Annotated in this window: 39 protein-coding genes and 2 pseudogenes; 11 read left to right on the top strand and 30 right to left on the bottom strand. The window is 39.7% G+C overall.

All coding sequences use genetic code 11. From position 1 onward, the window contains the following. Positions 1 to 1267: 1267 nt before the first annotated feature. Positions 1268 to 4144, top strand: coding sequence for an RHS repeat-associated core domain-containing protein (locus Phpb_RS18410; protein WP_065391626.1), 2877 nt, complete (start codon positions 1268 to 1270; stop codon positions 4142 to 4144). A 771-nt stretch (positions 4145 to 4915) separates the two neighbouring features. After that, positions 4916 to 5260, top strand: coding sequence for a hypothetical protein (locus Phpb_RS18405; RefSeq protein WP_065391625.1), 345 nt, complete (start codon positions 4916 to 4918; stop codon positions 5258 to 5260). A gap of 440 nt (positions 5261 to 5700) precedes the next feature. Here the strand turns inward: Phpb_RS18405 and Phpb_RS18400 are convergent, their stop codons facing one another. The 25 genes from Phpb_RS18400 to Phpb_RS18280 form a co-directional block, all read right to left on the bottom strand. Then, positions 5701 to 6402: a helix-turn-helix transcriptional regulator gene (locus tag Phpb_RS18400; protein ID WP_065391624.1), complete on the bottom strand. Its 702-nt coding sequence runs from the start codon at positions 6400 to 6402 to the stop codon at positions 5701 to 5703. 1140 nt (positions 6403 to 7542) lie between these two features. Beyond that, positions 7543 to 8697, bottom strand: coding sequence for an alpha/beta hydrolase family protein (locus Phpb_RS18395; protein ID WP_065391623.1), 1155 nt, complete (start codon positions 8695 to 8697; stop codon positions 7543 to 7545). Positions 8698 to 8716: 19 nt separating this feature from the next. After that, entirely contained in the window at positions 8717 to 10159 is a 1443-nt protein-coding gene (locus Phpb_RS18390; RefSeq protein WP_065391622.1) for an SRPBCC family protein, read from the bottom strand. Next, positions 10159 to 11706 carry a class I adenylate-forming enzyme family protein gene (locus Phpb_RS18385; RefSeq protein ID WP_065391621.1) on the bottom strand — a complete coding sequence of 516 codons (1548 nt, stop codon included), beginning with the start codon at positions 11704 to 11706 and terminating at the stop codon, positions 10159 to 10161. The genes Phpb_RS18390 and Phpb_RS18385 overlap by 1 nt, the downstream gene beginning before the upstream one ends. A gap of 23 nt (positions 11707 to 11729) precedes the next feature. After that, positions 11730 to 11978: an acyl carrier protein gene (locus Phpb_RS18380; RefSeq protein ID WP_065391620.1), complete on the bottom strand. Its 249-nt coding sequence runs from the start codon at positions 11976 to 11978 to the stop codon at positions 11730 to 11732. A 34-nt stretch (positions 11979 to 12012) separates the two neighbouring features. Beyond that, positions 12013 to 13128, bottom strand: coding sequence for a beta-ketoacyl synthase N-terminal-like domain-containing protein (locus tag Phpb_RS18375; protein ID WP_065391619.1), 1116 nt, complete (start codon positions 13126 to 13128; stop codon positions 12013 to 12015). Further along, entirely contained in the window at positions 13121 to 14407 is a 1287-nt protein-coding gene (locus Phpb_RS18370; RefSeq protein WP_082302633.1) for a beta-ketoacyl-[acyl-carrier-protein] synthase family protein, read from the bottom strand. Before Phpb_RS18370 ends, Phpb_RS18375 begins: the two co-directional genes overlap by 8 nt. A 743-nt stretch (positions 14408 to 15150) precedes the next feature. Continuing rightward, a complete protein-coding gene (locus Phpb_RS18365) occupies positions 15151 to 15966 on the bottom strand; it encodes a cyclase family protein (protein ID WP_065391618.1) in 816 nt (271 codons plus the stop codon). Further along, positions 15959 to 16672: a 4'-phosphopantetheinyl transferase family protein gene (locus Phpb_RS18360; protein ID WP_065391617.1), complete on the bottom strand. Its 714-nt coding sequence runs from the start codon at positions 16670 to 16672 to the stop codon at positions 15959 to 15961. Before Phpb_RS18360 ends, Phpb_RS18365 begins: the two co-directional genes overlap by 8 nt. A 2-nt stretch (positions 16673 to 16674) precedes the next feature. Beyond that, the gene (locus Phpb_RS18355) at positions 16675 to 17451 is read right to left on the bottom strand and encodes an SDR family oxidoreductase (protein WP_065391616.1); all 777 of its coding nucleotides are present in this window, start codon (positions 17449 to 17451) and stop codon (positions 16675 to 16677) included. Between the two features lie 865 nt (positions 17452 to 18316). Then, positions 18317 to 18634, bottom strand: coding sequence for a helix-turn-helix domain-containing protein (locus Phpb_RS18350; RefSeq protein ID WP_065391615.1), 318 nt, complete (start codon positions 18632 to 18634; stop codon positions 18317 to 18319). Between the two features lie 102 nt (positions 18635 to 18736). Next, positions 18737 to 19684 carry a BsuBI/PstI family type II restriction endonuclease gene (locus Phpb_RS18345; RefSeq protein ID WP_065391614.1) on the bottom strand — a complete coding sequence of 316 codons (948 nt, stop codon included), beginning with the start codon at positions 19682 to 19684 and terminating at the stop codon, positions 18737 to 18739. Further along, positions 19681 to 21150, bottom strand: a complete 1470-nt coding sequence (locus Phpb_RS18340) for an Eco57I restriction-modification methylase domain-containing protein (protein WP_065391700.1) — start codon at positions 21148 to 21150, stop codon at positions 19681 to 19683. Before Phpb_RS18340 ends, Phpb_RS18345 begins: the two co-directional genes overlap by 4 nt. Positions 21151 to 21270: 120 nt before the next feature. Beyond that, positions 21271 to 22386 (bottom strand): VasL domain-containing protein, encoded by a 1116-nt coding sequence (locus Phpb_RS27600; RefSeq protein ID WP_075489537.1) that lies wholly within the window; start codon positions 22384 to 22386, stop codon positions 21271 to 21273. Positions 22387 to 22545: 159 nt separating this feature from the next. Next, positions 22546 to 23307, bottom strand: coding sequence for a hypothetical protein (locus Phpb_RS18330; RefSeq protein WP_065391613.1), 762 nt, complete (start codon positions 23305 to 23307; stop codon positions 22546 to 22548). 576 nt (positions 23308 to 23883) lie between these two features. Next, positions 23884 to 24375: an Hcp family type VI secretion system effector gene (locus Phpb_RS18325; RefSeq protein WP_065391612.1), complete on the bottom strand. Its 492-nt coding sequence runs from the start codon at positions 24373 to 24375 to the stop codon at positions 23884 to 23886. Between the two features lie 1025 nt (positions 24376 to 25400). After that, positions 25401 to 26135 (bottom strand): hypothetical protein, encoded by a 735-nt coding sequence (locus Phpb_RS18320; RefSeq protein WP_065391611.1) that lies wholly within the window; start codon positions 26133 to 26135, stop codon positions 25401 to 25403. A 190-nt stretch (positions 26136 to 26325) separates the two neighbouring features. Then, positions 26326 to 26790: a cytochrome c oxidase assembly factor Coa1 family protein gene (locus Phpb_RS18315; RefSeq protein ID WP_065391610.1), complete on the bottom strand. Its 465-nt coding sequence runs from the start codon at positions 26788 to 26790 to the stop codon at positions 26326 to 26328. A 762-nt stretch (positions 26791 to 27552) separates the two neighbouring features. After that, entirely contained in the window at positions 27553 to 28017 is a 465-nt protein-coding gene (locus tag Phpb_RS18310) for a cytochrome c oxidase assembly factor Coa1 family protein (protein WP_065391609.1), read from the bottom strand. 135 nt (positions 28018 to 28152) lie between these two features. Continuing rightward, a complete protein-coding gene (gene tssH / locus Phpb_RS18305; protein ID WP_065391608.1) occupies positions 28153 to 30831 on the bottom strand; it encodes a type VI secretion system ATPase TssH in 2679 nt (892 codons plus the stop codon). A 3-nt stretch (positions 30832 to 30834) separates the two neighbouring features. Beyond that, positions 30835 to 31623 (bottom strand): OmpA family protein, encoded by a 789-nt coding sequence (locus Phpb_RS18300; RefSeq protein ID WP_240492605.1) that lies wholly within the window; start codon positions 31621 to 31623, stop codon positions 30835 to 30837. Continuing rightward, a complete protein-coding gene (tssC, locus tag Phpb_RS18295) occupies positions 31574 to 33106 on the bottom strand; it encodes a type VI secretion system contractile sheath large subunit (RefSeq protein ID WP_065391607.1) in 1533 nt (510 codons plus the stop codon). Before tssC ends, Phpb_RS18300 begins: the two co-directional genes overlap by 50 nt. Then, positions 33103 to 33573, bottom strand: a complete 471-nt coding sequence (tssB, locus tag Phpb_RS18290) for a type VI secretion system contractile sheath small subunit (protein WP_065391606.1) — start codon at positions 33571 to 33573, stop codon at positions 33103 to 33105. The genes tssC and tssB overlap by 4 nt, the downstream gene beginning before the upstream one ends. A gap of 809 nt (positions 33574 to 34382) precedes the next feature. Then, positions 34383 to 34823 (bottom strand): hypothetical protein, encoded by a 441-nt coding sequence (locus Phpb_RS18285; RefSeq protein ID WP_065391605.1) that lies wholly within the window; start codon positions 34821 to 34823, stop codon positions 34383 to 34385. Between the two features lie 279 nt (positions 34824 to 35102). Next, positions 35103 to 36332: an MFS transporter gene (locus tag Phpb_RS18280; RefSeq protein WP_065391604.1), complete on the bottom strand. Its 1230-nt coding sequence runs from the start codon at positions 36330 to 36332 to the stop codon at positions 35103 to 35105. A gap of 407 nt (positions 36333 to 36739) precedes the next feature. Between Phpb_RS18280 and Phpb_RS18275 the strand changes: the two genes are divergently transcribed. The 4 genes from Phpb_RS18275 to Phpb_RS18260 all read left to right on the top strand — a co-directional run bounded on the left by Phpb_RS18275 (position 36740) and on the right by Phpb_RS18260 (position 42569). Then, entirely contained in the window at positions 36740 to 37678 is a 939-nt protein-coding gene (locus Phpb_RS18275; RefSeq protein WP_065391699.1) for a fucose-binding lectin II, read from the top strand. A gap of 453 nt (positions 37679 to 38131) precedes the next feature. Beyond that, positions 38132 to 39163 carry a fucose-binding lectin II gene (locus tag Phpb_RS18270; RefSeq protein ID WP_065391603.1) on the top strand — a complete coding sequence of 344 codons (1032 nt, stop codon included), beginning with the start codon at positions 38132 to 38134 and terminating at the stop codon, positions 39161 to 39163. Between the two features lie 409 nt (positions 39164 to 39572). Continuing rightward, a complete protein-coding gene (locus Phpb_RS18265; RefSeq protein WP_065391602.1) occupies positions 39573 to 40586 on the top strand; it encodes a fucose-binding lectin II in 1014 nt (337 codons plus the stop codon). Positions 40587 to 41120: 534 nt separating this feature from the next. Then, positions 41121 to 42569: a flavin-containing monooxygenase gene (locus Phpb_RS18260; RefSeq protein WP_065391601.1), complete on the top strand. Its 1449-nt coding sequence runs from the start codon at positions 41121 to 41123 to the stop codon at positions 42567 to 42569. A 131-nt stretch (positions 42570 to 42700) separates the two neighbouring features. On the opposite strand, the gene Phpb_RS18255 is transcribed toward Phpb_RS18260, so the two are convergent. The 5 genes and pseudogenes from Phpb_RS18255 to Phpb_RS18230 form a co-directional block, all read right to left on the bottom strand. After that, positions 42701 to 43261 carry a rhomboid family intramembrane serine protease gene (locus tag Phpb_RS18255; protein ID WP_065391600.1) on the bottom strand — a complete coding sequence of 187 codons (561 nt, stop codon included), beginning with the start codon at positions 43259 to 43261 and terminating at the stop codon, positions 42701 to 42703. Between the two features lie 208 nt (positions 43262 to 43469). Next, positions 43470 to 43807, bottom strand: a pseudogene (locus Phpb_RS25050) (transposase); the annotation flags it as partial. Positions 43808 to 43955: 148 nt separating this feature from the next. Beyond that, positions 43956 to 44281: pseudogene (locus Phpb_RS18245) on the bottom strand (ISNCY family transposase); the annotation flags it as partial. A gap of 49 nt (positions 44282 to 44330) precedes the next feature. Further along, positions 44331 to 45308, bottom strand: a complete 978-nt coding sequence (locus Phpb_RS18240) for an Rpn family recombination-promoting nuclease/putative transposase (RefSeq protein WP_065391597.1) — start codon at positions 45306 to 45308, stop codon at positions 44331 to 44333. A 1159-nt stretch (positions 45309 to 46467) separates the two neighbouring features. Next, positions 46468 to 47352 carry a hypothetical protein gene (locus Phpb_RS18230; protein ID WP_065391595.1) on the bottom strand — a complete coding sequence of 295 codons (885 nt, stop codon included), beginning with the start codon at positions 47350 to 47352 and terminating at the stop codon, positions 46468 to 46470. A gap of 322 nt (positions 47353 to 47674) precedes the next feature. Between Phpb_RS18230 and ppxA the strand changes: the two genes are divergently transcribed. The 5 genes from ppxA to Phpb_RS18205 form a co-directional block, all read left to right on the top strand. Continuing rightward, a complete protein-coding gene (ppxA, locus tag Phpb_RS27290) occupies positions 47675 to 49369 on the top strand; it encodes a photopexin PpxA (protein WP_276204281.1) in 1695 nt (564 codons plus the stop codon). 93 nt (positions 49370 to 49462) lie between these two features. Continuing rightward, on the top strand, positions 49463 to 50485 hold the full coding sequence (ppxB, locus tag Phpb_RS18220) for a photopexin PpxB (protein ID WP_065391594.1): 1023 nt from the start codon (positions 49463 to 49465) through the stop codon (positions 50483 to 50485). Positions 50486 to 50915: 430 nt separating this feature from the next. Then, on the top strand, positions 50916 to 51533 hold the full coding sequence (locus tag Phpb_RS18215; RefSeq protein ID WP_065391593.1) for a hypothetical protein: 618 nt from the start codon (positions 50916 to 50918) through the stop codon (positions 51531 to 51533). 457 nt (positions 51534 to 51990) lie between these two features. Next, positions 51991 to 55278, top strand: coding sequence for an insecticidal toxin complex protein TcaA (gene tcaA / locus Phpb_RS18210; protein ID WP_065391592.1), 3288 nt, complete (start codon positions 51991 to 51993; stop codon positions 55276 to 55278). A 21-nt stretch (positions 55279 to 55299) separates the two neighbouring features. Then, a partial coding sequence (locus tag Phpb_RS18205) for a neuraminidase-like domain-containing protein (RefSeq protein ID WP_240492613.1) occupies positions 55300 to 57671 on the top strand: 2372 nt, incomplete at its 3' end.

Below are 57671 nucleotides of genomic sequence, written 5' to 3'. Positions count from 1 at the left end.
AAGCTATTTCTAGCGAAACATTATATGGCCTATTTCTATGCAATGATGAGCAATTTTAAGAATTATTCACAATATAATAATAAGAACAGATTAGTCATCTGCATTTATATTTTCAATATTTACAATCCCTAAAAACAAGCAATTTTTGATATTAATAATTCCAATCAAGTTTTTATCAACAGAAAAAACCATTAAAAAATCCAAAATATAAAAACACATTTCTATGCACACAATAGAAATTTGCTTTTATATGTTTACTTTACTTACTTTAATAATCATTCATGTCAACATTTCTTTATCAACCATTATCACTACCACGAAGAATAAAATATTCTAATAACAACCAAAATAAGAATTGCCAATAAGCAATATTATATATAATGATATTTCAATAAAAAACTAAAAGTTTTTATTTTTTATTAATGCAAAATAATAAATATATAATGCTAAATTATGCATCATTTATCAGCTTATAATACTTAAAATACAACATTTATTTTTATAAATGCGTTTTTAGTTAATTTGTTTCGCGAACTAACTAAAAATCAACATCAAATATTATTTACATTGTGAAAATAACAATAGTAAATTAATTCATTATTCTAACTCACATTATATTTCATTACTTTATATTTACTTATATAATAATCACGTCATTTACTAAATTTAGTCTTTTATATCATCATAATAAATACAAACTCCATATGAATTAAAATCAATTCTATCCATTTTAAACAATTTCCCACTTAATAAATCAAACAGAAAACCAGATAATAATCAAACATTACCTCATTTACATAACACGATTTAATTAAAAATTAAAATTATATATTACCTTTAAAAACGCAATGAATGACGAGTTATTGTATTAAACCACTCAATGAATACCTGGAAAATAAAAAATAGCTATACGATTAACTAACCACCCCAAGTTTCGAATATGAACGAATATCAAAAATTATTTAACCAATAAAATAACTCATATTTACAACAGATAACTATATCTCAAGTTAATATTCACAATATGCAACCAAATGTTAAATAAGGATAAATTGCTTTTCATTTTGTTAAATCCATCTATTAACAGAAAAAACAACCATAAACGCCAGCAAAAAATCCTGGCGCTGTTTTCTACGATACTTGTCCCCGTCTGCTTACACTTGCTACTGTAATTCAGTTGCAGAAACATCTTTGAAACAACATGCTTCTAACACAGACAAAAAATTACTCAACATAGTCATTACTCAACACAACAAAGAGGTAAATTATGAACAACTTTGATCCCAAAACTTATCAACACACCCCCACGATCACGGTTCACGATAACCGTGGGTCGGATGTCCGCGAAATCCGTTATCACCGTACTACCGCAAAAGAAAACAGTGATATCCGTATTACCCGTCATCAGTATGATGCTTTCGGGCGCCTACACCAAAGTATTGATCCGCGCCTGTATGACGCCTGGCAGAAAGATAATACGATGAAACCCAATTTTCTCTGGCAGTATGATTTAACGGGCAATGTCCTGCGTACAGAGAGTGTCGATGCGGGCAATACCGTCACTCTCCATGATATTGAAGGCCGTCCTGTCCTGACTGTGGCTGCAACGGGTGTCAAGCAGACCCGGCAATATGAAGACAACTCTCTGCCCGGTCGCCTACTATCCGTAACCGAACAAGAACCAAAGGCAAGGACCCCCTATATCACCGAACGTCTCATCTGGGCTGGAAACACGCAGGAAGAGCAAGACCAGAATCTTGCCGGTCAGTGTGTGTATCACTACGATACAGCAGGAATGACCCAACTGAATCGCCTTTCCCTGACCGGTGCGGTTTCATCACAATCCCGTCAGTTACTGGCTGACAGTCAAGAAGCAGACTGGTTCGGAGATGATAAAAAGATTTGGGATAAGCGATTAAGTAGTGATGTATACACCACCGAAAGCAAAACCGATGCCACCGGCGCTATGTTGACGCAAACCGATGCCAAAGGAAATATTCAGCGTCTGGCCTATGATGTAGCCGGTCAGTTAAAAAGGAGTTGGCTAACCGTAAAAGGCCAGAGTGAGCAGGTGATTATCAAATCCCTAACCTATTCAGCGGCAGGACAAAAACTACGTGAAGAGCATGGTAACGGTATCATCACCGAATACACTTACGAACCGGAAACCCAGCGACTAATTGGCATCACTACCCGTCGTTCAAACGATAGCAAAGCCTTGCAAGACTTACGTTATGAATATGATCCGGTTGGCAACGTGATAAGTCTCCGTAACGACGCAGAAGCGACCCGCTTCTGGCGCAATCAGAAAATAGTGCCGAAGAATATCTATACTTACGATTCCTTGTATCAGCTTATCAGCGCAACCGGACGCGAAATGGCGAATATAGGCCAACAGAATCACCAGCTCCCCTCTCCAGCGCTACCTTCCGACGACAACACTTACACCAACTATACCCGTACTTATACCTATGACCGTGGCGGCAACCTGACCCAAATCCGACACAGCTCGCCTGCGAGCCAAAACAATTACACCACAGACATAACCGTTTCGAACCGCAGCAACCGTGCGGTACTGAGTACCTTAACCACTGACCCAACCAAAGTGGATGCGTTGTTTCAGGCGGGCGGCCATCAGGAGACATTACTACCGGGACTAAACCTGAACTGGAATGCGCGAGGAGAACTACAACAAGTGACGCCGGTAAAACAGGATAACCACACCAACAGCGGCAACGACGTAGAGTGGTATCGCTATGGCAACGACGGAATGCGGCTGTTAAAAGTCAGTGAACAGCAAACGCAAGATATTCCCCGGCAACAACGAGTTGTCTACCTGTCGGGGCTGGAACTACACACAACCCAAAATAACGCTACCCCAACAGAAGAGTTGCAGATCATTACAGTGGGTGAAGCCGGTCGCGCACAAGTGCGGGTTCTGCATTGGGAGAACGGCAAACCAGAAAGCATCAACAATAATCAGATACGTTACAGTTACGATAATCTGATTGGTTCTAGTCAACTTGAACTAGATAGCGACGGGCAAATCATCAGTCAAGAGGAGTACTATCCATTTGGCGGTACAGCGCTATGGGCCGCAAGAAACCAGATAGAAGCCAGTTACAAAACGATCCGGTATTCCGGTAAAGAACGAGACGCCACCGGACTCTATTATTACGGCTATCGATATTATCAGCCGTGGGCGGGAAGATGGCTAAGTGCGGACCCGGCAGGTACTATCGATGGATTAAACCTCTATTGTATGGTGATGAATAACCCAATTACGCTGGCGGATAATATGGGACTCTCCAGTTTAGACTGGCTTGATCTCGCCATGCCGCAAAACAGACCTGATATTTCGCCATTTTTGTATAAACAAAATCCAAGAGTTGAAAAGAGATACCAATATTTCACCAGAAGCACCGGTGAAATATTACAAGAAACAGAGAGAAATGAAACAACGCTCAAGCCTATGAAACCAAAAGATAGAGAAAAGAAATCCAGAAATATGAAATATACAAATGCAAAATTAAAAGGATATGCCGCCCATGCCGGTATTATGGGTCATGGTACCAACATAGATCACGATACCTATAAAGATAAATTTTTAAACCTGAGTGGTAGCTTAAGTGCCAAAAATACCTTCCCCGGAGTGCAACTTATCAGCGAAAAAGCGAAGCCCGGTTTCGAACAATATCACCCTGATAAACTTCAAACATCCAAACATTGGAGGCCAAATATCGATCTTGGCAGCTATCGTGTTACTGATATAGAAAAATTTATATCTGGTGTAAAAGATGCCTATAAATCATCGGACATTGAATTACATCCACTGATTGAACAGAGGATCAGAGAACATGTTAAGGAAAACAAGAACATTTTACCTAAAATGGCAGGTATTGCGGGCCTGCATGCTGAGGTACAAGCTTTAAATTATATGGTCACTGAACTTGCTAAAAGGGGAGAAAATATATCAAATCATTTGAGTCAGAGCTATATATTCACACAAAGACTCGTTGGTGAAAAAAATGAAGACTTCCCTGCTTGTCATAATTGTTCTGGAATATTATCCGGCATAGAAAATGTCATGACAGGAAGGGTAGAAAATTATAGAAGAATGACACGCAGAAACTCCGTGGCGTAATAACTTGTACTAGAACTTAAATTTGATCTGACAGCTATCGAGAATGGATGTCAGATCAAGTTTTGACTCACACAGGGATATGTTACATCGCATCTACTCTTTTTATCATTTCTATTGCAACAGTCATAAGCATGAATAATTTACTCTTTATCTGAGGAAATTCTTCAAACCCCAAATTCATATACAGTTTTTTAATTCGCTATAGATATCCACTACTCACTTACATGATTCATTCTGAGCCGGCGGAATATACTATTTGGTGAATTTGACACCGATTTTAACAAAAATCAATATGCGTGCCAAAATGATGTCACATTGTGAGACAGAACAAGCTATATCAGATTCTCATGATTTTTTTCAGATACTTACCTGCCATTTTAATCCAACTTACCGAAAATAACGATTTGCATTAATTTAATATTCATGCAAAACATTCATGATGATATACTTTACATTCTGTATTTTTACACTACTATAAAAATATATGATATATAATTTCTGATTAATTCTTATAAATTCAATTAATTTACAGACAATAAATTACCCAGAAATGAACTATCAAGAATAGTAATCAAATGCTGTGACAATCAGATCAAAAAAATTCATACAAACCAAAACAATATCAAATAAAAATATATTTATTATGGTTCTATTGCTACCGTAATTATTAATTAAGCCATTGCATTTATAGCAATAAAAATAGAAATATCAGAGAAACTATTGTTATTTCTATAATAATCACCCATTTTATCCACTAATCAGGAGCCAGAGATGAAAGAAACTGAGGAAAAAGAAAAGGGTGAAATGCTTGAAATTAATAACCATTATTTTTTCGTTGTTAATCTTACCAATGAAAATTTAATCGGTGATGTGATTTGGAGCAGCTCAGGGAATACAAGTACTCTCAATGTTGATGGGTTACATCCAGCAACCGCTTCACCTATCCAAGAATTCTATCCAGAAAGCCGGAAAAATGATTATTGGCAATGGACGGCAAAAGGAAGGAGGTATCAATTAAATTGTTATGATAATGATATCTATGTCGCTGTTGTCATTAGCGATTTTGGCATTTGTGTATTACCTACTGGCACCAGCCCGGATGCATGGAAATGGTAGCTTTTCTTCTACTTCATTATTTATGTAAGAAAAATGCACATGTGGAAAATATCGATAGCACTCTTACATAAAGACAAGCTCGCAAGTCGAAAAAACAAAGATCGTGGTTCTATCACGATCTTTGTTCAATCGATTTAAAATCTTACCTTTAAAGAATTCCTGAACTTTTATTATCCACAATTTTAAGCCCGCTCTATGTTGTTCGTTGCCCCAGATTACCAAATTAAGTGATTTATCCTACCATTCACAATTAGCACTCTAGGGCGGCGCTTTCCTAATAAAATCACTAAACTTTTTAAGCTCTCAGTATAAATGACAGCAGAAAGTTCAGATAATCATCAGAATCTACTATATATTTGCAACTATATACTTAGTAGAAATAACAATTAAACATGTATAGGATAAATACCTATATAAATTATTCATCTGTAATCATCTATTTAGGATAAATTATTATCAGACAATCCTTCTTTCTCACTCCATTTTTTTAGTAATAATATTCTATCTTGTATATATCTTTCAGACAATACTTCCAGTTTCTCTATTTTTCCTACTTGTAACTTAAGAAAGTTATGACTGAATTCACACCAAGAAACTAAAAAGAATTCATTATTGAAAAAGATCGACAGTGGACAGATCGTCTTCACAGTATGTATATTATTTAAATCAATAAAAGTTATCACTATTTTTGATTTATGGTATATCGCTTTTCTAATATCAGATAACATTAAATTATTATCTGTAACTTTACTATAACCATCTGTTTTTACAAACATTGGCGAAGAATATAGTTGATCGCGCTGCTCTGCCGGTAATACTGCGGCAATCTTAGATATAAAGCTATGGGCAGACTTAGCTAAAACAACATCATTCTGTTCAATAACCCATTTATTTCCCAAAACTAAAGCATCAATTTCATCCATCGTAAACATTAAAGGGGGCAACATGAAACCCGGCCGTAATATATAACCCAAACCTGGCTCGCCTTCTATATTTGCTCCCTGACTGTTTAGTAAAGCAATATCTCGATAAAGCGTGCGCAAGCTTACATTTAAATCACTAGCGAGTAATTTACCACTGACAGGGTACCTTCTTTGTCTCAAGTATTGCAATAATACTATAAGTCTTTCGGTTCTTGACATTTCCGAACTCCTCATTTTAATAAAAATCAAATAGGATAAGGCTTTACTGAATAAATAATATCGAGTTACTAATCAGTTACCCAAAATAACTATTTATTCTTAATTATCTATCATGGAACAATGTCGAGATTTCTCTATAAAACCATCAACTCGAAATCCTATATTTAATATAGACCTCAATTGTCTGGATTGACGAAAATACTACTGCCGTCTTACATAATTACCAAACTCTGTCAAGAGTAAACGTTCTATGCATTACGCCGAAACCAAGTTGAAGTAAGTATCGGGCATCAAACATAGAGCAAATATTTAAAAGCTTAATATACAGCTAATTAATACAAAAAATAAAATTCACATTCAATAAGATAACTTATCATAAGTAAACTTACTATGTATTAATGATATAAGAAAGCACAAATATTAAAGTCAATTTTCACACTGCCGGTTAATACCTCAGCAGAGAAAGTATGGTCTTATTTTATTCGAACATATCTCTTCGTAATGCCTGGAAAAATGTTTTGATTTTATTACTCATAGTAAAAGAGCAGTGGAACTAAAAAACGTACCCCAAATAAATTTAACCTTAACTTCTGTTGAAAAAATAAAATCTTGTAGCGAAGATAATAATAACCAACTTATCTTCAATTTATTTCTGGTATCAGATTATTAATATCGAAGGATAATATCACAAAAATACACTATTATGCTCACTAAAGATAAAGGTGAAACCAATACTTATCCATAACAATATCTCCATTGATTACTAACCTTAAAATTTATCTCTTGATAATTATTTTTTTCGCTAATGATAATAATCCCGGTAATCTGATGAATCTGTGTAAATTTTATAACTCCATAAAAACAGCTACTATCAGCCTGATGTTTATGATTTAACCCTATTTAACGCCCATCCCATTAAACTTTTCATTTACCATTCTTTATAAAAAGAGCGAATCAAGACAATACTTAAACAAAAGCGCTAACTTCTAAACGCATGTTAGTAGAGGAGAAATGCAACTCATTCTCATGTACTATATATACGCAGCGACTCCTGCACGCTATCCGTATTCACTATTAACCTACAAAATAATAGTCCACAATAATGAGATCTAATGGAATAGGCAGTTAGTATAAAATCAGTTATCCTTTTTTATAGCCATTAAGCCAAAATTGTTCACTAACCCAATCTGAAACTTGTATCATATATTCGTTTATTTTATTTAAGCAAACATGAGCTTCTGACTCATAACATAATAATGTATGACTATCACCCCATAGCTGATCTAATTTTCTCACTTTATCGATCGGAAATATATCATCTAACCCACCATGAACAGTAAAAACCTTGGTTTTACAAGGTAAAGAGATATCCAACTTAATTTCATCAAAAATAGGCTGCATATGACTATTATCTTGCATAAATGCAAACTGAAAATCTTCTTTAAGCCTTCTTGGTAACTTATCAAACTCTGCTATTTCAGGCCCACCGGATAAATTGACGATACAGCAAAATTTATCGCCAATTTTTTGCGCAACGCGTAGAGCAAAATAACCACCAAAACTAATTCCTAAGAAGCAGAGGAGATCACTGTTAATTCTGACATCATCCTCTAACAATTTAACTATAGATGAAACATATAATTCCATATCGATAGCTATTGGTGAGTTCCCAAGATTTATTCCCTGTCCTGGCCCATCAAATATAGCTACCGCCATATTTTTCATTAAGAAAAACTCGGCCAAAGATAATATTTCAATTTCAGTCATTGAGTCCAATCCATTGGATAAAATAACACAAGGCAAAGGATGATTCTCTTCTTCTTTATACCCTTTAGGGAATATAAGGAAAAACGGCATACGAAATTTATCAACGACAATATATTGATGCTCAACTAGCAAGTCACTATATTTTATACTAGATAAAAAACATGAACGAATATACTCTCTGAGCTGTACCTTTCTGCTCCTATCACTGAAATACATAAATTCCGCCCAATGATAACAGGCGGCGGCACTTCTCAAAGCACGAACATGGCTAACCTCACTTTTAGCCGAGTTAGCGATACTAATATAGCTATCACCCACTTTTGACCAATTAATCATCCATTCATACCAAAACTCTTCAGAGGATAAGTCTAAGTTTTCCTGCTGAAAATCACTCAATGCTGCAACAACATCTCCCCAATGCACTTGGGGAGCATATTGAGAATTTAAGAAAAATAGCCTTGGCATAAAATAACCACAAGTAGCAAGAAGTTCTGGCGAAATTCTATTGGGTTTATTTTTATTATTCATCTTATTTTCCTTTAATTTACTAAATACGAGTGTCTAACCACTCTTTACAAGCAAAGACCATTTTCTTACTATTTTCTGAAATAGCATTTTTTACTATCTCACGCTGTTTTTCTTTATCTTCCGTACCAAATTTAACTGCACATAAATCATGATTTAACTCAACATCATGACTAGAAACAATGTACGAACCACTTCCTTTACTGAATATCCGCCATGAGCCACTATGAGACTTTAATACTAAAGGAGGCTCTGGTTGAAAATATTCAATCGATAAATTATCCGCATCACAGAATCGTATACTACGGAAAGTCTCATTTCCATTTGGTGTTGATACTTCCATATTAAATTCTTGATGTTTATTATCATTATAAATAACTTTTATTGAATCACAATGCGGCAATATTTTGCTCCAGTCATCGATGTTTAAAAATATATTATAAACATCATCAAATTGGTGAGGAATATAATAGCCTGCTGTGAAAGTTAATAAATTTGATTTTTTATGACGTTCTACCTGACTCTTGAAACTATCCATTTCCATTCGAGTATTATCATTGATAAATGAAATAACAAAGGAATTGGCCTGGTCATGATTATTAACACCATCAACGATACCACTGATATCTTCTAACAAAGCCCAGTTCCTTTGTACCGTTATAATACAGCGTTGATCATTAACAGGAATAATTTGCCACCTGCCATTCATTGTTTTGAATAATGGCATCGGTGTAGGCATAACATAATCAACTCGGTAAATAGCATCAAAATAATATCGCCGCGTTTGCCAACTTACTGCTTTATTATTTTGTTTTGCTTTGATTTCAACCAATTCTTCATTACCTGATCTCTTTAAAACTTCTGCACCATCACAGAATGAAAAAATATCGGTCCAACAAGAGACATCTTTAACTAAGGCATAGACCTGCTGTGCCGGTGCCTCACATACGACTGAGTGAGTAATCGTTCCTTTTAATACTTTTTCCACTCCCTCTGTTGACTCAACGATATTTTTTATATTATTTAGCTCTTTAACTGAATTGGTATCAATAGCTTTACTGATAAATTCGTGCGCCTGCTCTATTGTTTCAACACCATCAATTAACCCGGTTATTTCAGATTCAAGATCATACAAATGCTCTAACAACAACACACATTGCTGGGAATTAATTCTAATCACACGCCATGACGTTTCCATTTCTTTAACTAATGTCATTGGGGGATTCAGTTTTGATTTTATACTAAATGTTTCTGGATAAAATTTACGATTTGATTCCCATTGCATTAAAACACCGTTAAGTAAAGCTTTGACTTCTATTTTTTCACCCTCCTTATCCCTAAAGAGAGCTTTTACCTCCTGGCAAGGCTCAAATATTTCTGGCCATTTGTCCGAATCTAAAATAATTTGGTATACATTTTCCACCTTAGCATTACAGATAATTGAATGTGATTCTACATAATTCATTATTGATTCCTCAACGCAAATAATTTTTTAGGATCGATTGATTTAATTAACTCTGATTTCAATATCTTATCATTATGGCTCTTTGGAAAGGATTCATCAGTAACATAGAACCAATCCGGCCATTTTTCTCGACTAAGTTTACTACTTAAAAATGATGAAATAATATCTTCAATTTCAGCTAATGATTTCTTCGATATCTCTCCACTCATACAAGCAACCGGTTGATCAATAGCAACACCATTTTCATGGAAAGAAAAACCAACAACCGTAGCCACATTCACATTGGGTATTCGAGATAAAATAGATTCAACTTCTTCGGGATAAATTCTATGTCCGTTAGCACTCATGAAAGTATTCTGCTTACGTCCTTTTAAAATTAAATAACCCTCTTCATCTATATAACCGAGATCACCGGTGACAAACCACTCATCAGGAGGCATTATTTCCCCAGAAAGGACATCGTAATATCCTTCCATAATACTTTCGCCTCTTAATATAATTTCTCCAATATTATCAGATGAGCCGATAATGGGTTTAACCGCCACTTCCAATGTATTATCAATCTTGCCGACACAATAAATTGAATTGAGATATCTTTTATCACGATGATCTTGCTCATCCACCCAACAGAAAGGACCATAAGTTTCACTTAACCCATATCCCTGCACCCATTCACAGCCAATTAATTGGCGCCCTTTTTCAAGTACGCTAGGAGGCATAGCCGCGGCACCATAAGCAACAACTTGTAAACAAGAGAGATCGATATTACGTTCCGCTGTCGATTTAACGAATAATTTCATTGACTCTGGACGCAACATAATATGAGTGATTTTATTGCGAGAAAGATAATCAGGCCATCTCTCTACATTTCTATCTTCGGGTATAAAGAATGTTGATTGATGTAATAATGAACCGAAAGAAAAAATCACTCCCGTTGTATTATTCAACAAACCTGACATGAATATCTTAGCATCTTGAGTAAATTTTAATTTCTCTGTCACTGAATAAATTCGACGACACACTAACGATTCTGAAATGCTAATGGCTTTCGGTTTACCTGTACTTCCACTGGTAAACAGAACAATAAAGTTAGCGATAGATTGCGGCGAATAAGTTATCATTGGAATTTCCGCTGTATCATCATTAACCCTAATCTTATGATCTGAAATATCAATCACATTAATGTTGTTTTCTTTTAATTTTCCAACAAAATGTTTATCTTTTTTGAGATAAACAACAAAATCGTATTGCACTTCATTGGTAAAATTAATCCATTCATCGATTGTTGCTGATGATAAATTATAGGGCATTAATAAATGCAGCCCCATAGCGCTGGCGGCGGCCAAAAAGAAAACACCTAATTCATCATGTTCAAATATAACAATAACTTTATTACCTTTTTGAACTCCTCGACTACGTAAATCATCAATTAAATGGGAAACAGAAGATATTACCTCTTTTCTTGTATAATGATAATCTTTAGTGACAATGCAATCATGATGTAAATTATCACGCTCTGAATGTAACAACATAGAGATTAGTTTCATTTCTGTTTCCCTTTAATTAGCAATTAATTTTTATCATTTAAACTTGATGAGATGAAATCAAGAACGGCTCTTCCTGTATCCCAATGACTGAATTGACTTTTCACCACAGAAATACCGAACTCTTTCTCAATCTCTTTTGCTAAATCAGCTAATTCCGTAGAGTCCATATCATAAGCGTCAGAAAGATTCGCATCCATATCGAAATCATCAATATTAACGTTAAGAAAGAGAGATAAAATTGTTTTTATTTTTACTTCTGGATTATTACTCATATATTTTTCCTCGCGTACTTAAATATCTTAAAGATTAAATAGTTGAAAAACTCAACGCACATACATGACCTTGGTTACTGAGGCGCTGAATGATTATTTGGTTAGTATTTGAAAACTCATTGAGTTTATTAGATTGTTGTTCTCCATCCCCGTTATTTTCTGACAAGAATGATGATGCCAGGACTGAATCAATCACGCCACTGACTGAAAATTGATTATTCAAATAGGGCCTCAGATTTATAAATGATGTTTTTATCTCTTTATTTGAGAAAGCCTTACTGGTTATCTCTTTTTCATCATCATATATTCCATCCATAATAAATACAGCATTTTCATTATGGTTAAATAGTTCAGCAGTATATTCCAAGGTATTATTTCTGGTATTTTTATCAGGTGCGAAATAATCAACAAAACCGGTTAATTCACACAATATCGAAGCGCCGCGCTCTAAAGCATGTTGCCGCTCTTCCAGCACCAGAAAGGCAGCGCCTTCGGAAAAATCTCCAGGCCGTTTTTCGCCAAAAACCTCAGAGTGTTGCTGAGTTGACGCTTTCTCCAGCAAATTTTTAACTAACGGGCTGGAAAGGTGTTCTGACGCGCCGCATAACATCACTTCCGCAACACCATTAGAAATCGCTTCCGCCGCATAGCCTATTGCTTGCATCCCTGCCACATCGGAGGTGGAAAACGTTTTAGATTGCGCACTAAAACCATAAAGCAGCGACAATTGCCCTTGAAGCGCCGCAGGGAACCATGCCGTGGCGACATAAGGTCCCATTCCCTTTATGCCTTCAATATGGAGCGCTTTAACTTCATCCTCAATATGCTGCCATCCACCAAAACAGTTTCCGACATATATTCCAACGCGATTAGGATCAAGCTTATCTACATTTAATCTACTCGCTTTTAATGCCATTTCAACGGCGACGATACCATAAACCGAAAATTCATCAATTTTGCGTCTTAGGCGGTTATTGATATATTTCGCACCATCGAAATCACTCAATGTTCTTATTACAGAACTTGCGGTCGTATTATTTTTCGATTCTTGGCCCAATAACTTCTGAATGACGTTTGATTTTATGGCAGTGACATCATTGCCATCAGGATGTACTGCACCAACACCGGTAACGACAATTCTTCTACGCATTGTCTACTGCCCTCATAACAATAACACTGTGAATACCAGAAAAACCACTTGATAATTTTAACGCGGTCTTAATTGGATATGCGCAACCTTGATTAGGGATATAATCTAAATCGCAATCAGGATCTGGGGTTTGATAATTAATTGTTGGGTGAACATACTGCTTTTCTATTTCCAGACATAATGCGACAGACTCGATCGCATTAGCAGCAGCTAAAGCATGACCTGTCATTGATTTTAATGAGTTAATTGGAATACCAAATGCATTTTCTCCCAAAACAAATTTAATCGCATTTGATTCATTAATATCATTTTGAGCCGTAGAACTGCCATGAGCACTAATATAATTCACCGCTGATGGCGATATCTGGGCATCCTTCAATGCCATATCAATGCATCGCGCCATTGCCATTCCATCCGCTGGCAAGTCAGTCATATGATAAGCGTTATTGACGGATGCATACCCTGCTAATTCAGCATAGATATGCGCTCCACGCTGTTTAGCGTGTTCATAAGACTCTAAAATTAATATTCCACACCCTTCAGCAATCACAAATCCATCCCGCTCAAGGGAAAAAGGACAGGTCGCCGCTTGCTGATTTTCCAACTCTCTTGATGATAGCGCCCCTAAAGCTTCAAAAGAGCCGATAGAAAGCGGACAAAGTGGCGCTTCACTTGCACCAGCCAGCATAATATCCGCTCGGCCATAACGGATATGCTCCATCGCAATGCCTAATGCATCAAGTCCTGCCGCACACCCAGTTGATATGTTGCTGACAGACATCGATGCGCCATATTTTTTCGCAACAGAGGTTGCGGCTGAACTAAAATCAAAGCTGTCATAATCTTCTGATTTAATTAAATCAGGGTGAATATTCTCTTTGCCCCCTTTGGTGATCCTGAGTAAACACTCTTCCATTCCCGCTGCATCAGCAATCGCCGTTGCTATCGCAACACCAAAACGCCGACCATCAATGTCTGTAGGTTTTAAATTCGCATCTTGCATCGCCATCTCTGAGGCGTCTAATGCAAATTGAAGATATTTACGCTCACTTTTCAGAACAAACTCTTTATTATTGCTATCGTCACCGTGAACCTTTCCTATTGCTCCGCTTTTAAAGCCAAATCTTTCTCTTCCCCACTCATATTTACTCACTCCCGATTTCCCGTTATGAATATTGTTCCAAAATTCATTAACGCCAACACCTGTCGGCGCAACAACACCTAGCCCTGTCACCACAACTCTACGCGGTTGAGATTCATTTCTGTTATTTATTATCACAATAGTTATCTCGATAGAAATAGAATAAACATTTACTCAGGTAAGTTTTATTAATATAAAAGCTACCCATTTTCATTTAAGAAAATCATTATCTGAAAGTAGTGATATTAAACTACTTTACTTATCTTTAAATTTATATTTGTCATATATAATATTTGATTTTTATCTCCTAGCCAAAATTCTTGAAAATAAGCACCAAACCACAACTCCATTTGAATACCTATTTGGTTATTTCACTGATCTTTCATCTAGTTAAACTGCAAGAACAATATGAATACTTCAGGTTAAACCAAACTAAGTTAACTCCCTTCGACCTGCATATGGATAGAATAATTAATCTTTTTCTTAATGAACCAATTTATTCTTAAAAATCATCCAGAAAGGAGATGACAAATTTATTACATAGAGCTGATATACCCGCTCACAGTACAATATGGCCAAGCAATATAGCCAAACAACATAGCAAAGATAATATCTCTTTTGCTAACCTATATATCGCCTTGCTCACTGGAGTTTCCAATTAAATCGGCGTATCTACTCTACCTCTAGTTATTAATTTACATTGAGCTGTATCTTTGCGGATTCGATACAATTAAATCATGCAATGCACAATTCATACCTTAAGCACCTTTTCTAAACATCTAAGGCATACCCAAGCATATTGGCTATTAGATTTAGTTGTATGATCTTGAAGTCTCTTGTCTGCTCATATTTCCCCCATCTTACCCTATAATTATATATTATTATAATATTGCGACCACTCGACTCCATGAAGCATCTGCTTTCTCTAATTTTATTGGAAAACAGCACACTTTAAATCCATAAGGTTTAGGAATACTAGTTAAATTACAAAGCCGTTCTATCTGTAAATAGGGATGATCACGTCCGATAAAATGAGATGGCCATAAGCAATCTTTATTCCCGGTTTTTTTATAATCGTTAATCATCTCTATGAATGGCCGATCAAAGCTGAATGCATCTGTCCCAATAATCTTTACCCCTTGCTCTACTAACCATTGAACAGCACTACTTTCAATCGCTCTATAGTGAGTAAAATAGGATTTTGCTCCCAAGAGTTTATCAGCTCCGGTATTGATAAGGATAATATCATTTTCTTTTATTTTATAATTAATTTTCTTTAATTGGTTTTCTACCGCCTGTTTATCAATTGACTGATTATCATGACTAAAATCAAGTAATACACCATGACTATAAAACCAATCCAAAGGAATATCAGTAATGGTTGCTGGCTGATCTTGCCCTTCATGCCACCCATAGTGATAGGGAGCATCAATATGCGTTCCGGTATGCGTGGTCAATTGATAATACATCAGTGATAATCCCATACCATCAGGAAAATCATTGTGATCAATGATCCACTTTTTGCGTTTAAACAGTTTTACAAAGGCTCTTTTCCACCATGAACTGGTATGAAAATACAAGTAACTCTCACCTAATTTATTGGCGCCCTCTTTATGATCAACGATCCCCCTGGTTACTTTCTCAGGTTCCCAAAAATCACAATCTATAGGAACACTTAAGTCAATAATATTACTCATCTTTGTTCCTTATAATTTCGGAATAGTTTATTTCCTTGATATTTGTTGTAGAAATTACCTTCTTTTGAGATAAGGCACAAACAAATTGCTGATTATGAATCAATAATGTGCTTGCTTCTAATTCTTTCATATCTTTAACAGAATCAGGGTTATTAGCCAATAATTTCTCATGTAAAGTCGAAGCAAATAATTTAATATATGCTTCAAGTCTAACCCAATAGTATAATGACATTAAATGATAATAATTCTGAAACCCGGGACTTACTCCTGATCGTTGTTTTAACATTACACCTTGTATATATTCCAGCTCTTTATCCTTAATAAAACGTTCAATAATTTCTGAAAATTTTACCTTAGAAGGAGTGACTTCAATATCAACACCCATTTCCCTTGAGCTAAAACCGATGGCACAATAGTTTCCTGAGGCACTCAATGAAAAATAATATTTGAAGTCTTGCTCCGTGGATATATAAGGTTTACCGTTATCATTCGTTATGATTTCATAATCAGATAAATATTGACTTAAAACATAACGCAATGCAGCCCGTCTAAATATAAATTTCTTTCTTCTATCCGCTAAACAAATTTGGTTATGGCGAACTATATCGGAACGGTGAATTAACTGTTCAATAGAGGCTAAATCAATATCGTCGATTTTTACAATCCAAAGATCGAAAAAATCGGATGATAAAGAAATACCGTCCATGATTAGTAATTACCTAATCCACCACACACATTAAGCGCTTGAGCGGTTACAGCCCCGGCGAGAGGGGACGCGAGATAAGCAACCATTTCAGCCACTTCATTAGGTTCAACATATCTTCCAATAGGCACTCGCTCTTCTACTCTTCTTTTCGCTTCTGCTACATCAGTGCCCCAAATTCTGGCGTAATGTTCTCTGACACGCTCCGCCATCTCACTCTCAACAAACCCAGGACAAACCGCGTTAACCGTAACACCTGAACCATTACGCGCTAATTCAAGCCCTAATGATTTAGTCAGGCCAACAACGCCATGCTTAGAAGCAGAATAAGGCGCGCCATGAATAACACCTTGTTTCCCGCCGGTGGAGGCAATATTGATAATTCTGCCGCCGGATAACATTAATTTTCTTGTCAAAACTTCATGGATAACAAAATAAGTGCCATTTAAATTCACGTTTATGACATTTTGCCAAGTTTGTGGACTTATTTCAGCGGTAATACCGCCACCAGAAATACCGGCGCAATTCACAAGTACCGTCAGCTTATTATCTTCAAGCTCCAGTTGATCAAACGCTTTTTTAACATCTTCATGATTAGAAACATCACAAACTATTTTCTTTGCAAATTGACTACCATATTTATTGCGCAGCTTGCCAATCGCACTATCAAGACGCTCAGGAGTACGCGATAATAATATTGGTTCAAAGCCATCTTCAGCTAATCTTTCTGTAATTGAGAAACCAATATCTCCTGTCGCACCGGTAATAAAGGCATATTTCATCTGAACTATTCCTATCGTTATTTATACCCGTCATCTTTCAAGTCGCCTCTTTGTTGGCTGCACTCGCTCACCCCGGTCACATAGTTATCTATGCTCTCGGGGATTCACTCCCTTGCCGTCGCGATGCATCTTGAAATCTATAGGGTTATATTATTGCTATTCACGGAAAAACACGATTACCCCTAACAAGCATTATTCATAAACTAGTGACAGTTTTTGTCAGCATTTACAAAAAATATTAACTGATTCTCGTAAAAATCAATAATATAACAATGTTACATTTGCTACAACATATTAATATCAAAATACTTTATCATACCGATATACAAATTCATCTTTTTCTGACTAATCAGAAAACCAAATAAATAATTAGTAATAACCACTTTATTTACAATGGGTTGAAAAATAAGATGTTATGACTTAACCGTTGGTTATTTTTTCATGGAAAAATAATGAATAGGCGGGACAAAGTACAATATAGGAAAATTTGAAAGCTTTTATTACCTATCTCTTAAACAAGCCTATACCACGATTAACCCCATTGTTGGCATAGATTAAGAGGAGATATATTCCAGGCACATACTCTTACTGTCAGAATGTCAGACCGTTTAAAACCGGCGATATACCAAAATTAATCACCGGCTAGCTTATGTGACAGTTTAATGTATGCCTGATTTCTCTATAAAATATAACTTTTGGTTATATTAAATATAGTTAATAAATATATTACAACAGCGTTATTAAAAGGAATTAAATATAAAGATCATAATTTCTCAATATTCTCTATCAGAATAGTTTAGATCTTAACTTTATAACAAATAATCCACTTATTAATAAAATCCTTGCCAGATATTTATTATAATATTTAGGAAATTTTTATTATTTTATCTATCGCGACAGTCACCACACCTTCGTGATAACTAAATTCAAAATTCCAACCAAGCCGATTTAGCATATTGAATAATTTATCAATAGTGTGGTTTTCCAGCTTTCCATTAATGATTTCACTAATTCTCGCTTGAGTCGTTCCCAAAAGCTCCGCCGCTTTTACCTGACTTAAACCACGCTCCTGAATCATCTTGCGGATGATCACCATTAATTGAGCACGAATATGTTTATCATTTGCTTCGTTAGGATTATCGCTGGATGAAGCATAAGGGTTTTTCGTTACTATAAATTCCATAATCTCCGCCTTAATTAGTACAGTGCCGGTAAGAAAACAATATCAAGAAAGAAAGTATATCAAATTTGATATAAACGCAAGATCTATCCAAACACGGTACACTCATTCATAAGGACCAAGGAAACGCACCCCGTTAAAATGAATGAGATGAGATGGTGCATCTGCAACCCACACCTCACTCTCCCATGAAATTTCACCAAGATAGCGGCTCATAATACTTCGGTTCGGAAAGGCAGTAACGTAGACCAGACCAGCTTTAGATCCAGCAAATAATTCGGCAAGCTCGGCATGCCGCTTGCCATCAACTGGGCCATGACTAGTGACAGACTCAACCAACAACAACCAATTTTTCGCAGTGTAATGCAGTACCACATCCGGCATCTTACCGTGTAAATCTACATCAACACCCAACCCAGATAACAATACAGAGTCGAAGTAACCCCATTTATCGCCAGTATCACCAACGTAAACCAACACACCATCCGGCGCAAAGCGTGGGGCAAAATCCTCGATAATGGCCCGAATCAGCGTGCTATGCTCTCCGGGGCTGAGAGCAATCTTCCTCCCCGGAGCAATCTCAACAGGAATACGATTCTGTTCACGCTCTTTGGCATAACGGGCGATCAACGTTTCCCGCTCGGCCAGATAGGCTGTTAGGTTGTCATACCACTCAGGCATACCAAAGGTTCGTAACAAAGCTAAAGTAGCGGGTTCAATCTGATAAGCCGCCTTGGGACTGTTCACTGAGCGATCGGGTTTATCTGGATTGTAAAGGGCAATACCCGCATGACAGAATTGATGCATAGTCTGACGGCGAAACGTCTCGCGGGTATTCGGCGCGTATTCTTTGTTATAGAACTCTCGTACCCAATTCATGATGGGTGTGATGCCCAAAAGCGGATTTTCCGCAGTAGCCCACGCCTTACCCGGCGTGAGGTTTAATAGGGCCAACAGACACAAAGCAGAACGCTCATTCTGCTGTGCACGCGGCAACCCCAAAGAAGTGATGATCTGACACGCAGCTTCGATATAGTCGTTTTTGTCGTTCATTTGATTAGGCTCCCTAATTTGGCATCAATCATAACTTGCGTGAGTTCTCCTTGCTGCATGGCCCACTCGCCAAATTCAATCAAAGTGTCGCGGCTCGGGTACTTCATCATCTTGAGGTCAGTTGCATTAACCTGAGTATGACCGTTGAAACGTCGAAAATTCTCATCAACAGCGGCCGTGTTCAGAAACAGAGCCAAACCACGGGCCAATCGTTCGGGTAAACCATGCTTGTTCTCATGGAATAAGTTCAAATGGTTCTCGAAGCCCAGTACGGGCGCGTCGCCAAATGTATCTGGTTCAACCACATTCGCCATGACTCGACGCTTTTCCTCTTTGGACGAAAAACGCCGTACCACGCAGTAAAAACCGCTTGGGTAAAGCCATTTTTCAGTGTCAGTGTTGCATTCAATAGCGTTAGGCTTTTTCATACCTTCGATGGGCCATCGAGTAACGTTGCTGCTGAAATGGCCGGGGTAGAGTAAAGGCGCCGTCCCCGGCCCTGGCATGCTGCGCAGGTGTGCTTTCAGCCGGAAGTCAACTACAGGCCCAGTAGATACCTTGATACCAAGGTCAGCCAGCGTGTAGCGGATCGCCGAGGATAGCTCAAGGGGGCTTTTTTCCGGCGACGTGGGCACATGGATAAATTGCTCGGGATCATCCGGGAATACAATCCGATCAAATGGATACTCATGGGTAACAAGATCAGTGAAAGTGTCATCGGTCGAGGTTGATACCGTTACTGGCCCTTGCTGACCACCACACTCAAACCGAATAATGATGTTTTCCTGCAAAACCTCATCATCTTTGAATACCTTGTTGCGCGATCCGAACAAATGCATATGTCGGATAGCGGCACGCTCTAGAATGAAATTACGGAACGGGCGGTAATAGGGTCCGTTGCAGAAACTGCGCGGGATGATCGCCACAATCTGCCCTCCCTGCACCACCTCAGACACGGCAAGCGCCACAAAGGCCGAATAGAGGTTTACTGTCTCAATACCAACACGGCGCAAAGCCAGTCGATGCGCTGAATTGCTGTTGATCTTCTTGTAAGGCGGATTAAGGATCGCATGTGTATAGCCTTGCCCCTGCTGACCTTCGGTAGTTGCCAATTCGATATAATCACCCACGATGATACGCGGCGTGACACAATTGTATCCAGCCAAGTACTGTGACAGATAACCACACAGGTTGTCATCAATCTCGTAAGCCGTCACCTGGGCGGACTCAAAGTCAAAACCGCCCGCCACCCATCGATCAAGGAAGGCACACGACAATGCTCCCACTCCGGCTCCCGCATCTAATAGACGGCAGGTACGCAAGGTGCTAGGCGGAAAAAGGGATGCCATAAAACGGGCTATGTTAGCAGGGGTCATAAATTGACCGAATTCAGCCTTGCGTTTCTTAGTAATCCGGGGAGCAATCTTACGGCGCACACTGTCTGTGGTGTCTAATTGTTGGAGCATTATCATATCTGGATAGTGAGTTTCGTTCAGTGTAAATGATACACCACCAAGCAACAACGAAACCTGATTTTACATCAATATGTCTTCTACACCGTTTTAATTTCTTAACCCGCCACAAACTTACCCTCCTACTTTCAACAACAAATAATAGCGATTCAGCAATTGATTGAAACGGGTATTAATTTGCATCAGTAATGCCAGCGATACAGTGCCGCTCTTTTTTTGTTCCGCCAATTGACACAGTAACTCCTCTAGTGGCGGAGTATTCGCCAACGGTTGTCGAATACCAAACACCATAGACTTCAATTCAGAACCGGTAAGATAACAACCACGTTTCTCGTCCAATGCGTCAAGTCGTTCTGTCAGATGTTGCAAGCGTAATTGAGCCTGATGGTAATTCTCCAACGCCTGCATAGGCAGTGCCGTCGCCTCACGCCGGTGTAACCACTGATTTTGCATATCTTGTACTGCCTGGCTGGCCGGCCACAATGTACGTAGCTGTTGTAATAACTGAGAACCATAATTCAAGGGCCACAAGGCCGGTAAGTCGTTTAAATTTGTCAATTGCGCACGACTCGCATCCAACGTTTTATCCTGTAATCGGCTCAGTAGCGCCGCATTGTCCGATTGATGTAATTCGGCAAGTTGAGCCGGCGGCAGTGTCCGCGGTAATGGATAGGTCGTCGCCAGCAAAGCCTCAACCAATGGGGACGGTTGTTGCATATTGTCCACCAGCCAACCACCTGTCACCACTAACGCCGCCAGAATGTGGTCAAAATCAGTCCGGTTGACCTCTGGATAGCGTGACAAACTGTCCCGCATTTTTGCGCCGGTCAGCCACTCCAACGCGGCTTTACGGCTGCTAGTCCGACTGGGCAGCAGGGCTTCACCAAAACGATCCACCAGCCCGGCCAATAGCGCCAACCCTTCTGCCAGACCGCGCTCCCCCTCACAATGCAGACGTGCCCACACATAGTAGGTCGCCACACGGACATCTTTACATTTGGTGGTCAACAACCTTTCCGCCAGTTGACAAATCAGAGCGGTATCAATGCCGCTGATTTTGTTGACCTCCTCCCGCATATGCTGAAAATCGTCGTCATAGACCGGATCATTACCTGTGGGCGCATCGGAACTAATGGGTAACAACCAGTTTTCCCACAGCGCCGCGTTCTGCCGTGCTTCTGCAAGTGCATCGCGTTCAACAAAACAACTCGCAATTAGCTGTTGCAGCATTTTTATATTCTCCTTTAATGATGAATATCTCTGTCAGCCACTGGGATTCTGCTCATTAATAAAGAGACAGAAATAGCTTCACCATCGCTATTGAGCTGATTACTCAAGCGAATTACACCTTTAAACATCACAGTCCCTATATTATTAAGAGTAAATTTTTCACATTTCCAAGGTAATAATATTGCCTTGATTATTAGATGCCGCCCGTGAAAGAGACTTGATGATTTTTACCAGATCTTCTCTGGCAATAAATTTCTTCGAAAATACGATATCGATTTTCTGATTTAAATAAATAGCGATCAGCACACTGTTTTCACGTTCCTCAACCTTATTAATACATCCATAAGGCAAGAAAATCGTTTTACTCAACGCGGTCGGTGTTAACAAAAAGCCATCCTCTTCCTCGGCAAAGAAACAGCGATCTTCTGTTTTACGATATGAAATGTAATGCATCGCCGCTATCATCAAACAAATATTAATCGCGCCATGAATTAACATCACCAGCGTCAAACCACCAAAAATACACGCTTTTTTCCGATACCTGTCCCGTACAAAATAAACAGCGGAATCAGGAACATGATTACCTTGATATTCAGAGAATGGGGATAACGTAACTCTCTGAATTGACAGCAAACAACCAATAAAATAAACCGCGCCAAATGGAAAGAAACTCGACACAATAAAAGAGCTAATTTTTGCATACTTTGGCATTTTGAGAATTACGAATAAGTTAACCACCTCCAGCAAAATAAAAACCACCATCAAAGCATCCACTACTGATGATTTATCAACAAGATATTGTTCTCTACAAGAGAGATCAGAATAATCAGCACTAAGTACTGTTATTATCGCCAGAAAGACGAAACAGGTTGATACATTAATAGCCAAACCTATCCAAGCTATTTTATAGATCTGATTCACAAAAACTCCCCAATTTACACAAAATTACATATCAAACAGATAAATTTATATAAAACTTTACATTGGATAATTCGCGACTGAATTTTCCAAAGGTAAGCAATCTATTAATATCTATACGACTAGTTATAGATAATTCCGAGTACTACTCGGTAAGTCTTTAATTGAGTTGTTTTACTCCATTCTATTACTTGAATCAGTAATAGTAGTAATGGCTTGCGAAACATCCATTATCTGGCAAAACCCTTCCATTCTCTTTACCGACTCCCTCATCTAATGAATTGGCCTTTATTTCTTTCAGCCTCTTTCTTGTGAATCGGCGAATATTGAGATTCGTAGGATCAGAGAAACCTAATACCGTAAAAATCTCCTCGGCCAATTTAACTGTAGGTCTGGGCCTTTTTAGGCGGCGATAATATGTGCTGGGGGCAAAGCTACGACCATGCATCGCCCTCGGTAAAATTTATTTATCTAGTGAAGGTCATCCCTCCCGGTTTCCCATTTAACAGGCACCGCAACAACTCGGCGCCTATGAGATTAATCGGGCTGATATCCCTTCGTACTCAGACCATCAACTCATTACGCCTGATTGCGCTCATTCCACGCATCAGAGTGAATGATATTGCCGTCCTTGTACGTCCAGGTGATTTTCTCGTAGCGAAGCTCAACACGTTCCAGATGGTTGTGCTTCTCCTTGGTAGGATCTTTGATGTCATGCATCAGCGGAGCCATTTTCACCACCTTCACATTATTCAGATGAGTGATGAAATAGACTTTCTCCTGACCGGCATCATCAATTTGGTACCACTTGAATTCCGCCGATTTCAGGGTTTGACCTGTCGTCACCGCCTTATACAGATACGGACTGGATACATCCATTTCTTTGGTGAACACCAGCGGCGCATGCACACGGGTACCGGTCAACTTGCCGGTATTGTTATCCGTCGGGATATACAGAGAATGTTCCAGCGCCACCACTTCGATACTGCCTTCCCGGTTATGTACATCCACCGAGCCTTTAATGTCGGCGCCGCCGTCATCTTTTAACCATAAATAGGCAGGGATTGCCATGCTTATGACTCCTCTATTGTCAAACGGGTAATGCCGCCCAATATCCGTGAATATCGGCGACGTCATTAAAACCCCAACCGAGTAACGCCTCGGTTGTTAACCCTGATAAATTCAGGGAACAATAAATTTGACACCGGCATTTCCTGACAAAATGGTTAACCGGAATAAAATAATCGCACAAGCCTGACAGACAACTGCAATTAATAGATTCAGTAATAGCATTCACCATGACTGAATAACCTGATTCTCCTCAAGGGTGCATATTAAAATCAAGCCTTTTTTTATCAAACCGCACAATTTGTTTAATAACAACGGAAAAATTCAGCATATTTAAACCAATCTTAAACGGAATGTCATTTGTTTGTGTAAATATATAGAATTAATTTACACAATATGATATCGGCCAATTACCCTAATATTTATTCGTTTAAAAATCATGATAATAAAATATATTTTTATATTATCATCAACATCTTGCAAAACAAACAAATACAACACATGCATTATTCCACTATCATGATTAACACCCACCATTATAAACACTCAAATACACGTAGAAAAGAATGATTATCAATTATGTTATGCGAATGAGAATAGATTTCATTATTGAGAATAATTTCATCGATAATAGACTTCCTCTGATTCAGAGCAGCGATTATCCTGCCTCATCACAAAGCATTAAAAACAAATAGGAATATCATGATGATATGATTACAAAATATTGACTATCGGATGAATCACTGAACCCCATTAGATATCTGATAATAACCGGAGGATAATCGCCTAATAAGCATACCCGAAACCAGCCAGGGCCATAATATAGGAGAAACAGGCTCCTGCTGGATGGCGATTACGGGTTTATTCCAGCCCACATTCTTACCTTTATGGAAAACATTTGAAATAATCTGACAATGACATAGCGAAAACGATATTTTATCACTCAGAATAAAATCATCTTTATTTCATGGAATTATCCACTGCCGACCGAATGTTAATCTTACTTTTCAGATTATTGACCAAATAGTTCAACTAGCACCTACATTGACCTGCTGCCAACCATGTTGATCAACCACCACCTGTGTACAACTACTTAATAATGCGATATTGACCGGCGTCAGTGGTTCATTGGCATTTACTTTAAGAGAAGGCAATGAGCGATAAATGTCTCGCAAGTTTTCAGCATAATGGCTTGGCTGGATGGTAACTTTAGCGGCAAAAGGGACAAAATTATCACTACGCCCATAACTTTTCGGCGTTTCACCCTGCCTTAAAAAGGCAATGACTTTAGCTTCATTCGCTCGCCAGTCGGCTTCTCCATCAACAGCCGGCATCATCTCTGCATGTTGCATGACATTTTCGTAGTCATGCTTTGATTGTACCCATTTTAACGCAGCCAATACCGCGCGCTTACGTGCATCAACGATTGTCCCTTCTTCACATTTCTGCTCATCGTGTTTTACCGGATTTGCCACGCCATCCCACAAGTGACTATTAATCAGAACCGCAATGATTTCTCCTTTCGTTTTTGGTGATGCATATTCTAATATGTCCCCCTGACTGGCATTGATTTTCTCCATCAGTTTAACCCGCTCGTTTTTGTTATTGGGGATGCTTTTTAAATTAAAACTACCACCAGACATTGACACTTCTTTTACCGAAGCCTGCGGCTCCGCCTGAGTTTTCTTTTCATCTTTACAACCTGACAGGGCCAGTAATACTAAGCCTACTATCATCGGATTTACGGATTTATTCCGGTCCATACTCTTACCTTTATAGAAAACATTTGAAATAACCTAAAACCACATAGAGAAAACAATATCTTATGGCACAGAATAAAACACCATTGGCTCTACGTTGCTTAATTTCTCTTTTAAGAATGATTATCATTACCTTTCAATTAAATTAAATCGGTTTAAAAGAGTTTTAATCACACCATATAAAAAATAACCTTTATTTCATGGAATTACTGCCTGCCAGTAAATCTATCGATTGCCCACCGTCATCAGGCTGAACAGTAATACTTTTATATCGCCAATGTCCTGCATGTTTATCCGCATCAACATACACAGTGCCACCAGACCGATTTCCTTTAATAGCAATTTCGAATCCCGCGTCGCTCTCGCTAATACTGCCAGAAACAAACCAGCCCGCTTCAATAGGTTGGCCTAAAATACTTTTCACCGCGGGATTAGATTGTGCCAGCGATAAAGCTTTTTTATAGGGTTCCGAAGATTTTATTGCGGTCATGGCAATCATAAATATCCCCACGATAAAAACAGGCATAAAGCAGACAATCATCCATTTCCATTTACGCACCACCCAACTGCGTTTTTCAGAAAGAGAGGTTATTCCCGTCGTTGCTTCGTTATCCGATAAACTCCACTCTTTTTGTATCGTTACATTTTTTTCTTTCATCTCTTTAATACCTTTTCATTCGGGCGAAACGCCACGTTATCTTATGTTCGAATTTCTTATTCCATCAGATATAGGACAGAACCCTATTTACAGTTTTTTACAATTCATTTAGCTATTACTTATTTTCCTCTTTAATCGTGAAAGCAAAACCCATCGCCATTTCATAATGGTTATCATTATCCTTTTCTCATATAGCGACGTCACTGTTTTGTTTATTTAACTTTTTTACCCCTTTTTAAGGATCGTTCTATTCGGTTATTGGCATCTCCTTACAACCTATAGAAACTAGTTAGATTCAAAATTGTGTTTTTAGTTCAAAAAAAATTCATCACACAGAGAAAATTTTAACCCACAGATAAGGGAACAAACTTACCACGACTCCCATGAACCCGTGGCGCTTCACCTTGCCCAAAAAGGCAACCACTTTCGCCTCTCCCGCCTTCCAGTCATTTATTGCCACATCGGGATCTTTCTCTCCATCACCCGGTACTTTTATGCAAATTCTGCATCACATTTTCGTAGTCGCGTTTTGACCGCACTCATTTTAATACCGCCAATATTACCCGTTTACGCGCACTGAATACCGTCATGAATTCACCCTTTAATTCACGGTTACTGGCTGGACTCGCTACTTCATCCCAGAAATTAGTTTCAATTCCCCAACAACAATATGCCACGTCGAGGTAAAAAATAATGATTCTCAATTAGATAATGCGAATGAGAATAGATTTCATCAGCCAGAATAATCACAGATAATAATCTTTATTTCATGGGATTATCGACGGTCAATAAATCGATCAATCGCCCACCTGAATCAGGTTGAACAGTAATATTTTTATATCGCCAATGTCCTGCATACTTATTTGCATCAACATGCACCGTACCGCCAGACCGATTTCCTTTTATAGGAATGTCCAATTCCGCCTCTCTATCGTTAACACTGCCAGAAACAAACCATCCTGTTTTAATTGGCTGGCCTAAAATATTTTTCACAATAGGATTACTTTGTGCCAGCGATAAAGCTTTCTTATAGGGTTCCGAAGATTTCATTACGCCCATGACAATCGCAAATGCACCGACGATGAAAACCGGAATAAAGTAGATAGTCATCCATTTCCATTTACGCGCCAACCAACTACGTTTTTCAGGAAGAGAAGCTGTACCCGTCGTTGCTTCGTTATTCGATAAATCCCACTCTTTTTCTATCGTTACATTTTTTACTTTCATCTCTTTAAATACCTTTTCATTAGGGCGACATGCCACGTTATTTTATGTTCGAACTTGTTATTCCATCCGATATAGGGCAGAACCCTACACAGTTTCATACAATTTATTTAACCATTCTTTTCATTTAACCATGACTTATTTGTCCTCGATATCCAATGAAGCGACCGGTTCAATATCAGTAAAAACAAGAGTTATCCCCTCTTCTTCGTCGAAACCCAATGTCACGCCAGTAGGTTTATTGTGATGAGCCAAACGTTCCAGCAGCGCCTGTGATAACACCGGTAAAATTTGCTGGTTGAGCAGGCTATCGATATTACGTGCTCCACTGTCCGGCAACAGACAAGCATTCACCAAGGTGTCGCACAGGCTGCTTTCCACCGTGCAAGTCAGGCCATAATGGCGATGAAGACGTCGAGTAACTTGTTCCAGTTTGATTTCAACAATGCGTCTGAGCGCATCAGCCTGTAACGGGCGGTAAATCACGGTCTGAAAGCGAGCCAACAGAGCCGGCTGGAAGTGGTCACGCAGCATCGGATGCAACAGCTCATGCAACGCAGCATTCGGGGCGTCAGGTTGTTGCGCCAATAACGCCATCAGTTGATCACTACCCAGATTAGAGGTCATTAAGATTACAGTATGACGAAAATCGATTTCTCGTCCTTCGCCATCGCGCATAAAACCGCGATCAAACACCTGATAGAACAGGTTAATGACGTCACGATGGGCTTTTTCCACTTCGTCCAACAACACTACACTATACGGGCGTTTACGTACTGATTCCGTTAAGATCCCTCCCTGACCATATCCGACATAACCTGGCGGTGAACCTTTAAGCTGAGACACCGTATGCGGTTCCTGATATTCCGATAGATTGATAGTGATCAGCGAACGCGCCCCGCCAAACAGGTTATCCGCCAATGCCAGCGCGGTTTCGGTTTTCCCTACGCCACTCGGCCCAACCAACAGGAATACGCCCAATGGCCCCTGTTCCGGCGTTAATCCGGTTTTAGCGGCACGTAAACGTTGGGCGATTTCCCGTAGCGCCGTCTCCTGACCAATAACCCGCTCCCCTAAGTGGTGCTCCAAATGCAGCAAACCGGTCTGTTCGTCTTTCAACAAGCTACTTAATGGAACGCCGGTCCAATCAGCGATCACTGTTGCCACGGAACGCACATCAACATCCGATGACAGTAACGGCTGCCCTTGTTGTAATGTCGCCAGTTGCTGTTGCAACAGAGCTATATCATGCTGTCGGCTGATGTCCTGCCGGGCATCGAGCAACTGTTGAGTGAGCTGTTTTTCCTGTTGATACTGTTCATCCCGCTGTTGTTGCTGCCGGCACAGTTCATGGCGCTGCATTTCAATTTGTGCCAAACGGTCTGAATGATGGCATTGCCCTAGTGCAATATCTTCCAGTATCGCCTGTTGTTCTATCTCAAGTGCGGTCAATTGGGACTGGAGTTGCGTCAACGCCTCCGGTACCGTATCCAGGCTCCTTCTGACGCGTGCGCTGGCGGTATCCAGCAGGTCTACCGCTTTATCCGGTAGCTGTCGCCCGGTCAGGTAACGGCGAGATAAAGCAACAGCAGCCTTCACCGCATCTTCCTGAATATGTACGCCATGATAACGAGCGTAACGCGCTTTCAATCCACGCAGCATCAGGCAAGCTATCTCATCGTCCGGTTCATCGACTTTAATCGTCTGGAAGCGTCGCTCCAATGCGGCATCCCGTTCAAAATACTGTTTGTATTCCGACCAAGTGGTGGCGGCAATCGTGCGTAATTCTCCCCGCGCTAAAGCAGGTTTTAGCAGGTTAGCGGCATCAGCGCCCCCCGCCTGATTACCGGTACCAATCAGCGTGTGCGCTTCATCGATAAATAGCAGAATGGGGGTTGGTGACTGTTGCACCGCTTCAATGACGTTTTTCAGTCGCTGCTCAAATTCGCCTTTTACCCCCGCCCCTGCCTGCAACAAGCCTAGGTCCAGCATCCGCACGCTGACGGTTTTTAAGCTGTCGGGGACATTGCCCTCATCAATACGCAGGGCTAATCCTTCCACCAGCGCGGTTTTCCCTACTCCCGGTTCCCCCACCAGAATCGGGTTGTTTTTACGCCGACGCGATAGGATGTCGATCATCTGGCGAATTTCGCTGTCACGACCAAATACCGGATCAATGCCGCCCTCAGCGGCTCTGGCTGTGATGTCCAACGTGAATTTATCCAATACGTTCTGCAAAGCGGATGATAATGGCTGGGGATTTAGCGCATAGTTATCTGTGTCGCGATCCTCAATTTCAGCGATTGATCTATCCGCCGTCAGACACGCCGCTACCTGTATCTCCGGACGCTCGTCCGATTGTTGATCCAGTAATGGGCGCAAACGTTGTAGTTGCGTCACATTCAGATTGAGTAACGGCCAGGTATGATGGGTACGCAACCAAACCGGTTGGCCGCGCAGTACCTGCAAAAGATGCACTGAGCGAATAGATTCATTACCCTCTTCTAGCGAAGCCACACACCAAGCAACCTGTAACAAACTACGCAGATCGCCTGATAACCGCGGACGTTGATTGATGCTATGCGGCAAGCTGTTGATCGTAGTCAGCAGCGACTGCCACAGCGCATCCATATCCCACTCATAACGTCGAGCAATTACTGTAATATCACCTTCGCCGCCCTCAAGCAGCTTGAGCAACCAGTGCTCAACAGTGATCTCAGCATGCGCCCGTGTCTGGCAAAATGCAGCGGCAGCTTCCAAAGCCCGCGCGCAATAGGGGTTTAAACGGCACAATAGTGCAGTAAATACGGTATCCATAATTTAAGGTCCTAAGTTGTCATTTGTTTCTCTTTGTGGTCGCTGGCAGGCACCTACGTTCGACGGCATCAGACTGATTTCAACCCTACGGTTGACAGCACGCCCCGCTGCGGTGGTATTGGTCGCAATCGGCCGCGTCGCACCTTCACCTTTTACGACCAGGCAAGCCGGTGATACATCACTGGTTTGTAATATCCAATCTCGCACTGCTTTTGCCCGCGCCAGTGATAGCACGCTGTTTTTCGCAGCGTCACCGGTTGAATCAGTATGACCTGTTATCACCACCCTCCAGCCCGGTTTAGCTTTGATGTCGATTAATGCGTTCACCAGCACTTTGGCCGCTTCCGGCTTAAGACGTGACTGTCCAACGTCAAACAGTGACATGCTGCTCAGGTTCAATGTCTGCGGCAACGGTTTGCCGCTCTTCGGCACAGGAAGCGGAGATACCGGCAGCACCGCATGATTGATCACATCCATCAGCGGCGTATAAAGGCGATCACCTGAATACAGTCCTAACCCTAAGCGCACCGGTTCGCCGTCACGTTGATATTTCTCCAGCAACGTCCCATCAAGCTTGAGTTGATGGTAAGCCTGAACTTTCGCACTGTTATCTTTCACGTCAACTACCTGATAATGCTGTAAATCACTGCGTATCTGACGCAACAAGCGCAAGTTGTTCCAGGCACTGGAGGCCAATGCCAGAGAGGACGTAGAATTTTCATCATAACTCCCAATAAAATAATTACGATTTCGCTTTCGGCATCTGAGAAACCAGAGATAAATTGACGTCAATCCCTTCCACCTGAAAATGCGGCACCGCATACAGCTTGACTCGGAAGAATCCCGGATTGTCATCAATATCCTCAACCACCACATGTGCTTCACGCAGCGGATGAGATGCCTGCATGTCGTCAGTGGGATCATTCATCTCCGTTACCAGTGTGTTGATCCAGTTATTCAATTCAATTTCGAGCAGACGCCGATCTTTAGTGGTGCCGATGTTCTCCCGCTGGATCAGCTTTAAGTAATGGGCAATGCGTGATAGCAGGAAAATATAAGGCAGACGCGCATTAATGCGACTATTGGCCGTGGCTTCACCGGAGTCATACACGGCGGGCTTCTGCGTGGAGTGAGCCGAAAAGAAGCAGGCGTAATCGCGATTTTTGTAGTAAGAGAGCGGAATAAACCCTAAATTGGCAAATTCAAACTCACGGGTTTCCGGGATCAGCACTTCTGATGGGATCTTAGCTCGATAACCAGTACCCAGATCATAGAGAGAAATCGGTAAATCGGTGATAGCGCCACCGGCTTGCGGACCGCGGATCTGAACACACCAGCCATTTTTGACAAAACTCCTGACCATATTGACGGCAAAAGCAAAAGCGGCGTTGGTCCACAAATACTTATTGCGGTCCGGCCCTCTTGCTTCTTCGGCATAATTAAACGTTCGTACCGGCATACTCTTCGGACCATATGGCAGACGTCCCAACACTCTTGGCAGGGTGAGGCCAATATAACGGGCATCTTCGCTGTCGCGGAAAGATTTCCACTTGGCGTATTCGGCGCGTTCAAAATAGTGACCAATATCTTTCATCACCGCCACTTCATCCATGCTCTTTTTGCCAAAAAAGGCGGGCGCAGCAGCAGTAATGAATGGCATATGCGCCGCTGCCGCGACTTTAGCAATGTTGCGCAATAAGGCGATATCCTGCGATTCGGCACTAAATTCATAGTCGGCAATCACTGCGCCAATCGGTTCGCCGCCTGGTGTGTCATATTCCTGAATATAAGCGTGACGATAGAAACCGCTCTGAACAATTTCCGGGGTATCGTCAAAATCTTGCCGCAAATCATCCTTAGCCACATCCAATACTTCAATTTTGACGTTCTGGCGTAAATCTGTTCGATCAACCAGAAATTTTAGACCTCGCCAGGCAGATTCTATTCGCTGGAATTCTGGTTGATGTATCACCACATCCAGTTGGCGGCCAATTTTGCGATCCAATTTGCCGATCTCAAAATCCAGCAATGCTTTATCCAACTGCACCACTTTTTGAGCGGAGGCTTGCAGCAGATCGAGAAAAACGCTAACAGCCACGGTCACTCGTTCATCTTCCGTCACACTCGCCAATGCGTCGCTGTTATGAAAGCATGCAATATCACTTAATCGCTCCACCGGACGTAAATTGATCTTCTCAAACAAAGACGGGTAAACCCCATCGGCATGATGGTTTGCTGTCGCCATAGAAGATGTAGCCTGCTCTTGTACAGTCATTCAAATACCCTTAACTTAAATCTCGTGAAAATAATGTGACAATTACCTTTCTTGCGGCGACCTTTCTTGCAGCGTAAGTGCCGCCAATTCAGCTCGCGCAACAAATTGCGCATAGAAAGCAATGCTCGCAGTTGTGGAATTTGTCGAGCCACTTGCTCAGGCTCGAAGTCCTTTATTTGCCGGAAAATAAAAGCGATATTTTCTTCGCTCCCATCTCTGGCCAAGGTATTCTCCACTGTCAAATTAACCGCAGGGTTAAACTCAGCTAATACGCTGTCAAAATTGTTTTTATTTATAGAAACCTTTTCTCGTTCCGAAAGCGGACGCTGTTCCTGCCCGTTGCTGTAATCACCCATAACCAGCAATTTCAACGGCAACTCAACCTTTTTCCGTGCTCCACCGGTATGTAGATCCAATTTAATATTAATACGCGACTTAGGAACTTCATTTTGAAAACTTGCAGTCATTGATAACTCCTTACTAGCAAAAATAGGATAAAAACATCATGGTTATGGCATGATATTTTTATGGAATAACACGCTTTATCAAATAGTTACGAATCGATAATTAGACAGACACCCAATATGAGGGAACGAATAATGGCACCTTAATTGACGAACGACTTAACAAAATCAACCTTTATACTCACTCTAATGAAGGAATTATTGTAGATAACATCCAACAAAGAAAAAATTAAGCTTACATGATAATAAAAGAGCAAACATCAACAGAAGTTAAACAATAATTAATTAAATAAAAATAAGTAAAATTCAGGAAATCATTAATTTGTTACAAATTGTAACAATCTGTAATAATCAGTAATAATACGCAATAAACATCGAATAATTGTTATTTTTGTTTCACGACTTTATTTAATTTTCTTTTTCTCAAATGATATTGATTATTAATTACATTATTACTGATATTAAAGCTCCCCATTAACAAGCGTATTAACACACATGCCATACATGACAAATGATTTACACCATCCTCTCCTTTCAACAGACTGACTCTTTATTACAATAATCAATAAATGAAATAGTTTAATAATATAAGTATTTGAGGGTTAATCATTAGAGATATAAATGATTTCTACGCGTATCAGCATTTCAATAAGTTAATTATTAGTTAGAATAAAAAACTCACTTGATAGTCAACCATATTAACCATCAACATGGTAATTAAAAATGCTGAACAACACGCGAAGAAATGCCCTCATTTCAACGGATTTCCATTGACATTAAACGTTACCCGATATATTCAATATCTTATAACGCTATATCATTTCCAAATTAATATCATTATCATTAAATTCCAGCGTTAAGATTTTATTTCCACCACCTCGATTATTACCAGGGATCTCTAATGCATCATCATAACTAAATTCCCTATTTATGGAGTATTTAACCGCATTTTCATTTGGTGGATTCCAATAATCCTGAAATATCCAAATATTAAATCTTAATTCAGATCTCAATCCCCTTTCAGTATAGATATGAATTGCTTTATTAGGTTCATATTTATCACTTATCCAGGGCGCCCATAAATCGCCATGCCATTCAGACATTTTATCCACAGAAAAATTTTTCCTGGCAACATATCCATGTTCAACGACAACTTTACAAGGCGTTTTATTATAAATAGATTTAATATTTGTCACTCCCGCGATAATATTCATAGCTGGTTTATTCTGAGCGTTATTTGATTTTCTTTCCATTTTACCCACCTATATCAATTAATAATTTCAATAATAATTATGATAGGATTTATAATAACTTCATCCTTTCGCACACCATCATCCAGCATTGACCAAAATTATCCTTATAATATTAATTTCCTCCCGTGACATTACACTTTAAACAACATTTAATTATTACTAATCACCTCTATCTTCTTATATCAATGACTAGCCTTAAATTCAAATATAGCGCAAAATCGCTATTTTACCATTAAGGCTAGATCACATATCTGTCGTTATTTCTCCTTAATTATTACACTAAGCATTATTCATTAAATTTTTCGTCCCTCTTTTCATCACCTGAGCTAATTTCATTACATATACAGGTAATATCAGGGCGCTAACCATAGTCAGTATGAAAATAGGCCGCACATTCTCAGCAATAATCTCCTTACCGTCTAAGAAAATAGAGGAGAAGAAAAACACCACACCGGCGCCCAAATTGGAAAATGCCATCTGGAGGGCGCCAAAACCCGCTCGATTTTCAGGCGTCGAAGCATAAGAAGCCAACACGTTTGCAGCCATCACCTGTACATAAGTCGCGAACATAAAAAGTGAGAAGAAAACATATCCATCTACTTTTCCCGTCAATCCCAGAAAGATATTAACAATAAATAACGTCGCCGCTGCGATGGTAATTCTCTGAGGCGGATATCTATCACAAAGCTTCCCGGTTAAATAAGTGCCTAACCAGGAAGCGATACCACCGCAAAAGAATACCAATGAAACCTGATTTTCCGGGATATAAAACACATTTGTTAATAGCGGAGCAAGTATCGGAATAAGCATGAAAGGACTAAAATTACTGACACCACTCGCCATCCCGGCCAACGTTATTTTTTTGGTTAGCACAATTTTGTTCTGACTATTTTTTACTTTCTCTGCGCCTGGAATAAAGAAGAGGATCAGAGGCACACTCACTACACATAAAATAACGATGAGTAAAAAAGAGACTTTCCAGTTAAAACTCTCGGCCAAATATAAGCACAATGGTATACCTAAAATACTAACGAATGAAAAAGATGAAAACGCAATGCCCAACACCCTTCCTCGCATACTTTCTGGGGAATTATTAAGTAAGATCCCGATGCCGACTCCCAATGTCACACCACCAAACAGACCGGCAATAATACGTAGTAGAATAAGTTGGTAGGGTTCCGAAGCGAAAATCGTCAGAAACGTAATTAAACCGAGAAACAGGGTGTTTAAAATGAGAACCTTTCTTTTATTAAAACGATCAATAAAGAAAAAGGATGTCAGGCCAGAAAATACGGAGGAGAAAACATAAACACCAGCAACAACCCCCGCCATCGTAACCGGCATGTGAAAATCTTTCGACATATAAACAAAAAGCGGCGTGACCATCATGTACTCTAATGCATTAATAAATTGAACTAATGCAACCACCATCGCAATAACAACTATATTATTAGTTCCAACTACCTGATTAGTTCCAACTATCTGATTATTTCCAATTAACTTCGACATTATGAGTCCCAATTCCTGTTGGCTTAAATTTCATCGACATAGTGAGCAATTTACCTCACATGCAGAGCAAAAAAAAGCACTGTGTATCATCCGATAGATGTCTGGCGTAATCAGGCTTGGGATAAAGCAGATAATGGCAAAGTAGAATAATCAAGCAACAACAATTTCAGCAGCCTAATTCATTGTTAGAGGTAAGTAACAAAGGCACTGCCTTTACCGAATAATCATTAGGGTTGATACTCAATTTGCGGGTACTTCTCACGCTTATTATCCCACAAAAAAGTAAGACATCTTGCTTATCACAATGGCTAATCCGAAGATTAGACAGAAATAACATGATGAATTCAGAACAATTTCAAGGGATATATCAACGATTAGAAACAGATAACAAACTTTCTGGAGAAATTATGGCGAATATACTTAAATATGGCGATACCGTAAAAATATTAAATAGTTTCAGAAACTGGGATGGTGGATATCTCAGTGTATATGGAACGAGTGGTATTGCAGATGGAAAATATACTGTGATAACCACCACTCAAGCCGGAACATTCTGGCGAATTGAATCAGGAACGGGAAAACCTATCGGCAGTGAAGTTATTAACAATGATACTATTTTACTCCATAATCTTTATCAATGTGATGGCGGCTATTTAAGCCATTATGCATTATCAAGTCAACAGGTTCCAGAAGGCGAAATATACCCGATACAGACATCAGATAAAAATATCCGGCCAGAAACATTAGAGTGGATTATTTATTCTGACATGCCATCGATTGATGGGAAAATCAAAGAAGATGAAAGCATTACGCTATATAACCGATGGGGAACCAGAGGCTTTCTTGATACTAATGGTTGGGTTGGCGTCCCTGAAACAGTATGTCATGTATATACTTCTGCTAATAACCTCCGTAAGCCCTATACCGGCCTGTGGAAAATGACACAAGTTAAAGACCCTTGCTTTCCTGTCACCAAACCCTCCAATTGTGCTGGAGAATGTGGTACGAGTGACGGCGGTAAATATTGCTGCCAGCTACCTCAAAGTATTCGATTTGGTCTGATAGCTTATACTAATACAACCACCCATCAACAAACAGTAAAAGTCTATATTGACGATCTTCTGGTAGACACATTAACCGGCAAAGGAACAAATACTAAAGCCTATACATCAGGTACAGGCAAAGTCTGTATCGAGATTATCGGGGATGGCAAACCCTGTAAACTCCGTTACTCTTATAATACCCTTGATGGAAAACCGGGAACAGTCACTATTGGCGCCGAAAATGATTCCAATAATAATTACAATGACAGCGTGGTGGTACTGAATTGGCCACTGGCGAATTAGTTTAAAATACTCTATTAATTTCACTACAAGAAATTATTAATACATTAAAGCGGTATTATATACCGCTTTTTTATGCCATAAGAATAATTAATAAAATACATTTATAATCATTACCCATTCCACATAAAATAAAAAAACATATAAAAATAAGTTAAAAAATACAATATAGTGATTTAATTACCATTTAATTTACATATACCTTATCTCTTAGCATATATTTTTATTTCCACAAAGATAGAAGTAAATAAAACCGATCATTAAACCATTAAAACATAATCTTGATTATAACTCACAAATGATATTAATCTTCAACAATACAAATCATTCTGTATCATCAAAGATATAAATAAATTGCACAATTAAATATGGAGTTTTCAACACTATTTGAAATTTATTTAAACCGAAAATCTAAATAATACGTTAAGATATAATTACCATGAAGGATATATAACAATGAATACATCCAGTTATCTTTTTCTTAACTCGGAAAATATTAAATACAATGAAATATCTGGTCATAATGGGGTGTACGCAGGTTATCCCCAACCTGTCAGTAAAGATTGGCCTAATCTTCCTGTCGAATTCCAAAGACATATTGACGATGTGATTAATTTAAATGGTTATTTGTATTTCTTTAAAGGATCGCAATACCTTAAATTCGACATTGCAAAAGCTCAGGTGTCTGAGGGGCCTAAACCCATTGTGGAAGGATGGCCGGGACTAATAGGAACCGAATTTGAAAATGGGATAGATGCGGCGACGGAATGGATCGATATAAAAAACCCTGATATCACCAATGTCGTTTGTTTCTTTAAAGGTAGTGAGTGTATCGATTATACCGTAAGTTCACATACGATTAACCAAAAAACTATTTCAGAAAAATTGGGAACAACTGGAAAATATTCAGAATTCAGTACAAACTTGGATGCCGCAATTTTATGGAGGACTCGTGGGTACCATTATATCTTCATTTTCAAAGGTAACTCTAATATCCGATTTAATCTGAAATTAAATGCTATCGATGGGGGACCAACGACCCCTAATAAAACTAATTGGCTAGGAGTTACCTTCAACAAAATTCAAGCTGCGGTATCAGTTGATACAGATTTGTTAGGTAGTCAAAACTGTGGCGGAAAATATGGTACCAATGACACAGGTAAATATTGTTTCCAATTACCTCAGAGTACCAAATTTAGGCTGACAGCCTACACGAATACTGATGTTCATCAACAAACAGTAAAAGTTTATATTGACGATTTTCTGGTAGATACATTAACCGGCAAGGGAATAGATAACCTGATAGCGACTAAAACCTATGCATCCGGTACAGGTAAAATCTGTATTGAGATTGCAGGCAATGATAAACCCTGCAAACTCCGTTATTTTGATAATACTCTTGGAGGAAAACCCGGAACCATCATTATCGGGGCTGAAAATGGGGCCGCCAACAATTACAAGGATAGCGTCATCATTCTGAACTGGTGAGTTAAAGATTTTCACTAGTGACAAACTCTATCAATAATTAAAGCGGTATTATGCCGCTTTTCATATAAAAATATTATCAATTTAATATATTTTTAATATGTTATTGTTAAATTTATAAATTAAATATAGATATAAAATAATGTTTTGAAATTTAATTTCACAATATAAACCTTACCTCATAGTATATATTTTAATTTTTGCAAAAAAACGACATCATCAAATCAATAAATAATCTATTAATATATAGCATTGCCACAACCTATCTTTTATATTAATTTTCACAGCGTAAATTTTTCTGTCTTACCAAATAGCCTTAATATCATTATTGTTATATTTTATCTGTAAATAGTAGATTTAAAAAACATTAGAAATCAATGATAAACCTAAAAACCATGAAGGATATATATTAATGAATCCATATGTCTATTTATTCCTTAATGCAGATAATGCCAGATTTAATGACACATTAAATATACCAGATACAAACTACCATCAACCTATCAGTAATGATTGGCCCGATCTTCCCATCGAGTTTCAAAGACATATTGATGATGTGATTAATTTAAATGGTTATTTATATTTTTTTAAAGGATCTCAATATCTTAAATTCAACATAGCGACAGCCAAAGTAACTGATGGTCCAAGATTTATTGCAGATGGGTGGCCCGGATTGAAAGGAACCGAATTCGAAAATGGGATAGATGCGGCCATAGAATTAACAACAAGTAGCGTTTGTTTCTTTAAAGGCAGTGATTGCATTGATTATGCGGTAAATTCACACACGATTAAGCGAAAATCTATCTCAGACAGATGGGAAATAACAAAGAAATACCCAGCATTTAGTAAAAACCTGGATGCTGCTACATGGAGAAAAATTCATCAAAATAATCCTTTTATTGATTTCCTCAAAGAGGATCAGCATATCGGATTTTATCCACAATCACACACTCTTGCACATGACATTGTTCCTGTTTCTGCTTATACCGGAGGGATCTTCAAAACAGCTCAAGCAGCGGTATTGATTGACATCGATTTATTAGGCAGCGACCGAGGAAATAACGGAGGCTGTAGCGGAACATGCGGCGCCAATGACACCGGCAAATACTGTTTCCAGTTACCTCAAAGTATTCGATTTGGTTTGATAGCTTATACTAATACAACTACCCATAAACAAACAGTAAACGTGTATATTGACGGCCTTCTGGTAGATACATTCACCGGCAAAGGAACAGATACCAAAGCCTATACATCAGGTACAGGAAAAGTTTGTATCGAGATTATAGGAGATGGCAAACCCTGTAAACTCCGTTACGCCTATAATACCCTTGACGGAAAACCGGGTTCAGTCATTATTGGCGCTGAAAGTGATACCGAGGGCAATTACAATGATAGCGTGGTGGTATTGAACTGGCCCCTAACATGAAAATGATTAGGAAAGATCAATCAGCAATAAATAGACATTAAATCCCCTTGAACAACGTCACATTTTTAAAATAATTCAGAGAATATCCTGTTCTCTGGATTATTTTATCGAATTAACCGAAAAGTCTCCCCATAATTGACCAGGATCTTAGCTTTGGGAAAATATTCAATCAATAAAATGTATCTAATCTCCCTTCCGCTAAGTTCTGTCAGGTTCACTTCGAAATCCTTGCATCATACAATATTGATTCAAGAACAGACAAAAATGCTTGAGCACATTTTTGGTTGTGTTTGTTTCGTCTATAACGTGATTTAAACACGGCACTCAATATTCATATTAAAGGGTGAAAATATTCTCAGGCTAATTATTTACTTGTGGCGGCAGGGAATATTGACACATTAAACACGGGTAATGAGCAATGTAAGACTAAAGTAATTTCATATTGCTATGCTACTGTCAATGATGACAAGAATCACATTGCTTTAGCTAGGTGAGTTTCAACTCATCAAAAAATGACCTTGTAGGAGAGAGACAGTGAATAACCATTATGATGTTTTGATTATTGGCGCTGGTATTGCAGGCATTGGTACAGCATGTCATTTAACAAGGAAATGTCCTGATAAGCAGTTTATTATCTTAGAACGTCGCCAAAAAATAGGCGGTACTTGGGATTTATTTCGCTACCCAGGTATTCGCTCAGATACAGATATGATGAGCTATGGCTATACATTCCGCCCTTGGACAGATACCAGTGTTTTTGCCGATGGGCCTTCAATTAGAAGTTATATCCATGCAACGGCAAAAGAGTATGACCTTGATAAGAAAATAAAGTTTGGGCTAAAAATCACGCATACTGACTGGTCAAATACGACTCGCCAGTGGACCATTACCGCGATTGACGAAATCAGTGGGGAAACTCAGCAATTTACCTGTCGCTTTCTCATCGCGGCAACAGGTTATTATAACTATGATGAACCTCATTTACCTGAATTCCCCGGCATTAAAGATTTTAAAGGCCCGGTAATTCACCCTCAACTCTGGCCTGAAGAATTGAATTACAAAGGAAAACGGGTTGTTGTCATTGGTAGTGGCGCAACAGCAGTTACTTTACTGCCTGCGATGGCACATGATACTGCCCATATCACGATGCTACAGCGCTCCCCGAGTTATATTCTTTCAATCCCTGGCAGGGACAAAATAGCAGAGTTCTGCAAAGGCATTATTCCACAGCGCTGGATTTACACATTGAGTAGAAAGCGCAATCTCTTTTTCCAGCGCTTAATTTATAAAACGAGTCGACATTTACCTAATTTATTGAAATCACTTTTACTGTCATCTGCTCGCAAACGTGTCGGCCCAGATTTTGACATGAAACATTTGACGCCAAAATACATGCCGTGGGATGAACGGCTCTGTTTTATTCCCAGTAATAACCTATTTAAGGTACTAAAAGAAGGTAAAGCTTCTATCGTTACTGACTATATTGAACGTATAACTGAAAACAGTATCTTATTACAATCAGGTAAGGAATTACCCGCAGATATTATTGTTACAGCGACTGGGCTGAAATTACATTTTATTGGTGGAATTGAACTCTCTATTGATGGGCAAAAACAACAAGCTCATGATCGCATGCTTTATAAGGGAACGTTGATACAGAATGTCCCTAATTTTGCCTGTCTGTTTGGTTATATCAATAACGCCTGGACGTTGAAAGTTGATCTATCCGCGGATTATATCTGCCGTCTGTTGAACGAAATGGACCGTCGTGGCGCTACCGTTGTGACGCCACATGCTGAGCGGGGTGAGATGCAGGAGGACGAGCATATTTTTGGCGCCTTGCGAGCTGGTTACGTAAAACGTGCAAAGGACTTGCTTCCTCGTCAGGGATATAGCTCAACCTGGCAGGTTCCACATGATTACAAAAAAGATAAACAAGTTTTGGAGCAGCCTGTAGATGATGCCGCGTTGAAATGGAGATAACTGCGCGAAGTTAAAAAATCAGTGGTTGTATTTCATTATTACCAGCCCGTTATTATAAATAAACGGGCTGGTAGTTGTTATTATTCGGATTTCAGAAATGATATTATGGTTAAAATCCCAATACCATAAAACTAATAACTGGTTATTACCCATCTCTTCGACAACCAGGAGAAAACCACCCCAGATATCGCACCAAAAATATGTCCTTCCGTTGAAATATCTTCCTGCCACGGTAACAAGCCAAACACAATCCCACCGTAATACACAAACACCAGAATCGCAAAGAAGAAATCTTTTATTCTTCTCAGAAAAAAAGCGTTAGCCAGCAATAATCCCCATAGACCAAAAATCCATCCGCTGGCGCCAATATGAATAGCCGAGCGGCCAAATAACCAAACTAATGTTCCACCCACAAAGATAATAAACAGGCTGGCGAGCACATAATAACGTATGGAGTGTGCCATCAGTAACGCACTCAATACTAATAATACGGGAAGATTGCTAAACAAGTGCCCCCAGCCACCATGTAAGAATGGAGATAGTGGAATACCAATTAACCCTCGGGAGTATCGGGGAATGATGCCGAAATTGCTTAGTGCGCCACCGGTTAAAGTATCAAACAATTGTATTATGATCAGTATTACTGCTAATCCTATTAGCATACGAAAGCGTTGTTTTAGCCCTGTTTTCACTGTGTTGTTGCCTTATGATTCATTGGAAATCAAAATGAATTTTGTCTCAATAAAGGTGTTATAAGCAGAGTTGATACTACCACCACCATATCCTGAAAGTTCGGAATTTAACAGTTTTGATGTAAAAACTAAATTCTATTTTGGCGCAACCAATCCGGTTTGTTGATAAAAAACAATCATAAATAACTTATATGGACACCGACTCTTTTTATTTTCTGCTATTCATGTAAGGGGATGAATTTAAAAACGCTTTCACTTTCTCAAGCAACTGCCACATATACTGACAGCCATGATTTCGTGTCACCGTTTCATGCAAGGATCGCCACAGACGCTCAATTTTATTCAGCCGGGGAGAATAAACAGGTAAAAACAATAGGTTAAATTTAGGGTGACGGGCTAGCCAATCACTGTTCAGTCGGCTTTTATGGATACTGTAATTATCCAAAATCAATGTAAGAGTTTCAGCATAAAAATAATGTTTTTGGTTTTTTCCTAGTATCACTATAGTTTCTGTTGCCCTTTTAAATACCCATCAGCGCTGCCCTTCGCCACACGATACCCATTTATGTCAGTAATAATAGAAGATGCTGATGGATAATTTTATGTTTAATAAGGTGCCATTCCGCTCCCTATAAATAAGAACAAAAATGCCGATCTTGAATATCGGCATTTTGCTGTAAAAGAGAAGATGAATTTAATGCTTTAACGCTTCAATTTTATCCCGGCTCAGTCCGGTACTGGTGACAATAATGTCCAAACTTACGCCATGCCGTAATAAGGCGCGAGCCGTTTCCAGTTTACCTTCTTCTCGACCTTCCTCTCGACCTTCCTCTCGGATTTCCTCTCGGCCTTCTTCTCGACCTAGCTCAATACCTTGCTTGATACCTCGCTCAAACCCTTTTTGTTCAAGCTGTTCTGCAATAGTCATCAACATCGTTCATGCTCCGGAGATTGTTCAATCAGTTGATGGACAAATTGGGAGAGATCCGGCGTATGTCCATTCAGTAAAAATAAAAACAAAAATGCCGATCTTGAATATCAACATTTTACTGTAAAAGAGAAGATGAATTTAATGCTTTAACGCTTCAATTTTATCCCGGCTCAGTCCGGTACTGGTGACAATAATGTCCAAACTCACGCCATGCCGTAATAAGGCACGAGCCGTTTCCACTTTACCTTTCTCTCGGCCTAGCTCAATACCTTCTTCCCGACCTTCTTCTCGGCCTTCCTCTCGACCTAGCTCAATACCTTGCTTGATACCTTGCTTGATACCTCGCTCAAGCCCTTTTTGTTCAAGCTGTTCTGCAATAGTCATCAACATCGTTTCATGCTCCGGAGATTGTTCAATCAGTTGATGGACAAATTGGGAGAGATCCGGCGTATGTCCATTCAGTAAAATATAGCGTAACACCACATTGCGCTGCTCGGTTGTATTATAACCCGCATTCAAGAGTTCCACCAATTGGAGAAGCCATTCCTGCATATCCCGGCAGCGAATATGTTTTTGCACCAGTTCCAGCAGGGCAACCCCTTTATGTGTCAGGATTTCTTCATCGCTGAGCACACTGACGTCCACCAACGGAAACGCCTGGTGGTATAAGCGAGCAGCCTGTTCAGGGAGCGTAAAACAATCCAGCCACCGGTTTGAGTAAGGATATGGCCGAACCTCCCCATGATAAAACAGCAGCGGCGCTACCAAAGGGAGTTCAGTATGGCCTTTTTTCAGGTGGGCCGCCATTGCTAACATGGCATAATACATCAGCCGCCAGGCCATCAGCGGGTCAGGAGTGGACTGATGTTCAATCAGACAATAGATATAGCCCTGTCCCCTAGCTGTTTCAACCGAGTAGAGCACATCACTGTGCAGTTGACGTAAATCCCGGTCCACAAAACTGCCGGATTCCAGTTTCAATGTGGCTAAATCACACAACGACTGGATCTCTTCGGGCAGATAAAGGGATAAAAATTCCCTGGCCGTTTCGGGCTGCGTTAAAAAATGCTTGAATAACGCGTCATGGTGAGGTCGTTGTTTTTCTTTCTTTACCACAATCTGTTTCTCTGTCTTATTAGTTAGTCATTACCACTCATTGCCAAGGTATAGTATTTCTACCAAGTCATAAAAAACATTGTCTCAGATTTCCTCAGGCAAATCTTTACCGAATGCATTAATAGAAGAGCCTAAAGAATAAAATATCAGAAAAGGAAAAACGAGAAAATATTATATTTACAACAACTACTTTATGAAAGCCATTCATTTAAATGAGATTTTAATTTCCATTCAAACAATAACAATCCCTTTGTCAAAATATCAATTATTTATATTTTCGTTAATCTTGGATGTTCAGATCGAAAAAATTGGACTGAGTTCCATCCAGATGATCTATCTTTCCGCGATGGTGGTTACTTGGGATATTATGATGGCCCAAATCAACCAGTACCAAGTGGAGAAATATATCCGATAATCACATCAGATACAAATACTTATTCGCCAAAAACATTAGAGTGGATTGTTTATTGCGAGACACCTTATTCCATAAACTGAAATATCATAGAAGGAGCAATTATCACCCTATATAATCGATGGGGAAATAAAGGTTTCCTTAATAGTTATGGTGATGCCAACAAACCAAACACGTTATATAGTGTATCTCTTTCTGGTAATAACACTCGTAGAACAATTAAGGTAGACCAGTGGAAAATGGAAAAAATCAATGATCCTTGTCCTCCTACCAACCCTTCAAATTGCAGTGGAGAATGCGGCACCAATGACACCGGTAAACATTGTTTCCAATTACCTCAAAGTATTCGATTTGGCCTGACAGCCTACAATAATACGAACATTCAGCAAACGGTAAAAGTGTACTATTGACGACCTTCTGGTAGACATATTAACCGTTAAAGGAACAAATAATCCGATAGCGCTGAAAATGGCACCAATAATAATTACAATGATTGAGTAGTAATATTAAATTGGCCGCTGGTGTGAATTAAAAATACTTTGGTAAATTTCACCATAAACGAAAATAATATTTATCAATCAATTAAAGCGGTATTATGCCGCTTTAATTGTACGCCACATTTAACAACGATAATAAGATTATAATTAAAATCACTTTTCTATATTACAACAATTATGGGGCCTGGAAGAAAGCCCCTTGGTATATATCACACAAGATGGTTAAATAATCAGACTCAGTATTTCCATATTAAAAATCTTGAAAAAATATCGCTCGATCAAACGGTGTTCGGTAAAGAGAATTTTGTTGCTCTACTGTGGCAGTTTCAGAAGACATGCCCAAAATAATCCCAATTTGTCCTGACGCAAGATTTCCCGTCATAAGGGTGTTCATATTATACTGGCAAAGTTCTGTCTTCCATTTATCTACCACAGCATTATACCACTCGATGATTAATGTGCCATTATTTGCCGCAAACAATCCAATTCGCCAGCGTGACCAAGTATTTTTTGGCCATTCATAACTCAGTGGAACACCAGAATAAGTATTACCTAGTGTCGGTTGCCCTTTATAAATACCATCTATCTGCTTGCCAACAAAATTAACTGACTGAATCAAATTAGCAGCCTGAAGATTCCAAACCATGACATAAGGCGTCGCCGTATCAATCGAAGTACCTAATGAAATGTTCGATGGCATCCATTGAGGCTTACCTTTATACCCACCAGTCAAGTGAATCGCCATATATCCGTAACCAATATTTTGATATGTACCGCTTGCACTCGTTTTCTTGGATAACACACTCACTGAAATGTCAGGATATGGATTACAAAATAAATCCAGCTCACAATAGCAATGTCTGGCATCAATAGGTGTATCTGTTGCAATCCCGAGACAGTGACTACCGCCATTACTAGACAAAGTTTGTGCCTTGAAAGCTTTCCTTCCCCCGACACTGATAATATCCCAAGCGCTAGTTCCATATGACGAATCCTTAAACAATACGCCAGCTCGCTGTGTTGTCGCATCTATCCACCGACCTTCCGGGTATAAATTTGGCTCCCACACAGTGATTAGAATGGAATTGGATAAACCTTCCATTGAGATTGGACGTTCATATTGTTCTAATTTCATGACTAAAATATCTCCTATAAAAAATACAATTACATATCAATCTTGTATTTTATACCTTAGATAAAGCTCATCTTTAATTCTTAAATAAAGTAAGTCACACAAAATCCAACAATATTAAATACATTAATGAGTTGTTAATATATAGTCTTGCTTATAACCCATCATCAGTATTAATTTAAGCAATACAAACTTCCCTATTCACCAGAAAAAACAATATGACAGAGTTAAATCAGCGTATCTTAATATTATTTTAATCTATTTCTGTTGCAGAAAACAAATTTAAACAACATATTAAATCCCAATCACCAACAAGGATATATCAATGAATACATCAAGTTACCTTTTCCTTGGTTCAGAGAATATTAAACACAGTCAGAAATTGTATGAGGCAGACATCGGTTATCCCCGGCCTATAAATAACGATTGGCCTGATCTTCCTATCGAATTTCAAAGACATATCGATGATGTGATTAATTTAAATGGTTTTTTGTATTTTTTTAAAGGCTCACAATATCTTAAATTTGATGTCACAAAAGCAAAAGTGATTGACGGACCAAAACCTATTATAGAAGGATGGCCGGGATTAGCAGGAACGGAATTTGAAAACGGGATCGACGCCGCCACAGAATGGCCCTATGTAGAAAAGACGGGTATGACAGATGTCGTCTGTTTCTTTAAAGGCAGTGATTGTATTGATTATACGGTGAGTTCACATACTATTAGTAAAAAAACTATCGCAGATAGATGGGGGATAACAGAACAATACTCAGAATTTAGTGAAAATTTGAATGCGGCTATTTTATGGATAAATATTGGCAGCCCTTTTCTTTTCCTGTTCAAAGACGATTCGAACATCAGGATTAATCTGAAATCGAATACCATTGATGGTCAAGCCCCCATTGGCGCTAATTGGCGTGGGGTGACCTTCAAAAGAGTCCAAGCTGCGACGTCAATTGATATGGATTTATTAGGCAGCGAGATTGGCAATGACAGTAATACAAACACCTATTTCTTTCTTAATTCAGAAAATATTAAATATAATGATCCATTAAATAATATCGATACCGGTTATCCTCAACCTATCCGTAATAATTGGCCTAATCTGCCTACCGAGTTTCAAAGGCATATTGATGATGTGATTAATTTAAATGGTTATTTGTATTTCTTTAAAGGCTCGCAATATCTTAAATTTGATATTGCAAAAGCACAAGTGATTGACGGGCCAAAACCCATTATAGAGGGATGGCCGGGATTAGCAGGAACAGAATTTGAAAACGGAATAGACGCAGCCACAGAGTGGATAGATACAAAAAGAGATATCGTTTGTTTCTTTAAAGGCAAAGAATGTATCAATTATACCGTTAGCTCACATACCATTGACAAGAAAACTATCGCAGAAAGATGGAGAATTACCGGGGAATATGCAAAATTTAGTGCAAATTTAGACGCCGCTATTTTATGGCGGAACACCGGTTATTTTATCTATCTTTTCAAAGGTAATGAATATCTCCGTTTACATCTGATGTTGAATAGTCTGTATGGTGAACCCAAACTTATTCAAACTAAGTGGAAAGGCGTTACTTTCAATAAAATTCAAGCGGCAGTATCAGTTGATCCAGATGTATTAGGCAGTGATATCAATATAAAATGCGGCGGAACATGTGGGATTAATAATACCGGTAAACACTGCTTTCAATTACCTCAAAGTATCCGATTTGGCCTGACTTCCTACGTAAATAGTGACGCTCATCAACAAACAATCAATGTCTATATCGACGACCGATTAGTCGATACTTTAACTGGTAAGGGGATAAGTCACATAACGGATGTTAGGACCTACACATCAGGTACCGGCAAAGTCTGCATCGAGATTATAGCAGATGGTAAACCCGGCAAACTCCGTTATGCCTATAACACACTCGAAGCAAAACCGGGATCAGCCATTATCGGCGCTAACAATGGTTCCAATGACAATTATGATGATAGTGTGGTAGTGTTGAATTGGCCATTATCATGAGACAAAAATATATCGCTGTGATATCTGAAAATAGAAAATCAAGTAAACACATCAGAATAACATTCAGATTAACCATTATTAAGGATGTAAAAAATGAATTCAAAAACCTATTTCTTTCTTAACTCAGAAAACATTAGATATAAAGACTCAGAAGATAAAGCAGATACTGATTATCCCCAATTCATCAGCCATGATTGGCCCAGTCTCCCCATCGAGTTTCAAAAAGATATTGACGATGTGATTAATTTAAGCGGCTCATTATATTTTTTTAAAGGATCACAATACCTTAAATTCGATATAGCCAAAGCCCTGGTGATTGATGGGCCAAAACCCATTATTGAAGGATGGCCAGGATTGAAAGGTACTGGATTTGAAAATGGTATAGACGCAGCCACAGAGTGGGTGGATACAAAACAAGATGTTGTCTGTTTCTTCAAAGGCAGAGATTGCATCGATTACACCGTCAGTTCACACTCGATTAGTAAGAAAACCATTTCAGATCGATGGGGCGCCACCGGGAAATATGCAGGATTCAGTGAAGACCTCGATGCTGTTATTTTATGGAAGAATATTACCGGCTCTATTATTTACTTTTTCAAAGATAGTTATTACATCCAATACAATACAAAATCTCATGTTATTGATAGTGAACCCTCCTTTATTCAAGCTTACTGGAACGGCGTCACCTTCAAAAAAATTCAAGCCGCCGTATCGGTTGATATCGATTCGTTAGGTAGTGAGTATAGAAACTGTGGCGGAATATGTGGCAGCAATAACACCGGTAAACACTGTTTCCAGTTACCTCACAATATCAAGCTTAGCCTGTCAGCCTATGGTAATACTACCCACCAGCAAACGATAAAAGTGTATATTGACGATCAGTTAGTCGATACATTAATCAGCCAAGGAGTCAATAGTGTGTTGGGCTTTAAAAATTACTCATCAAGCGCCGGCAAAGTCTGCATTGAAATTATAGGCGACGGCAAACCCTGCAAACTCCGTTACTCCTATAACACCCTTGACGAAAAACCGGGAACAGCCATTATCGGTGCCAGCAATGGGGGCAATAATAATTACGATGACAGCATAGTCGTGTTAATTTGGTCACAGACCTGAATCAAAAAGCCAAAAATACGCTATGCTGGCAACATCAGTAAAGATGACATTTATCCATAAATTAAAGCGGTATTATGCCGCTTTTACTGATATGACACACGGTTATAAATAGAAAAAACCTGGTTTACCTTTTCAAGTAACATGATAACAGGACAAACTCAGTTATCCGCCAAATAGTCCCCTATCCAATAAAAATTAATTTTTTGATCTTTTCTTTTCCTATCTCCCGTTGCTATGAATATTCAACAGTACAGGAATTCGACCCTATTTTAAGTCCACAAGGGAGCAGATAAAAGGCGAGATAACCTGTTCATGACAATCACCTAGCCCTGAAATGACGCCGGAAGTTATGCAGTAATAACATAATCGGAAGGAAAGTCATTCCAAGATCAGTTGTTTGAAGAGCAATAACATATTTTCCGAGGAAACGATGGATAATGTACTTAAATATGGCGATACCGTGACAATATTAAACAGCTACAAGAACTGGAGCGGCGGCTATCTCAGTGTGTTTGGCAACGGTAATAAACTAGGAACAAAATATGGCGTGGTAACTGTAGATGCTTCTTTAGCTATTTATGGCGGCGCCTGGAGGATTGAGTCAGCAACAGGAAAATCTGTCGGTAGTGAAATAATCAATAATGATATTATTTTACTTCACAACCTATATTACTGTGATGGCGGCTATTTACAATATTATGATGTGGTGGATCAAAATGAACAATTAACCGAAATACATCAAGTATACACCTCAGATACCCGCAAAAGAGCGACATTAGAATGGATTATTTATTGTGAAACCACACCACCAAATGAAAATATCAGACAAGGCGATAGTATCTCTCTCTATAATCGATGGGGAAATAAAGGTTTTCTTGATACCCATAATCATGCCAGCGATACAGGTTCGTTATATCAAGTCTTCATGTCCAATAATGCTGCCCGTAAAAGCCATACCGGTTTATGGAAAATGGCAAAGGTGAATGACCCTTGTCCTCCCCCTGATGTGTTAACCAATATCATGCCATTGTGGCGTAAGATGCGGTAACAACAACTCGCTTTATCGCTCAAATGCCCCGATAAATGTAAGTTTTATTATTTTCATACTGAAACTATTTACGGGGTTTATTTACCGCTATGATTAAATTAATTTTTTATTCCTACATTAATAAAAATTGAGCTTAACATAATAAGCCTCCACGCTATAAAGTCATGCCTCCATCAATTAACAACTCTTACCAAATAGTGAAAATAATTCTAAATACCTAAGATAAATCATGAACTAACCCATTATCTAAATTATTTTTCATTTTTATAACACTTTTGCTATCAGCACCTTGGATGAAGTTTCTCATACTGGTCGTTTTGTTTATCTCTGTATCACCTCAATTGAACCAGTAATAAACAAACAGAAATAAAAGGAATGTTTATGAATTGTCACACCAAGAAAGCTAGCTCGATTTTCGTAACTAACCTTCCAAGATGTTCTAATTCTAAACCATGTAATGGTGACTGTTATGCAAAATAAAATATCATTTTTATCAGGTACATCCGAACAGCCCCTGCTTGACGCCGGTTATCAAAACGTATTTGATATCGCGTCAATCAGCCGGGCCGCTTTCGTTCAGTCCGTTCCCACCCTGCCCGTTAAAGAGGCTCATACCGTCTATCGTCAGGCGCGGCAACGTGCGGAAAATCTGAAATCCCTCTACCGAGCCTGGCAATTGCGTCAGGAGCCGGTTATTAAAGGGCTGGCTAAACTTAACGCACAATCCAACGTCTCTGTGCTTAAAGATGCTTTGGTAGAGAATATTGGCGGTGATGGGGATTTCAGCGATTTAATGAACCGCGCCAGTCAATATGCTGACGCTGCCTCTATTCAATCCCTGTTCTCTCCGGGCCGTTATGCTGCCGCACTCTACCGGGTCGCTAAAGATCTGCATAACCCCGATTCCAGTTTGCATATTGATAATCGCCGCGCTGATCTGAAAGATCTGATATTAAGCGAAACGACGATGAACCAAGAGGTCACTTCCCTTGATATCTTGTTGGATGTGCTACAAAAAGGCGGTAAAGATATTGCTGAGCTGTCCGGCGCGTTCTTCCCAATGACGTTACCTTATGACGATCATCTATCGCAAATCGATTCCGCTTTATCGGCACAAGCCAGAACCCTGAACGGTGTGTGGAATACTTTGACAGATACCACGGCACAAGCGGTTTCAGAACAAACCATTAATACGAATACACACAAGCTTTTCGCTGCCCAAGATGGTAATCAAGATACGTTTTTTGCCGGAAACACGTTTTATTTCAAAGCGGTGGGATTCGACGGGCAACCTATGGTTTACCTGTCACAATACACCAGCGGAAATAGCATTGTCGGCGCACAATTGATTGCAGGTAATCCAGATCAAGCCGCCGCCGCAATAGTCGCACCGCTGAAACTCACTTGGTCAATGGCAAAACAGTGTTACTACCTAGGCGCTCCCGATGGTACAACGATGGGAGATGGTAATGTTCTGACCGGCTGTTTCTTAAGAGGCAATAGCCCAACTAACCCGGATAAAGATGGTATTTTTGCTCAGGTAGCCAACAAATCAGGCAGTACTCAGCCTTTGCCAAGCTTCCATCTGCCGGTCACACTGGAACACAGCGAGAATAAAGATCAGTACTATCTGAAAACAGAACAAGGTTATATCGCCGTAGATAGTTCCGGTCAGTCAAACTGGAAAAATGCGCTGGTTATCAATGGGACAAAAGACAAGGGGCTGTTATTAACCTTTTGCAGCGATAATTCAGGCACTCCGACAAACCCAGATGACGTTATTCCTCCCGCGATCAATGATATTCCATCGCCACCAGCCCGCGAAACACTGTCACTGACGCCGGTCAGTTATCAATTGATGACCAATCCGGCACCGACAGAAGATGATATTACCAACCATTATGGTTTTAGCGGCAGTAGTTTACGCGCTTCTTCATTGTCAACCAGCGAGTTGACCAGCAAACTGAATTCTATCGAAACCTTCTGTGAGAAGACCCGGTTAAGCTTCAATCAGTTAATGGATTTGACCGCTCAGCAATCTTACAGTCAAAGCAGCATTGATGCGAAAGCAGCCAGCCGCTATGTTCGTTTTGGGGAAACCGTTCCGACTCGCGTCAATGTCTACGGAGCAGCTTATCTGAACAGCACACCGGCAGACGCGACTGATGGTCAATATCTGTGGATTCAGACCGACGGTAAGAGCCTGAATTTCACTGACGATACAGTCGTCGCCTTAGCCGGTCGCGCTGAAAAGCTGGTGCGTTTATCATCCCAGACCGGGCTATCATTTGAAGAATTGGACTGGTTGATTGCCAATGCCAGTCGTAGTGTGCCGGACCACCACGACAAAATTGTGCTGGATAAGCCGGTCCTTGAAGCACTGGCAGAGTATGTCAGCCTGAAACAGCGCTATGGGCTTGATGCCAATACCTTTGTGACCTTCATTAGTGCAGTGAACCCTTATACGCCAGACCAAACACCCAGTTTCTATGAAACCGCTTTCCGTTCTGCCGATGGTAATCATGTCATTGCGCTAGGTACAGAGGTGAAATATGCAGAAAATGAACAGGATGAGTTAGCCGCCATATGCTGCAAAGCGTTGGGTGTCACCAGTGATGAATTTTTCCGTATTGGTGGCTATTGTTTCGGTAATGCCGGCAGTTTTACCTTGGATGAATATACCGCCAGTCAGTTGTATCGCTTCGGCGCCATTCCCCGTTTATTTGGGCTGACATTTGCCCAAGCCGAAATTTTATGGCTCCTGATGGAAAGCGGAAAAGATACCTTATTGCAGCAATTAGGTCAGGCAAAATCCCTGCAACCACTGGCTATTTTACTCCGTACCGAGCAGGTGCTGGATTGGATGTCGTCTGTAAACTTGAGTCTGACTTATCTGCAAGGGATGGTGAGTACACAATGGAGCAGCACCGCCACCGCGGAGATGTTCAATTTCTTGAAAAACGTTTGTGACAGCGTGAATAGTCAAGCTGCCACTAAAGAAACAATGGATTCGGCGCTACAGCAGAAAGTGCTGCGCGCCCTAAGTGCCGGTTTCGGCATTAAGAGCAATGTGATGGGTATCGTCACCTTCTGGTTAGAGAAAATCACAATCGGTAGTGATAATCCTTTTACACTGGTTAATTACTGGAACGCCATTCAAACCCTGTTTAGCCATGACGATGCCACGTTGGATTCCTTGCAAGCCGACACTTCTCTGGTCATTGCTACTCAGCAACTTAGCCAACTAGTGTTAATTGTGAAATGGCTGAGCCTGACCGAACAGGATCTACAATTACTGACAACCTATCCAGAACGTTTACTTAACGGCATCACGAATGTTCCTGTTCCCAATCCGGAGCTATTACTCACGTTATCGCGTTTTAAACAGTGGCAAACTCAGGTCACCGTTTCCCGTGATGAAGCGATGCGCTGTTTCGATCAATTAAACACCCAAGAGATGACGGCTGAAAATGCAGCTTCACTGATCGCTACATTGCATGAGATGGATAAAGGTACAGTGGCGCAAGTCAATACCTTGCTATTAGGGGAAAATAAATGGCCGACAAGTTTTACATCACTCTGGCAACTTCTGACCTGGTTACGTGTCGGACAAAGCCTGAATGTCGGTAGTACCACGCTGGGCAATCTATTAGCCATGATGCAAGCAGACCCTGCCGCCGAGAGTAGCGTTTTACTGGCATCGGTAGCCCAAAACTTAAGTGCCGCAATCAGCAATCGTCAGTAACCGGATAAGAAGGAATTGATTATGTCTGAATCTTTATTTACACAAACGTTGAAAGAAGCGCGCCGTGATGCATTGGTTGCTCATTATATTGCTACCCAAGTGCCTACGGATCTGAAAGATAGCATCCAGACCGCTGACGATCTGTACGAATATCTGTTGCTGGATACCAAAATTAGCGATCTGGTTACCACTTCACCGCTGTCCGAGGCGATTGGCAGTCTGCAATTGTTTATTCATCGTGCGATAGAGGGCTATGACGGCACGCTGGCAGACTCAGCAAAACCCTATTTTGCCGATCAACAGTTTTTATATAACTGGGATAGTTTTAACCACCGTTATAGCACTTGGGCTGGCAAGGAGCGGTTGAAATTCTATGCCGGGGATTATATTGATCCAACATTACGATTGAATAAGACCGAGATATTTACCGCGTTTGAACAGGGTATTTCTCAAGGGAAATTAAAAAGTGAATTAGTTGAATCTAAGTTACGTGATTATCTAATTAGCTATGACACTTTAGCTACCCTTGATTATATTACCGCCTGCCAAGGTAAGGATAATAAAACCATCTTCTTTATCGGCCGTACACAGAACGCACCCTATGCATTTTATTGGCGGAAATTAACTTTAATCACTGATGGCGGTACGCTGAAACCAGATCAATGGTCAGAGTGGCGAGCAATTAATGCCGGGATTAGCGATCCACATGCAGGCTATGTGGGGCCTTTCTGGGAAAACAATAAGTTAAATATCCGTTGGTTTACAACATCCCATGAAGGACAAGACGGAGATGACAAAGATTTTAAATATGAAAATATTTGGGTGATGAATAGTGACTATAACTGGACATCAAGGAAAAAAGCAAAAAGTAAATTAGTCTTTATTGCTAACTACAATAGAACTGGTGCATCAGGTAGTTGGAATTTAGAACATGCATATTCACAATATGGTTCTGATGCTCAGTTTGATATTTCAGATGATGGCACAACACTGACCGTACAGAATACCGGTGGAGCCACTCCCGATACTGGCGTCACATTATGTGATGAATCTCAAAATATAATTAAGAGCTTACCTAATGTAGGAAGTGCAAACTTCTCAACAACAGATTATATGAATAAGAAATTATTCATGTGTCACAGCACAGGATTCAATAGTAGTAACAATTGCAGTTTTAAAATTTCACCTAGCATAATAGAATTCCCTACCTACGGAGAATTCACTTCAGACGGCAAGAAATTTACACTACCTTCTAATGAAGTAATAAATTTACACCTCCCTAATTATGTAGATCTCAACGCGCTATTAGATATTAGCCTTGATTCACTACTTAATTATGACGTGCAGGGGCAGTTTGGCGGATCTAATCCGGTTGATAATTTCAGTGGTCCCTATGGTATTTATCTGTGGGAAATCTTCTTCCACATTCCTTTCCTGGTTGCGGTCCGTATGCAAACCGAGCAGCGTTACGAAGACGCGGACACTTGGTACAAATATATTTTCCGCAGCGCCGGTTATCGCGATGCTAATGGCGAGCTTATTATGGATGGCAGTAAACCACGTTATTGGAACGTGATGCCATTGGAACTGGATACCGCATGGGATACTACACAGCCCGCCACCACTGATCCAGATGTGATCGCTATGGCGGACCCGATGCATTACAAGCTGGCGATATTTCTGCACGCTCTCGATCTATTGATTGCCCGAGGCGACAGCGCTTACCGTCAACTTGAACGCGATACTCTAGTTGAAGCCAAAATGTACTACATTCAGGCACAACAACTACTGGGACCGCGCCCTGATATCCATACCACCAATACCTGGCCAAATCCCACCTTGAGTGAAGAAGCGGGCGCCATTGCCACACCGACACTGCTTAGTTCACCGGGGGTGATGACATTCGCCGCCTGGCTGAGTACAGGTGATACTGCCGATATCGGTGACGGTGATTTCTTGCCACCGTACAACGATGTACTGCTTGGTTACTGGGATAAACTTGAGTTACGCCTATACAACCTGCGCCACAATCTGAGTCTGGATGGTCAACCGCTAAATCTGCCTCTGTATGCCACTCCGGTAGACCCGAAAACCCTGCAACGTCAACAAGCAGGGGGAGATAGTACAGGCAGTGGTCCGGCTGGCGGTCAAGGTAGTGTTCAGGGTTGGCGCTATCCATTATTGGTAGAACGCGCCCGATCCGCCGTGAGTTTGTTGACTCAGTTCGGCAACAGCTTACAAACGACGCTAGAACATCAGGATAATGAAAAAATGACGCTACTGTTGCAAACTCAGCAGCAAGCCATCCTGAAACAGCAGCACGATATACAACAAAATAATCTAAAAGGATTACAACACAGTCTGACAGCATTACAGTCCAGCCATGATGGTGC

It is taken from the genome of Photorhabdus namnaonensis, assembly GCF_001684335.1.
Taxonomy (GTDB): Bacteria; Pseudomonadota; Gammaproteobacteria; order Enterobacterales; family Enterobacteriaceae; genus Photorhabdus; species Photorhabdus namnaonensis.
Note: the sequence above shows the minus strand (reverse complement) of the source record. Positions and strands in the feature narration are given on the sequence as shown.

Coding starts and splice junctions, on each gene's coding strand:
- Phpb_RS18285 (WP_065391605.1), bottom strand. CDS start 34,823: ATGGAAAGAAAATCAAATAACGCTCAGAATAAACCAGCTATGAATATT.
- Phpb_RS18325 (WP_065391612.1), bottom strand. CDS start 24,375: ATGGCAATCCCTGCCTATTTATGGTTAAAAGATGACGGCGGCGCCGAC.
- Phpb_RS18230 (WP_065391595.1), bottom strand. CDS start 47,352: ATGAAATTAGAACAATATGAACGTCCAATCTCAATGGAAGGTTTATCC.
- Phpb_RS18265 (WP_065391602.1), top strand. CDS start 39,573: ATGAATCCATATGTCTATTTATTCCTTAATGCAGATAATGCCAGATTT.
- Phpb_RS18405 (WP_065391625.1), top strand. CDS start 4,916: ATGAAAGAAACTGAGGAAAAAGAAAAGGGTGAAATGCTTGAAATTAAT.
- Phpb_RS18315 (WP_065391610.1), bottom strand. CDS start 26,790: ATGAAAGAAAAAAATGTAACGATACAAAAAGAGTGGAGTTTATCGGAT.
- Phpb_RS18350 (WP_065391615.1), bottom strand. CDS start 18,634: ATGGAATTTATAGTAACGAAAAACCCTTATGCTTCATCCAGCGATAAT.
- ppxA (WP_276204281.1), top strand. CDS start 47,675: ATGAATACATCAAGTTACCTTTTCCTTGGTTCAGAGAATATTAAACAC.
- Phpb_RS18365 (WP_065391618.1), bottom strand. CDS start 15,966: ATGAGTAATATTATTGACTTAAGTGTTCCTATAGATTGTGATTTTTGG.
- Phpb_RS18375 (WP_065391619.1), bottom strand. CDS start 13,128: ATGCGTAGAAGAATTGTCGTTACCGGTGTTGGTGCAGTACATCCTGAT.
- Phpb_RS18310 (WP_065391609.1), bottom strand. CDS start 28,017: ATGAAAGTAAAAAATGTAACGATAGAAAAAGAGTGGGATTTATCGAAT.
- Phpb_RS18360 (WP_065391617.1), bottom strand. CDS start 16,672: ATGGACGGTATTTCTTTATCATCCGATTTTTTCGATCTTTGGATTGTA.
- Phpb_RS18385 (WP_065391621.1), bottom strand. CDS start 11,706: ATGAAACTAATCTCTATGTTGTTACATTCAGAGCGTGATAATTTACAT.
- Phpb_RS18270 (WP_065391603.1), top strand. CDS start 38,132: ATGAATACATCCAGTTATCTTTTTCTTAACTCGGAAAATATTAAATAC.
- tssC (WP_065391607.1), bottom strand. CDS start 33,106: ATGACTGTACAAGAGCAGGCTACATCTTCTATGGCGACAGCAAACCAT.
- Phpb_RS18320 (WP_065391611.1), bottom strand. CDS start 26,135: ATGGACCGGAATAAATCCGTAAATCCGATGATAGTAGGCTTAGTATTA.
- tssB (WP_065391606.1), bottom strand. CDS start 33,573: ATGACTGCAAGTTTTCAAAATGAAGTTCCTAAGTCGCGTATTAATATT.
- Phpb_RS18275 (WP_065391699.1), top strand. CDS start 36,740: ATGGCGAATATACTTAAATATGGCGATACCGTAAAAATATTAAATAGT.
- Phpb_RS18355 (WP_065391616.1), bottom strand. CDS start 17,451: ATGAAATATGCCTTTATTACCGGTGCGACAGGAGATATTGGTTTCTCA.
- Phpb_RS18380 (WP_065391620.1), bottom strand. CDS start 11,978: ATGAGTAATAATCCAGAAGTAAAAATAAAAACAATTTTATCTCTCTTT.
- ppxB (WP_065391594.1), top strand. CDS start 49,463: ATGAATTCAAAAACCTATTTCTTTCTTAACTCAGAAAACATTAGATAT.
- Phpb_RS18340 (WP_065391700.1), bottom strand. CDS start 21,150: ATGCTCCAACAATTAGACACCACAGACAGTGTGCGCCGTAAGATTGCT.
- tcaA (WP_065391592.1), top strand. CDS start 51,991: ATGGTGACTGTTATGCAAAATAAAATATCATTTTTATCAGGTACATCC.
- Phpb_RS18215 (WP_065391593.1), top strand. CDS start 50,916: ATGGATAATGTACTTAAATATGGCGATACCGTGACAATATTAAACAGC.
- Phpb_RS18410 (WP_065391626.1), top strand. CDS start 1,268: ATGAACAACTTTGATCCCAAAACTTATCAACACACCCCCACGATCACG.
- Phpb_RS18280 (WP_065391604.1), bottom strand. CDS start 36,332: ATGTCGAAGTTAATTGGAAATAATCAGATAGTTGGAACTAATCAGGTA.
- Phpb_RS18390 (WP_065391622.1), bottom strand. CDS start 10,159: ATGAATTATGTAGAATCACATTCAATTATCTGTAATGCTAAGGTGGAA.
- Phpb_RS18400 (WP_065391624.1), bottom strand. CDS start 6,402: ATGTCAAGAACCGAAAGACTTATAGTATTATTGCAATACTTGAGACAA.
- Phpb_RS27600 (WP_075489537.1), bottom strand. CDS start 22,386: ATGCTGCAACAGCTAATTGCGAGTTGTTTTGTTGAACGCGATGCACTT.
- Phpb_RS18345 (WP_065391614.1), bottom strand. CDS start 19,684: ATGAACGACAAAAACGACTATATCGAAGCTGCGTGTCAGATCATCACT.
- tssH (WP_065391608.1), bottom strand. CDS start 30,831: ATGGATACCGTATTTACTGCACTATTGTGCCGTTTAAACCCCTATTGC.
- Phpb_RS18395 (WP_065391623.1), bottom strand. CDS start 8,697: ATGAATAATAAAAATAAACCCAATAGAATTTCGCCAGAACTTCTTGCT.